At 44.5% G+C, this 57,671-nt stretch carries 54 protein-coding genes (1 of these 54 running past the window's edge); 22 read left to right on the plus strand and 32 right to left on the minus strand.

The genetic code is table 11. The features are described 5' to 3' along the window. The 4 genes from E2K52_RS01975 to E2K52_RS01990 form a co-directional block, all read left to right on the plus strand. On the plus strand, positions 1-1,785 hold a 1,785-nt coding region (locus E2K52_RS01975), incomplete at its 5' end, for an ATP-dependent helicase (RefSeq protein WP_151203328.1). A gap of 83 nt (positions 1,786-1,868) precedes the next feature. Then, a complete protein-coding gene (locus tag E2K52_RS01980; RefSeq protein WP_151203329.1) occupies positions 1,869-2,120 on the plus strand; it encodes an RNA recognition motif domain-containing protein in 252 nt (83 codons plus the stop codon). A 206-nt stretch (positions 2,121-2,326) separates the two neighbouring features. Further along, entirely contained in the window at positions 2,327-2,830 is a 504-nt protein-coding gene (locus E2K52_RS01985) for a DUF6586 family protein (protein WP_151203330.1), read from the plus strand. Positions 2,831-2,941: 111 nt separating this feature from the next. Continuing rightward, entirely contained in the window at positions 2,942-3,220 is a 279-nt protein-coding gene (locus E2K52_RS01990) for a hypothetical protein (protein WP_151203331.1), read from the plus strand. A gap of 170 nt (positions 3,221-3,390) precedes the next feature. Here the strand turns inward: E2K52_RS01990 and E2K52_RS01995 are convergent, their stop codons facing one another. The 4 genes from E2K52_RS01995 to E2K52_RS02010 form a co-directional block, all read right to left on the minus strand. Beyond that, positions 3,391-5,103: a cation:proton antiporter gene (locus E2K52_RS01995; protein ID WP_151203332.1), complete on the minus strand. Its 1,713-nt coding sequence runs from the start codon at positions 5,101-5,103 to the stop codon at positions 3,391-3,393. Between the two features lie 135 nt (positions 5,104-5,238). Further along, positions 5,239-5,394, minus strand: coding sequence for a 50S ribosomal protein L33 (gene rpmG / locus E2K52_RS02000; protein WP_001205031.1), 156 nt, complete (start codon positions 5,392-5,394; stop codon positions 5,239-5,241). Between the two features lie 16 nt (positions 5,395-5,410). Continuing rightward, entirely contained in the window at positions 5,411-5,647 is a 237-nt protein-coding gene (gene rpmB, locus E2K52_RS02005) for a 50S ribosomal protein L28 (RefSeq protein ID WP_004976147.1), read from the minus strand. 165 nt (positions 5,648-5,812) lie between these two features. Next, a complete protein-coding gene (locus tag E2K52_RS02010) occupies positions 5,813-7,261 on the minus strand; it encodes a coniferyl aldehyde dehydrogenase (RefSeq protein ID WP_151203333.1) in 1,449 nt (482 codons plus the stop codon). 116 nt (positions 7,262-7,377) lie between these two features. Here E2K52_RS02010 and E2K52_RS02015 point away from each other — a divergent pair, with 116 nt between their 5' ends. The 5 genes from E2K52_RS02015 to E2K52_RS02035 all read left to right on the plus strand — a co-directional run bounded on the left by E2K52_RS02015 (position 7,378) and on the right by E2K52_RS02035 (position 11,045). Further along, the gene (locus tag E2K52_RS02015; RefSeq protein ID WP_151203334.1) at positions 7,378-8,109 is read left to right on the plus strand and encodes a TetR/AcrR family transcriptional regulator; all 732 of its coding nucleotides are present in this window, start codon (positions 7,378-7,380) and stop codon (positions 8,107-8,109) included. A 47-nt stretch (positions 8,110-8,156) separates the two neighbouring features. Next, complete coding sequence (gene purU / locus E2K52_RS02020; protein ID WP_151203335.1) at positions 8,157-9,023, plus strand: formyltetrahydrofolate deformylase; 867 nt, start codon at positions 8,157-8,159, stop codon at positions 9,021-9,023. Positions 9,024-9,215: 192 nt separating this feature from the next. Continuing rightward, positions 9,216-9,992 (plus strand): TonB-dependent receptor, encoded by a 777-nt coding sequence (locus tag E2K52_RS15560; RefSeq protein WP_201798508.1) that lies wholly within the window; start codon positions 9,216-9,218, stop codon positions 9,990-9,992. 25 nt (positions 9,993-10,017) lie between these two features. Continuing rightward, positions 10,018-10,641 (plus strand): MotA/TolQ/ExbB proton channel family protein, encoded by a 624-nt coding sequence (locus tag E2K52_RS02030; protein ID WP_151203337.1) that lies wholly within the window; start codon positions 10,018-10,020, stop codon positions 10,639-10,641. Further along, a complete protein-coding gene (locus E2K52_RS02035; RefSeq protein ID WP_151203338.1) occupies positions 10,641-11,045 on the plus strand; it encodes an ExbD/TolR family protein in 405 nt (134 codons plus the stop codon). The genes E2K52_RS02030 and E2K52_RS02035 overlap by 1 nt, the downstream gene beginning before the upstream one ends. Positions 11,046-11,106: 61 nt before the next feature. On the opposite strand, the gene msrA is transcribed toward E2K52_RS02035, so the two are convergent. From msrA to thyA, 5 genes are all read right to left on the minus strand, one after another. Then, positions 11,107-11,631, minus strand: coding sequence for a peptide-methionine (S)-S-oxide reductase MsrA (gene msrA, locus E2K52_RS02040; RefSeq protein WP_151203339.1), 525 nt, complete (start codon positions 11,629-11,631; stop codon positions 11,107-11,109). A 102-nt stretch (positions 11,632-11,733) separates the two neighbouring features. Continuing rightward, a complete protein-coding gene (locus E2K52_RS02045) occupies positions 11,734-12,195 on the minus strand; it encodes an META domain-containing protein (protein ID WP_151203340.1) in 462 nt (153 codons plus the stop codon). Between the two features lie 99 nt (positions 12,196-12,294). After that, on the minus strand, positions 12,295-13,341 hold the full coding sequence (locus tag E2K52_RS02050; protein WP_151203341.1) for a DUF4105 domain-containing protein: 1,047 nt from the start codon (positions 13,339-13,341) through the stop codon (positions 12,295-12,297). A gap of 26 nt (positions 13,342-13,367) precedes the next feature. Then, a complete protein-coding gene (locus E2K52_RS02055; RefSeq protein WP_151203342.1) occupies positions 13,368-13,880 on the minus strand; it encodes a dihydrofolate reductase in 513 nt (170 codons plus the stop codon). A 110-nt stretch (positions 13,881-13,990) separates the two neighbouring features. Beyond that, positions 13,991-14,833 (minus strand): thymidylate synthase, encoded by an 843-nt coding sequence (gene thyA / locus E2K52_RS02060; RefSeq protein ID WP_151203343.1) that lies wholly within the window; start codon positions 14,831-14,833, stop codon positions 13,991-13,993. A gap of 819 nt (positions 14,834-15,652) precedes the next feature. On the opposite strand from thyA, the gene E2K52_RS02065 reads away from it, so the two are divergent. Then, complete coding sequence (locus E2K52_RS02065; protein ID WP_151203344.1) at positions 15,653-16,165, plus strand: CHAP domain-containing protein; 513 nt, start codon at positions 15,653-15,655, stop codon at positions 16,163-16,165. 18 nt (positions 16,166-16,183) lie between these two features. Here E2K52_RS02065 and E2K52_RS02070 read toward each other — a convergent pair whose 3' ends face one another. The 3 genes from E2K52_RS02070 to lgt form a co-directional block, all read right to left on the minus strand. Then, on the minus strand, positions 16,184-16,570 hold the full coding sequence (locus E2K52_RS02070; RefSeq protein WP_151203345.1) for a hypothetical protein: 387 nt from the start codon (positions 16,568-16,570) through the stop codon (positions 16,184-16,186). Further along, positions 16,563-16,955: a hypothetical protein gene (locus E2K52_RS02075; protein ID WP_151203377.1), complete on the minus strand. Its 393-nt coding sequence runs from the start codon at positions 16,953-16,955 to the stop codon at positions 16,563-16,565. Before E2K52_RS02075 ends, E2K52_RS02070 begins: the two co-directional genes overlap by 8 nt. A gap of 91 nt (positions 16,956-17,046) precedes the next feature. Beyond that, positions 17,047-17,856 carry a prolipoprotein diacylglyceryl transferase gene (gene lgt, locus E2K52_RS02080; protein ID WP_151203346.1) on the minus strand — a complete coding sequence of 270 codons (810 nt, stop codon included), beginning with the start codon at positions 17,854-17,856 and terminating at the stop codon, positions 17,047-17,049. A 93-nt stretch (positions 17,857-17,949) separates the two neighbouring features. On the opposite strand from lgt, the gene E2K52_RS02085 reads away from it, so the two are divergent. Beyond that, positions 17,950-18,729: an NRDE family protein gene (locus tag E2K52_RS02085; RefSeq protein WP_151203347.1), complete on the plus strand. Its 780-nt coding sequence runs from the start codon at positions 17,950-17,952 to the stop codon at positions 18,727-18,729. 39 nt (positions 18,730-18,768) lie between these two features. On the opposite strand, the gene E2K52_RS02090 is transcribed toward E2K52_RS02085, so the two are convergent. The 4 genes from E2K52_RS02090 to tatA form a co-directional block, all read right to left on the minus strand. Beyond that, positions 18,769-21,009, minus strand: a complete 2,241-nt coding sequence (locus E2K52_RS02090) for a PhoX family protein (protein WP_151203348.1) — start codon at positions 21,007-21,009, stop codon at positions 18,769-18,771. A 172-nt stretch (positions 21,010-21,181) separates the two neighbouring features. Next, positions 21,182-21,964: a twin-arginine translocase subunit TatC gene (gene tatC, locus E2K52_RS02095; RefSeq protein ID WP_151203349.1), complete on the minus strand. Its 783-nt coding sequence runs from the start codon at positions 21,962-21,964 to the stop codon at positions 21,182-21,184. Then, positions 21,961-22,401, minus strand: a complete 441-nt coding sequence (gene tatB, locus E2K52_RS02100; RefSeq protein ID WP_151203350.1) for a Sec-independent protein translocase protein TatB — start codon at positions 22,399-22,401, stop codon at positions 21,961-21,963. Before tatB ends, tatC begins: the two co-directional genes overlap by 4 nt. Before the next feature lie 9 nt (positions 22,402-22,410). Then, entirely contained in the window at positions 22,411-22,629 is a 219-nt protein-coding gene (gene tatA, locus E2K52_RS02105) for a Sec-independent protein translocase subunit TatA (RefSeq protein ID WP_151203351.1), read from the minus strand. Positions 22,630-22,776: 147 nt separating this feature from the next. Between tatA and E2K52_RS02110 the strand changes: the two genes are divergently transcribed. Next, positions 22,777-23,658, plus strand: a complete 882-nt coding sequence (locus tag E2K52_RS02110; RefSeq protein WP_151203352.1) for a permease — start codon at positions 22,777-22,779, stop codon at positions 23,656-23,658. A gap of 99 nt (positions 23,659-23,757) precedes the next feature. Here the strand turns inward: E2K52_RS02110 and rdgB are convergent, their stop codons facing one another. Both rdgB and E2K52_RS02120 read right to left on the minus strand, forming a co-directional pair. Next, positions 23,758-24,384, minus strand: coding sequence for an RdgB/HAM1 family non-canonical purine NTP pyrophosphatase (gene rdgB / locus E2K52_RS02115; protein ID WP_151203353.1), 627 nt, complete (start codon positions 24,382-24,384; stop codon positions 23,758-23,760). 75 nt (positions 24,385-24,459) lie between these two features. Continuing rightward, positions 24,460-25,344 carry a LysR family transcriptional regulator gene (locus E2K52_RS02120; protein WP_151203354.1) on the minus strand — a complete coding sequence of 295 codons (885 nt, stop codon included), beginning with the start codon at positions 25,342-25,344 and terminating at the stop codon, positions 24,460-24,462. A gap of 84 nt (positions 25,345-25,428) precedes the next feature. Between E2K52_RS02120 and E2K52_RS15035 the strand changes: the two genes are divergently transcribed. After that, a complete protein-coding gene (locus E2K52_RS15035) occupies positions 25,429-25,605 on the plus strand; it encodes a hypothetical protein (RefSeq protein ID WP_153228187.1) in 177 nt (58 codons plus the stop codon). 47 nt (positions 25,606-25,652) lie between these two features. On the opposite strand, the gene E2K52_RS02125 is transcribed toward E2K52_RS15035, so the two are convergent. The 7 genes from E2K52_RS02125 to E2K52_RS02155 form a co-directional block, all read right to left on the minus strand. Then, positions 25,653-26,243 carry a tetratricopeptide repeat protein gene (locus E2K52_RS02125; RefSeq protein WP_151203355.1) on the minus strand — a complete coding sequence of 197 codons (591 nt, stop codon included), beginning with the start codon at positions 26,241-26,243 and terminating at the stop codon, positions 25,653-25,655. After that, on the minus strand, positions 26,240-26,833 hold the full coding sequence (gene metW / locus E2K52_RS02130) for a methionine biosynthesis protein MetW (RefSeq protein WP_151203356.1): 594 nt from the start codon (positions 26,831-26,833) through the stop codon (positions 26,240-26,242). Before metW ends, E2K52_RS02125 begins: the two co-directional genes overlap by 4 nt. After that, a complete protein-coding gene (gene metX / locus E2K52_RS02135) occupies positions 26,833-27,993 on the minus strand; it encodes a homoserine O-succinyltransferase MetX (RefSeq protein ID WP_151203357.1) in 1,161 nt (386 codons plus the stop codon). Before metX ends, metW begins: the two co-directional genes overlap by 1 nt. A 112-nt stretch (positions 27,994-28,105) precedes the next feature. Further along, positions 28,106-29,803 carry a 2-isopropylmalate synthase gene (gene leuA / locus E2K52_RS02140; RefSeq protein ID WP_151203358.1) on the minus strand — a complete coding sequence of 566 codons (1,698 nt, stop codon included), beginning with the start codon at positions 29,801-29,803 and terminating at the stop codon, positions 28,106-28,108. Between the two features lie 414 nt (positions 29,804-30,217). Next, positions 30,218-30,901, minus strand: coding sequence for a Fe2+-dependent dioxygenase (locus E2K52_RS02145; RefSeq protein ID WP_151203359.1), 684 nt, complete (start codon positions 30,899-30,901; stop codon positions 30,218-30,220). Between the two features lie 70 nt (positions 30,902-30,971). Next, a complete protein-coding gene (locus E2K52_RS02150) occupies positions 30,972-33,236 on the minus strand; it encodes a TonB-dependent receptor (RefSeq protein WP_151203360.1) in 2,265 nt (754 codons plus the stop codon). 301 nt (positions 33,237-33,537) lie between these two features. Further along, on the minus strand, positions 33,538-35,721 hold the full coding sequence (locus tag E2K52_RS02155) for a TonB-dependent receptor domain-containing protein (RefSeq protein ID WP_151203361.1): 2,184 nt from the start codon (positions 35,719-35,721) through the stop codon (positions 33,538-33,540). Positions 35,722-35,990: 269 nt separating this feature from the next. Here E2K52_RS02155 and tig point away from each other — a divergent pair, with 269 nt between their 5' ends. The 4 genes from tig (at position 35,991) to E2K52_RS02175 (ending at position 40,340) form a co-directional block, all read left to right on the plus strand. Further along, entirely contained in the window at positions 35,991-37,322 is a 1,332-nt protein-coding gene (gene tig, locus E2K52_RS02160; protein WP_151203362.1) for a trigger factor, read from the plus strand. Between the two features lie 191 nt (positions 37,323-37,513). Beyond that, the gene (gene clpP / locus E2K52_RS02165; protein ID WP_151203363.1) at positions 37,514-38,119 is read left to right on the plus strand and encodes an ATP-dependent Clp endopeptidase proteolytic subunit ClpP; all 606 of its coding nucleotides are present in this window, start codon (positions 37,514-37,516) and stop codon (positions 38,117-38,119) included. Between the two features lie 29 nt (positions 38,120-38,148). Continuing rightward, entirely contained in the window at positions 38,149-39,459 is a 1,311-nt protein-coding gene (clpX, locus tag E2K52_RS02170) for an ATP-dependent protease ATP-binding subunit ClpX (RefSeq protein ID WP_151203364.1), read from the plus strand. Between the two features lie 164 nt (positions 39,460-39,623). Then, the gene (locus E2K52_RS02175) at positions 39,624-40,340 is read left to right on the plus strand and encodes a DUF2846 domain-containing protein (protein ID WP_151203365.1); all 717 of its coding nucleotides are present in this window, start codon (positions 39,624-39,626) and stop codon (positions 40,338-40,340) included. 54 nt (positions 40,341-40,394) lie between these two features. Here the strand turns inward: E2K52_RS02175 and E2K52_RS02180 are convergent, their stop codons facing one another. Beyond that, positions 40,395-41,921 carry a fumarate hydratase gene (locus E2K52_RS02180; protein WP_151203366.1) on the minus strand — a complete coding sequence of 509 codons (1,527 nt, stop codon included), beginning with the start codon at positions 41,919-41,921 and terminating at the stop codon, positions 40,395-40,397. Positions 41,922-42,560: 639 nt separating this feature from the next. Between E2K52_RS02180 and E2K52_RS02185 the strand changes: the two genes are divergently transcribed. After that, entirely contained in the window at positions 42,561-42,800 is a 240-nt protein-coding gene (locus tag E2K52_RS02185; RefSeq protein WP_151203367.1) for a DUF2171 domain-containing protein, read from the plus strand. A gap of 206 nt (positions 42,801-43,006) precedes the next feature. Here the strand turns inward: E2K52_RS02185 and pta are convergent, their stop codons facing one another. The 3 genes from pta to E2K52_RS02200 form a co-directional block, all read right to left on the minus strand. Next, entirely contained in the window at positions 43,007-45,154 is a 2,148-nt protein-coding gene (gene pta, locus E2K52_RS02190; protein WP_151203368.1) for a phosphate acetyltransferase, read from the minus strand. Positions 45,155-45,202: 48 nt separating this feature from the next. Then, positions 45,203-46,426: an acetate/propionate family kinase gene (locus E2K52_RS02195; protein ID WP_151203369.1), complete on the minus strand. Its 1,224-nt coding sequence runs from the start codon at positions 46,424-46,426 to the stop codon at positions 45,203-45,205. A gap of 430 nt (positions 46,427-46,856) precedes the next feature. Beyond that, on the minus strand, positions 46,857-48,122 hold the full coding sequence (locus E2K52_RS02200; protein WP_151203370.1) for a glutamate-5-semialdehyde dehydrogenase: 1,266 nt from the start codon (positions 48,120-48,122) through the stop codon (positions 46,857-46,859). 313 nt (positions 48,123-48,435) lie between these two features. Between E2K52_RS02200 and E2K52_RS02205 the strand changes: the two genes are divergently transcribed. Further along, positions 48,436-49,773: an alpha/beta fold hydrolase gene (locus tag E2K52_RS02205; RefSeq protein WP_151203371.1), complete on the plus strand. Its 1,338-nt coding sequence runs from the start codon at positions 48,436-48,438 to the stop codon at positions 49,771-49,773. Between the two features lie 32 nt (positions 49,774-49,805). Here the strand turns inward: E2K52_RS02205 and E2K52_RS02210 are convergent, their stop codons facing one another. Together E2K52_RS02210 and nagZ are read right to left on the minus strand one after the other, a co-directional pair. Beyond that, positions 49,806-50,669: a class I SAM-dependent methyltransferase gene (locus tag E2K52_RS02210; protein WP_151203372.1), complete on the minus strand. Its 864-nt coding sequence runs from the start codon at positions 50,667-50,669 to the stop codon at positions 49,806-49,808. A gap of 128 nt (positions 50,670-50,797) precedes the next feature. After that, positions 50,798-51,820, minus strand: a complete 1,023-nt coding sequence (nagZ, locus tag E2K52_RS02215; protein WP_151203373.1) for a beta-N-acetylhexosaminidase — start codon at positions 51,818-51,820, stop codon at positions 50,798-50,800. A 199-nt stretch (positions 51,821-52,019) separates the two neighbouring features. On the opposite strand from nagZ, the gene E2K52_RS02220 reads away from it, so the two are divergent. From E2K52_RS02220 to E2K52_RS02230, 3 genes are all read left to right on the plus strand, one after another. Further along, complete coding sequence (locus E2K52_RS02220; RefSeq protein WP_151203374.1) at positions 52,020-54,206, plus strand: carboxy terminal-processing peptidase; 2,187 nt, start codon at positions 52,020-52,022, stop codon at positions 54,204-54,206. A 390-nt stretch (positions 54,207-54,596) separates the two neighbouring features. Continuing rightward, the gene (locus E2K52_RS02225; protein ID WP_151203375.1) at positions 54,597-56,651 is read left to right on the plus strand and encodes a putative bifunctional diguanylate cyclase/phosphodiesterase; all 2,055 of its coding nucleotides are present in this window, start codon (positions 54,597-54,599) and stop codon (positions 56,649-56,651) included. A gap of 346 nt (positions 56,652-56,997) precedes the next feature. Next, positions 56,998-57,642 (plus strand): hypothetical protein, encoded by a 645-nt coding sequence (locus tag E2K52_RS02230; RefSeq protein ID WP_151203378.1) that lies wholly within the window; start codon positions 56,998-57,000, stop codon positions 57,640-57,642. Here the strand turns inward: E2K52_RS02230 and E2K52_RS02235 are convergent. Further along, on the minus strand, positions 57,639-57,671 hold the final stretch of the coding sequence (locus E2K52_RS02235) for an MFS transporter (RefSeq protein WP_151203376.1). It continues 1,161 nt past the right edge of the window; only the last 33 of its 1,194 coding nucleotides appear in the window; its start codon lies beyond the right edge, outside the window; it ends in the stop codon at positions 57,639-57,641. The genes E2K52_RS02230 and E2K52_RS02235 overlap by 4 nt on opposite strands.

Genomic DNA, 57,671 nt, shown 5'->3' on the forward strand with positions numbered 1-57,671 from the left:
ATCGTGGCACGGGTCGAGTTGGCACTGGGTGAACAGGCCAAAGGGCTGCGCGCTTCGACCTTTCATACCTTCTGTATGTATCTGCTGCGCCGTATTCCAAAAGCTTTCGGTCTGGAGCAGTTTTCCATTATTGACCGTGATGATCAGCTGATGCTGTTTCGCCTGATCCGTGGCCGTGATGACAAGAAAAATCCAAATTACTTGCCTAAGCCGCAGGAACTCTGTGACCTGTATTCTTTTGCACGAAATACCCGGCAAAAGCTTAGCCTGGCGCTGGAAAAACAGATGCCGGAATATCTGGCGCTCAAAGACCAGATTGCTGACATCATGAAAGAATATGAGGCACGTAAAAAAGCACGCAGTTTTCTGGATTATGACGATATTCTGGCGGTGGTGGCCACTGCTTTGGCGCAGTCTGACGGTCTGGTCGACTATGTCGCCTCAATTTGCCGGCATATGCTGGTCGACGAAATGCAGGATACCAATCCATTGCAATGGGCCTTGCTAGAGCCGTTAAAAGATCGGATCAGCCTGTTTTGTGTCGGGGATGATGCCCAGTCGATTTATGGCTTCCGCGGGGCGGATTTTGAGAATATCCATCATTTTAAAGAGCGCGTGCCAGATGCCCAAATCCTCAGGCTAGAGCAAAACTATCGTTCTACCCAGGAAATTCTTGATCTGTCGAACTGGCTGCTGGACCAGTCCGAAATCAACTATGACAAGCGTCTGGATGCGTATCGCGGTGAAGGGGTCAAACCGAAAATGCACATCTTCCCGAATGAGTTTGATGAAGCCAAATGGATTGCGATTGATATTAAAGAGCGCCATTATATCCATGGGGACAAGTGGTCAGATCATATGGTTCTGGTGCGCTCCAGCTTTTCAGCCCGTCATATTGAAGCGGCCTGTATTGCTGCAAATATTCCTTACCGTTTTATTGGCGGCATGAAACTGCTGGAAACCGCCCATGTTAAAGACCTGTTAAGCCTATTGCGTGTGGTCGCGAATCCGCTAGATGACATTGCCTGGATGCGCTTTCTGACCTTATGGAATGGGGTCGGCGATGTCGGCGCAAGCAAGTTGTCTCAGCAATTGCTGATAGAGCCAGAGATGGAAATGATTGCCGGAAAATTAGAAAAATTTGGCAAGATTCCGCTGGAAACCATTTTGATCATGAAACAGATGGCAGTACTCAAAACTGAAGTACAGGCCTGTGTAAGTCTGGCTGTACAGGCAATTGAATCTCAACTGGCTGACAACTATAAAAAGGACTGGAATCGCCGTGCAGGGGATTTTGAACTGGTGAAACAGCTGGCCTCCAAGCATACCCAGCTCAGTGAATTTCTAGAAGAATATGTTTTAGACCCGGTATCTATTTCTGAAATCGAACGCCAGTCCGATAGTGATGTGGTCACGCTGATCACCATTCATTCAGCCAAAGGAACAGAACAGAAAGTCTGTTATGTGGCTAATGTTACGCCGGGGCAGTATCCACATGCACGTGCCCAAGGTGATTTCGATGATGTCGAAGAGGAGCGCAGGGTGTTATATGTGGCACTGACCCGGGCGCAGAATGAGCTGATTCTGACCAAGCAGAACCTGAATCACTGGGCGCGTGAAACCGTGGATGAGCAGGGTCGCAAAGTCGAAAGCTATTTTATGAATGATCTCACCCGTAATTTGTGTACTATGGAAACGCATTACAAAACCAGGCAGCAGACCGTTAAAAGTGCCCTGATCGAACGCCAAGCGATTAATTTAGATTTTGGCATTGATCTCGATTAAACTGTCATACTTGGGTGTTACGCAAAAAGTAGAGTAGGCAGGTGCTTTTTGATTATTTTTGCCTATCTTCTTAAGGTGATCCGATGAAAATTTTAGTCCGTAACTTGGAACGCACGGTAACAGAAGCTGAATTGCTGACTTTGTTCCAGCAATATGGCACTGTGGAGACTTGTACGCTGGTACTGGATGCCGACACGGGTAAATCCAAGGGCTTTGCCTTTGTAGAAATGCCACAGGGCCGTGAAGCAGTTAAGGCAATTAAAGGCCTGAATACCCTGCGTTTGCATGGCCGTGGTATTCGCGTCAAACAGGCTGAAGACAAGCCGCAGGCTTAAACCGGGCGGTATAAAAAAGAGCATTATTGGATGCTCTTTTTTTGTGGAGATAAAAAGCTTTAAATGTGAATAAAGCTGTAATCTCAGATGTCTTAAACAAAAAGCCAGTCTAATAGAAGAGCGCTTGCAAATCTTGGATTGCGTAATGAAAGCGGACGTTTTACTTTAAAGAGGCCAAAATATGTTTTAAATCTCAGGAAACCTCGATGACACGAGTTGCTCGCTACCATGCAGACCGCACCAACCAGAAACTTTATTTCGCTCGTTTAGCCTGCCAGCAGGCCGAACAGAGTGATCATGTGCAACAGGCACAGGCGCATCGTGAAGCCACTGTATTTCATCTGCATGGAGCCTTGCTGGCCTTTCTGCAGGAGCTGGTTCGCTACTACCGTTTAAATGATTTAACTCCGACCTTAAAGTCGATTGAGGAACAGCTGGCTGCCAAAGGTCAGATCTCGCCTGAAGTGTCGGTCTTGCAGCGCCTGGCCAAAGACGGTTTTATTGCTGAATTAAAACGTGCCCACCGCCTGTGCGAGTACGCACCCGAACCGAGTGTACCGCAAGGGGAAGACGAAACCTCTTCAAATCTCATCATTAAAGTCACACAGTCTCCACAGGCCTGGCTGCCTGATATTGCTATACTTAGAGAGTGGCACCGTGACCTGACCTATCTGATTGATGGCTTTCGTAATGAGATGGTAGAGTTCTAATCCAATGGATTAATGGCACTTGAAATTATTATTTCTAACCTTATATCAATTATTACTCTGATGATGCAAAGTGCAATCGTGCTTTGCCACCATGTTGAACATGGAGGATATATGTCTATAGAACAGTTGAAAGACTTATTTGGTAATCAAGAGGCGATTTTAGAACTCGTTCAACTTGAAGGTGGCGTGTTAGCATTAAGAAATGCAGGCTCGGAACAGCAGCCTCTGGTCATGATTCAGTTTAATGATGAAGTAAAAGCGCTTTTGGGTGACCAAACACCTGTGATCGCACAGCAGATGATTCAGGCTGCCTTATACGGCTTGCTGGAACAGCAAGTCAATGAGTGGCAGGCAGAAGTAGTGGATGAAAAACCGAAATATCTGAGTTGATTCATCCCGGCCCAGCAGCACATCTTCGGATGTGCTTTTTTGTAGTTCTCAAATTAAAAAGTGCCTTGTATCACTGCGGTCCAGGTTTTTAGTTTTCAGGGAAGAGACTTAAATTCTCCTCTAATAAAAAAGTTGCCCGGATGGACAACTTTTCACTGAGCAAGCCCGGCTTAATGTGAGCTGTGCTGATGGGCCACTTCAATCTGGTGCAAAATATAATGGCTCATGTTCTTCGCCATTTCTTCCTTGGCATAATACACTTCACCGACCTGATCACGGCGAATGATTTCGGCTTCTTCCTTGTTTTCTGCACAGACCAGAACCTGAATTTGCGGATTCAGGGTTTTGGCAATGTCGATAATTTTATGAATATCGACAATATCCATGGGAGAAAGTACCAGTAAGCGTGCGTGCTGGATATGTGCCTGAATCAGTACGCCGGCTTCAGTGGCAATCCCGGAAACCGCAGCAATCCCTTTTTTACGTAGATCTTCGACAATTTCACGGTTTTCTTCAGCAATGACGACCTTGATGTTGTGCTGCATCAAGGACAGGGTGATACGGCGACCGACTTCACCATGACCGACAATCACCACCTGATCACGCAGATAATCCTGTGATACTTCATCTGGCAGCATGGCCAGCGGGTCCCCGCTGCGTTCCAGTAAGCGTGCCAGGGTTGAGCGTTCACGAATCCATTTTTGTACCGGCTCAATTGCAGAAAACACAAAAGAATTCAGGCTAATGGAAAATAAGGCCCCTGCCAGAATCAGGTTCTGTGCCTCCAGGCTTAACAGTTGCAAGGACAGGCCAAGGGTTGCCAGAATAAATGAAAACTCACCAATCTGGGCCAGTGAAGCGCCAACGGTTAAGGCCGTATTCAGTGGATAGCGGAAAAACAGTACCAGTGCCATGGCCGCAATGGTTTTACCAATCATAATAATACCGATGACTGCTAATACATGCAGCGGCTGTTCAACCAGAATACGCGGATCAAACAGCATCCCGACCGAAACAAAGAACAGGATCGAGAAAATTTCGCGTAGCGGTAAGGTTTCCTGTTCAGCACGGTTACTGAAGTCAGACTCTTTAACCACCATACCGGCAAAGAAGGCACCCAGTGCCATCGAGACACCAAAGATCTTGTAGGCGCCAAAGGCAATTGATACGGCCGCTGCCACCACGGTTAAGGTGAACAGTTCACGTGAACCCAGACGTGCAACCACCTGCATAATCATCGGAACCAAACGTTTACCGATAATCAGCATAAAGGCAATAAAGCCGATCACTTTAAGCAGGGTCAGCCCTAAGGTCATCCAGATACTTTCATCTACTGAACCTTCTGGGGCCTGACCGCCCAGAAGAACTGCAGTCGCTGGTAATAAGACCAGAGCAAGCACCATTACCAGATCTTCGACCAGTAACCAGCCTACCGCAATACGGCCATTGATGGAGTCAAGCACTCCTCGATCACTCAGGGCTTTAAGAAGTACCACAGTACTGGCACAAGACAGACTCAGACCAAAAATCAGTGCGGAGCCAAAGCTCCAGCCCCACATCATGGAAATACCCATTCCCAGTAAGGTGGCAACAGCAATCTGTAAAATTGCACCGGGGAGGGCAATCCGGCGTACCTGCATCAGGTCGTTTAGGGAGAAATGCATACCGACGCCGAACATCAGGAACATGACGCCGAGTTCTGCAAGCTGGTTGGCCAGATGAATGTCACCGACCACGCCGGGAGTATTGGGACTGATCAGAATGCCGGCCACTAAATATCCGATCAGGGGAGGAAGGCGTAAACGTGCAGCAATATAGCCAAACAACAGCGCTAAGCTGAAACCAACAGCCAGTAAGATAATAAGTTCTACGTCATGGGGCACCAAACACTCCTTTATTTTGGGTTTAACGGGAAATAAGCTGAAAAAATGCCAAAGTAGGCGGAAATTTTATCAAGCTGCATAAAAATAGTGCAAAAAAAAACGACCTTTAAGGTCGCTTTTTTTAAAAAGCTAAAATTATTTGATTTTAGCTTCTTTGAAAATTACGTGTTGACGGATTTTTGGATCAAATTTTTTGATTTCCATTTTTTCCGGCATAGTACGTTTGTTCTTAGTAGTGGTATAGAAATAACCTGTACCAGCTGAAGAAACTAAGCGAATCTTATCACGCATTGTCTTGACTCCTTACTTAGATCTTTTGGCCTTGAGCACGCAGGTCAGCAACAACCTTTTCAATGCCCAATTTGTCGATGATACGCATACCTTTAGTGGTTAAACGAAGACGTACAAAACGTTTTTCGCTTTCTAACCAGAAACGGTGGTTGTGCAGGTTCGGCTCGAACCGGCGCTTAGTTTTGTTGTTGGCGTGTGAGACGTTGTTACCAACGACTGGACGCTTGCCGGTAACTTGGCAAACCTTAGACATGGTGTAACTCCATTGATTTAGCCAACAGCAAATCTGTATGGCCAGTCAAAAATAAACGGATTGAATTCATTCAAGGGGCGTTTTATATCAAAAATACGCTTAAAAGACAAGCGATTTTGTCTAAAAATAAACATGAGCTGGTGTGATAGCTTATACCTTGATCAGTTATCGAAGAAGCGCCTTTGAAATCAGCTTATGAATTGGCTTATTAAACGGCGGAAGAATATATTTCAAGCTATACAGCTTAGGATTCGACATTACCGAGCGTTCATGCGACAAACTGAAGAAGCCTTCTGGTCCATGATATTTCCCCATACCGGATGCACCCACTCCACCAAATGGAAGATCATCCTGCGCAACATGCGTGAGTACCGTATTTTGTCCAAAATGCCCTGAATGAGTACGCTGTGCAATATAATCGGCACGCGCTTGATCAAAGTCGAAATAGTATAATGCAAGAGGACGCGGACGGCTATTAATAAAGTCGATAACATCGTCGATTTGATCATATTCCATGATCGGCAACAGCGGACCAAAGATTTCGTGCTGCATGATCTGCATGTCGGGCATGACATTGGTCAGAATGGTCGGTGCGATCTTGCGAACCTCGGCAAGGTTTTCCTGATGCGGATTAAATTCGATAATCTGCGCACCCTGCTCACGGGCATCTTCCAGATAGCCCTGCAAGCGCTGATATTGCTTGTCATTAATAATCGAAGTGTAATCCTGATTATGCTGGATATCCGGATACATGTGCTCAACGCAGGCTTTAAAATGGTCGATGAACTCCGCAGTCTTGCCACGCGGCAGAAACATATAATCCGGGGCAACACAGGTTTGACCTGCATTCCAGAGTTTACCCACCGCAATCCGCTGCGCCACATCACGCAGATCAATGGAAGGGTGCACCAGCACCGGAGATTTTCCGCCCAGCTCTAAAATCACCGGTACCAGATTTTCTGCTGCGGCTGCCATTACCGTTTTACCTACCGAAGTAGACCCGGTAAAGATCATCTTATCGAAAGGCAGATGCGAGAATGCATCGGAAATCATGCCGCCCCCATTGATCACAGTCACCAGTTCTTTGGGAAAAGCCTCAGCCAGGGCTTTTTCCAGTACAGCACCAAATTCTGCCGAGGAACTGGACACTTTAATCATGGCATGATTCCCGGCAGCCAGGGCACAGATCAGGGGCCCAACAGACAACAATAAAGGATAGTTCCAGGGTGCAATGATTCCGACCACACCCAAAGGCTGATATTGCACCCAGGCTTTGGCCGGCTGGTGAATAAGGCCAACGTGACGTTTGGATGGCTTCATCCACGCCGTCAGATTTTTGCTGTAATATTTAATATGTTCCAGACAGGTCAGCAGCTCGCCGATTTTGGTTTCGCCAATCGAGCGGTTACCATAGTCCTGATTAATTGCATCGGCAAATTGATCTTGATACTTAACTAAGATACGCTTAAGTCGAGCTAAACGATCGATACGCTCCTTTGCAGTCGGCAGAGGATAGCGTAGATAAGCGTATTTTTGTTGAGCCAGCATTTCATTTAAGTACTGGCTGTCCAAAAAATGTGGTGTCATTGGTGTTGTTTTTGTATGACTGTTCATGCCGCACTACCATTATTCAAATCTCGGTTAATCAATTTTTAGAGCAAATACTCTAATTAGTCAAGTTACTTTGTGTGTTAGCCTGCTAATGCATGCACAGAATGGTTATTTTTAGGATGTCCCAAACCAAAACCTTAAAAACGAAAGAGCGTATCTTACAGCTTAGCTTAAAGTTGTTTAACGAGCGCGGTGAGCGGTCTGTAACCACCAATCATATTGCAGCTGAGCTCGGCATGAGTCCGGGCAACCTGTACTATCATTTCCGCAATAAAAACGAAATTATTAAGGAGTTGATGGAGCAGTACCAGAAGCAGACCCTGGAAATGCTGGCTTTGCCGGATGACCGTCAGCTGGATACCAATGACAAGATTCATTATTTTCAGGTATTGAGCAGTCAGCTCTGGGCTTATCGTTTCCTGCATCGAGATGTCTATCATTTGGTTGAAAATAATGAAGATTTTAGGAAAATGTATCCGCGTTTTGCCGGGCAGGTGATGCAGCAGGGACAGAAGATCTACAAAGGCTTTGTAGATGCCGGCCTTATGGAAATGACTGATTCTGAAATTGAAGCACTGATTATCAACTTATGGATTGTACTGACCAACTGGACTAACTTTTTATATATGTCGGGACATATTACCGATTCAAATAAACTGGAAGAAAAGTGGGTGTGGCAAGCCTTACGTCAGATGGTTTTTCTGGAGGGGGCGTATTTGCGCGGTGAAAGCCGTCAGACTTATGAAGGCCTGTTAAGCAGTTTGGGACCTTCCGATCTGTTTGCCAGTCTTTCTTCTGGAAAGAATATTGAAGCTGAATCAGCTATTCAGAATATTCAAGAAACGCGCTAGAATACTTGGCCTATTTTAAATTTAACTGATTAGTGACACAAACCAACATGAATATGACGACTGCTAATACCGCACGTTTATTGATTACTTGTGAAGACAAGCCGGGCATTGTGCAGGCTGTTTCAAGCTTCTTGTATCATCAGGGTGCTAACATTACTGCGCTAGACCAATATGCGACAGCAGCGCAGGGCGGACGTTACTTCATGCGCGTTGAATTTGAATTAGATAATCTTCAAAGTCGTAAAGAGAGTATTCTCCAGACCTTTGCAGCAAATGTCGCCGAGCGTTATGCCATGCAATGGCGTTTAGCACTGGTCAGTGACGTTAAAAAAGTCGGTATTTTAGTGTCCAAGGTGGACCATGCCTTGCTTGAGCTGTTATGGCGTCATGCACGCGGCGGCCTTCCATGTGAAATCACCAAAGTCGTGTCCAATCACGAAACCTTGCGTGAAGCGGTAGAAAACTTCGGTATTCCATTTGAAGTCGTGCCTGTGACCAAAGAGAACAAGCGCGAAGCCTATGCACGGATCGATGAGTTGATGCAGGGCAATGATCTTCTGGTACTGGCGCGTTATATGCAGATTCTGGACGAAGAGTTTGTTAACACCTGGGAAATGAAGGTGATCAATATCCATCACTCATTCCTGCCTGCGTTTGTGGGAGCCAATCCGTATAAACAGGCCTATGACAAAGGGGTGAAACTGATCGGTGCCACGGCTCACTATGTGACAGCTGATCTGGACCAAGGTCCGATCATCGAGCAGGATGTAGAGCGGGTAAACCATGACTTCACAGTCGAGCAGCTACGGGAACTGGGGCAGGATGTCGAGCGTAATGTGCTGGCACGTGCGGTCAGATGGCATCTGGAAGACCGAATTATTGTAGATGGCAATAAAACGGTCGTGTTTCAGTAAGCTCCTGAATCTTCATTTAAAAAAGGCATACTCAGAGTATGCCTTTTTTGTTTGCAACAAAAAAAATGCTGAAAGCATGGATTTTGAGTTGCAAATGAAAACACTTCTCATTTATTATTGGCGTACTTTCATTGTACTAACCGATGAGCTTGATAGGTTGTTTCGTATCATCTCCTCAAGGTAAAAGATTTAATGAGTCAATTTGCAGCTCCCATGACCCCTCCGCCGCCCAATCAGATGAAAAAGAAAGTCGTTTCTATTCTGGCGGCTGTACTGGTAGGGCATGCGGGTCTGCTGTGGGCAGTCAGCCAGATGAAAACGCCTGAGCTGAAGCCCGTGGACAAAGAGCCGATGAAAGTACGTTTCATCAAACTGCAGGAAGCACCAAAACCTTTACCACCGAAGCCGAAAGCAGAGCCGAAGCCAGAACCGCCAAAGCCGAAAGAAGTTAAAATTGTAGAAAAACCGCTACCGCCACCACCTAAAAAAGTCGAAAAAATTGAACAGGTGAAAAAGGCGGAAGCCCCTAAAGTCAAAGCAGCGCCTGTGGTCGAGGACAAACCGGATCCTAAACCGGCGGTTCAGACGGTGGTGACTGAAACCAAAGTGATCCCGACTCCGCCTCCAGCACCAGTTACACCGCCTGCTCCTGTCACACCACCAGCGCCGACTGCACCGCCATCACCAAAAAGTGTTTCCATTGGCGGAGGAGTATCCTGGTTACGTTCACCTAAAGTGTCATTATCACCAGGCGAATTAAAAGCATCCTGTTCTATGGTGATTGATATAGCGGCTAATGAGCAAGGAAAAGTAGTGTCTGCAAATGCACGAAATTCAGATTGTAGTCCAACGATAAAGCGTAAGGTCGAAGCGGCAGTACGTCGGGCACAATTGACCAAATATGTTGAAAATGGAGTGGCTTATCCAACACGTGTGGAACAGCCATTTGATTTTAAGATGACCAAATAACGGCTAACCCATTAGGAGTTCGGATATGAACTTTTCAGTTTATTGGCAACATGCTGATGCAGTCAGTAAAACACTGTATTTCGTGTTATTGGCAATGTCGATTGCGACATGGACCATCTTTGTACTGCGTCTGATGGGCACTCGCCAGCTGAAACAGATCGCTTATAACAGGCTGGCTCAGGCTGTGGATCAACTGAAAAGCAAATGCGTTCCTTTGACTTTCGAGCAGCGTAAAGCAGTGGCTGAGCAGGCTTTGCTGCGTCAGATCGCAGTAGAAAAGGCCAACGCTGAAAAAGGTGTATCCGTACTGGGAACGATTGCTTCCATTTCGCCATTTGTAGGTTTATTTGGTACGGTATGGGGGATTTTCCATGCACTGGTGGCAGTCGGTAAAAGCGGTCAGGCCGGTCTTGCTCAGGTGGCAACTCCAGTCGGTGAAGCATTAATTATGACCGGTCTGGGGCTGGCCGTCGCGATTCCTGCGGTACTGGCCTATAATATTGCAGTACGTTTTAATCGCGGCTTGGCACACGAGCTTCAGGATCATGCACATAGCCTGTTGATTGATACCATGTTGCAACAGGATTCTGCGGCAAAAAAAGTTGAGACAAAAATGAGCCAAGAAAGTCTGGTTGGAGGTCAAGTTTAATGGCTTTTCAATTGGGTGAGGATAACGATACAGGCATGAATGAGATGAATCTCATTCCCCTGATCGATATTATGCTGGTATTGATGATCATTTTCTTGGTGACAGCGACCGTGGCGAACCCATCAATTCCATTAACTTTACCGCAGACCACGGCTGAAATTGTCGATCTTCCGCCTGAAAATATTACGATCAGTATTAATGCAGAGGGTGAAGTGGCCTGGAATGGAAATATTCTGACCTTGGCGCAGCTTGAAACCCGCTTTAATGAAGCTAGCCAGACTGAACGTCAGCCGACCATCGTGCTAAAAGCAGATAAAGAATCACGTTATGATACGGTGGCTCAGGTGATGTCGCGTGCGAGTGGAGCCGGACTCAGCGATATTGCTTTTGCAACCGAAAATTAATGATGAGAGATAAAAAAAGCGGCTGATTTCAGTCGCTTTTTTTTAGGGATATTTTCAGAGATTAAGGATTTTTTAGTAACGCTATAAAGTGACTACGCAATTTATTCAGTTTCGGCGGAATAGAAAAATTGCAGTAACCCTGATTCGGATTACGGGCAAAGAAATTCTGGTGATAGTCCTCTGCCGGGTAGAAGGCTGGAGCTGGGCTTAACTCAGTGACGATATTAATCCCTTCATCTTTCAAGGCCTGAATTGTAGTATCTGCTGCGGCTTTCTGTTCATCATTAAAATAATAAATCACGGAGCGATACTGGGTGCCGACATCATTTCCCTGACGGTTTAGGGTGGTCGGGTCATGGGTGGCAAAGAATACGTCCAGCAACTGGCGATAACTTACTTGCTGTTCATCAAAGTCGATCAGAATCACTTCTGCATGCTGCGTATCGCCGCGGCAGATCTGCTCATAGGTTGGATCAGGCTGATGACCACCTGCATAGCCGCTCACCACCTGCTGAACACCCTGAATCTGTAAAAATACCGCTTCAGTACACCAAAAACATCCACCGCCAAAAAGTGCTTGTTGCATGATGAAATCCTCATGGAATGGGGTCGGGTGATTATTGAATCTTGTGCCAACAGTATGAAAGATCAAAAAGCCTGTAGACACAGGCTTTTTGTAGTCGGTTGTTTAACGAGGCTGTGCGGCAGTTTCCAGCTGAATCAGTAAATTGCCATGACGGTCTAATAATTTCAGGGTTTTGCCAAACACCTGATAATGGGTCACTTTGCTAAGAGCTTCATTAAATTTCTGGTCCAGATTATCATTATTTGTGCAGGCCATGCGCGTTCCTGCCATCTGGCCCAGACTCAGCGCGTCTTTGCTGGCAGTATAGCTGCCCATAATACGGTTACAGCCGTCTGCACCTGAAACACGTTGCGTCGCAGCATCGAATTGCAGGCTTGGGATATTATGTGCAGTTGGTGTAGTCTTGATTTCGGTATTACCAATCTGGGTCACAATCCAGGTCCGGTTTTGTAAAAGCTGTAAATTCTGGGTGGTTTGTGCTGCTGAATTGCCTGGAAGAGTTTCACATCCCATGATGCTTAAGGTCGATGCCATAATTATTGCTGCGGTTAGTTGTTTTAACATGAAAATTACCTCACTTTTTGAATAGCTAACTGTATATAAACAAAAAAAGAATTTATCTGCCAGTCAATTTTGTATCCTGAAGATTGACTGAATCGGGTGTTAATAAAGTTTTGAAGCCGGCAAGCCGAGGCGAATCTGATCTGAATATTCTTTGCTCGATATCTGTTTTGGCTGTTGAATACGCGGATTAATATGGGCCTGTTGATACCAGGTCTGCATATTCCAAGCTTGATCTAGTGCTTTTAGATCATAAAGATAATTGGGCAAGTAGCCTGAAACCAGAAGGCGATAATCTGAAGGCAGGGCCTCCTGGGAAACAGCCTGCACCATGTCAAAAACCAGCGTCGTGCAGTTACTGGTCAGGGTATTATACCATTTAGGTTCTTCAGCTAGCGCATCGGCCTGACGCAGATATTCTTTGAACAGGGCCTTGGCCTGTGCTTTGGGCATATTGACCGGAAAGAAATAGACCTGTTCGTTCCGGATATGGCTGCGTGTATAGACAATATCTTTTTCATCCGAAGCCACCAGACTCAGCTCGTATTTTCGGAAAAAGCCGCCAATCGCAGAAAACTCTTCATGTTTTTCTTTACGGATTTCAATTGAAAAAGTCAGCGGTTTTTGGTTGGCAAAATCAAAGCTGACCAGCGTGTGAGCGATTTCAGGACCCATCCAGTAGGAGGTGATGATATTCACTCCAGTAATCTGGTTCAGGTCGAAGCTGCGGCTTTCCCAGCGTTCGACATATTTTCCGTTCGGCTGCCAGTCGAAATTTCGGATATTGTGTAAAGTGACTTGATCACCTTGCTGTTCAGAGGATAACAGCCGTGAAACTTCTGGGTTCCAGTCACGATCCTGACGCGCTTCAATACTGAAATATGCAAACAGGCTGATCAGGAACACCAGCAGGTACAAGATTGTATCGACCTGGCGTGAAATCAGATGCCGGGTGAAATAAATGCCGAGTACGACGAGGGAAAATACCACCCAGCAGCCGATCAGGAGCATAGTGCCTATTTTGCCCAAAGGCTGCTGTATCCAGAGCATCAGGCTTAACCAGAGGCTGGAAAGCATCACGAATAGAGTAAACAGGCCACCCAGTAGCCACAGACTCCAGTGCTTTGCCGAGGGCGTGCGTCCTTGCATTATCTGACCTTTTACTTGAATAGGCTTTATTTTTGATAGGTGGCAAATTCAAAAGCAATCCCGCTTTTGTCATCTATGTGTTGTGCAGATGCTACTTTTTTGAAGTCTGCTGGAATTTCCGGATAGTAGGCATCACCTTGTACATCCAGTTCAATATGGGTCAGTTCCAGGCGGTCGGTTATCTGCATGGTCTGTTTGAAAATTTCACCGCCCCCAATAATGAAAACCGTATCCGGCTTTGCTGAGGCTTTGACATCAGCAACCGCCTGACGCAGTGCCTCTTCAATACTATGCGCGACTTTGGTGCCCGCAAAAGACCATTCGGGATCACGGGTAATCACCCAGTTCACCCGTTTAGGCAAGGCACGCCCCATAGATTCAAGGGTTTTACGGCCCATGACAACTACGCCGCCTTGAGTAATTTCTTTAAAATGCTTGAGATCAGCTGAAATATGCCATGGCAGATCATTGCCCTTGCCAATACAGCGCTGCTGATCCATAGCTACCACGTGTACCACTTCTAAATCTTGAAATGCCATAACAGCCCCTAAAGGTTGAATCCCGATGTCTCCCTCTGCCCAAAACAGCTGCAAATGACACGTGCTGTTTGGTCAGAAGAAATAATCAAGAGGGATGATTCAATAATAAATTAAACGGCAACCGGCGCTTTAATCGCTGGATGAGATTCATAACCAACAATTTCAATATCTTCAAATTTAAACTGGAAAATATCTTTAACTTCAGGATTCAGCTTTAACTGACATAAGCCTAAAGGCTCGCGGCTTAATTGCAGTTGAGCCTGTTCAAAATGGTTGGTATAGAGATGGGTATCACCGCCAGTCCAGACAAAATCGCCAACGCCCAGATCACAGACCTGCGCAATCATATGGGTCAGCAGGGCATAGCTGGCAATATTAAATGGCACACCTAAAAACACATCGGCACTGCGCTGGTAGAGCTGACAAGAGAGCTTGCCATTGTGGACAAAAAACTGGAACAGGGTATGACATGGCGGTAAAGCCACCTGATTGGCTTCCTTCGGATTCCAGCCCGAAACGATCAGACGGCGTGAATTCGGGTTGGTTTTGATTTCATTAATCAGCCATTTGATCTGGTCAAAACCGTCCTGGTGATAGCTGCCATCCTGGTTTTGGCTGGCACCGAAATTACGCCATTGATGCCCATAGACCGGACCCAATTCGCCTGCAGGGCGGCCAAAACGCGCAGTCTGTTCTGCGGTTGCCCATTCATCCCAAATCGAGACTTTATTGTCTTTTAAATATTGAACATTGGTATCGCCTTTCAGGAACCAGAGCAGTTCAATGACGATGGAACGGAAATGAACTTTTTTGGTGGTCAGCAGAGGGAAACCTTGGGAAAGATCAAAACGCATCTGATGACCAAATACCGAGCGTGTGCCTGTACCGGTACGGTCGCCTTTATCGCCACCCTGGTCGAGAATGTGTTGTAAAAGGTCAAGATATGGGCGCATAGTTCTCTCTGTTTAAAGCTATTGAAAATTGCCATGTTAAAAATAAAAAAAAAGATCAGCTCGAGATTAATTTACTGTCAGAATGGCAATTTAAATTGCACTCATCATAGCATTTTTTAACGGGCTTTCATCGTTCCGCCCACAATAAAAAAACGCCTCTTGAGTGTCAGCTTAAAGCAAAATAATGGCCGCAGATGAATGGTTCAAAGGTGTGTTATAGATCAGGCTTAGCCACCGATCAGGCCAGGAGTGTGCCGAGTTTAAGTTTTAGTTTCAACCACTTTTATTTAGCGTGCTCATGATGTACCAGTGATTCAGGTTTTTTATGGGGGCTTTATTGCCTGAGTTGTAAACATGCAGTTCCAGTGCTGAACCAGTAAACTTTTGTGCTTATTGAATTGTATATTTCATGCAATTTTTTAAAGGTGAGCCGATTTTCATCAGTATGTTGTACTTTCAGTTTAATTGCCCTAAAGGCAATATAGATAGAGCGAATCTGGGAGCAATATACTCTGGTTTTTCAATGCTAAAAGTAGAAAATGCGAGATGTATAGATCAGTGCATGATTAAAAAGTTGAGTAAAAATGAAAATTTAAAAGTAGGGGCTAATGTTTAAAAGAGCTAAATAAAATTTCACTATTTTCATGAAAAGTGCAGAAAAAAGAATCTCAAAAGAAAGAATGCTTTAGTTATACTTTAACAACAATAGAAAAATTTAATTACATTTTATTTGTGAAGAATAACATTTAACCGTCTAGTATTCTCCGTTTGTTAAGAAATGAAAGCCAACATCTACGGCGAGGAGGAGTAGGTAAAAACATGGTTTATGATCAGCCCGTGAATGTGAGTGCAGTACATGCTCCTGTTCAAGCGAATATCATGTTGCGTTCTCAAGCAAGACAAAATCCGAAAAAAACCTCATCCACTTCTGCAACTAAGGCAGTCGGTTCGAGTAATGGTCACCGTATTAATATTGAAAAATTCACCAGTTATTTACAGGGGATTACACGCCGGACCAGTACCCAAAAGTGTGCACGTAGTATCCGTGTGGGATTGCAATCTTCCGGGGCAAAAATTGTCAATCATCCGGTGGCTGCAGCGGACTGGGGAAGTACCTTGAAACAACTGGGGTATAAGAAAATCAATCAGTCTTTTGACCGTCCTAAAAAAGGCGATATTTATATTATTGACCGTACCGCCAAGCATCGTTATGGGCATATTGCTGCTTATTCAGGAAGTGCCTGGGTATCGGATTTTAAGCAAAACAGTCATGCAATCTATCGCACCAAGAACCTGACTTATAGTTATTATCGTCTGGCTTCAGACCTTTAACTTAATACTATCAGCGTTTTAATCGTTACAGCGTCTGGCCCGCTTGACATAGATGAATGCCAGAAAAAGTCCAATTGCTGCAAAGCCCAGACATTGTAAAGCCAGCGCAAATTTTCCCCAGCCCTGTGCATGTTGCGGCAGATAACCCCATAGGGTGACCATCGCGACAATTGGGATGACCCGGCTGAGCGCAGCAAAGCCATTGGCATAAGGATGGCCGGCAGGAATCTTGAAACGCAGCTGGCGCAGTCCATAGCTTAGTAGGCCAATTCCTACACTGAAGCTGATCCATATCGGGCCGAGCTGAGCCACGGTGGAAGCGCTATATATCAGAAGACAAACAATGATGACCACCACCAGTTTCATCTGACGGGTACAGCGTTTGGAATACCAGTGCTCAAGCATGAGGTGGCTCTGGGTCTTGCCGGTTCTGATTCAAGAGTGACAGGGGCGAAAACAGACAGATGCTCAAAGTCATAAAGCCAATCCCCTGAGCACCCGGAAGTAAAATTTCACCCTGCTGCATGTGCATAAAAACCAGACTGATCACTAAAGCCAAAGGAATCCAGGTCAAGACGCGATAGAGCAGGCCAGTCGGCTTTTTAGAGGCAAAGTGAATTTTGCAGTAACGGCAAATCAAAAAAATAATACCTGTGCCGACAAACATTAAAATGGCATCCAGTGGCAGCGGTTGCATCCAGTACAGTAGCGCCGTCATAGCTGCAATGACTATAAAAAACAGCAGTTTTTGCAGAAAAGATAGCTGCGGATTAAACCAGAACTCAAGCATAAGAATGGAGGAATGGAAGGACAAAAACTACTTTAGCATATTTTTTTCAATAAAAAAGCGAGGCCGCTGCCTCGCAATGTTGTGGGTCTAATTAACAGTTTTTCTGAGGACCCCAGTCATAAATTTTCTTCTGGTAGGCATACCACATCATCCAGAGGCCAATCAGAATCATTGGCAGGCTCAGGAATTGTCCCTTGCTCATCCAGCCAATAAACAGCTGGCCATTGTCCGGTTCACGGAAGAACTCGACGATGAAGCGCGCCAGGCCATAACCGATCAGGAACAGTGCTGATACTGCCATGCGTGGGCGTGGCTTCGCGCTGAACCACCACAACACAACAAAGAGAATCAGGCCTTCACACAGCGCTTGGTAGAGCTGTGAAGGATGACGTACCAGCTGCAAGGGGTCTGTCGGGAAAATCATGCCCCAGGCAAAGTTTGGATCTGTAACTTGGCGGCCATACAGTTCACTGCCTATAAAGTTACCAATCCGGCCGAACATCAGACCTGTCGGTACGCAAGGTGCGATAAAATCCAGGGTCTGGAACCAGGTCATGTTATATTTCTTGCACCACCAGAGCATGGCTAAAATCACACCGAGGAAGCCGCCATGGAAACTCATGCCACCGGTCCAGATCTGGAACAGCCAGAGAGGGTTTTCCAGAAACTGGGAAAAGCCATAGAAAAATACATAACCGACCCGGCCCCCAATAATGACCCCCAGCGCCCCAAAGAAAATCAGGTCAGACACCATATCCGAGGTCCAGCCACGCTGTTTGGCACGGTAGGTTGCCAGTCCCCAGGCAAATAAAAAGGCCAGTAGATACATCAGTCCATACCAGTGGACTTGCAAGGGCCCGAGCGAAATTGCCACGGGATCAATATTTGGATAGGTCAGCATTCCTGTTCCTTGTGATTCTGTTTTGAACAGATTTTAGCTGAAAGATAAGAAAAATGTTGTACATTCAATGTGTAAAGATCGAGAGCAGCAATTATGTGTATAGTGGCCTTAGCCTGGCAGGTACTGGAAGATACCCCGGTCTGCCTGATTTCAAATCGTGATGAATTCTATCAGCGTCCAACGCATGCTTTATATGAGTGGGAACATAGTCCGATTATTGCCGGGCAGGACTTACAGTCTGGCGGGACCTGGATGGGCATTACCGCTTCAGGAAGATGGGCGGTGATTACCAATTTTCGTGATGGACGGGACCAGAATCATTATCCCACCTCACGCGGGCATATTATTCAGAAATTTCTGGAATCAGAGCTGCCGCCAATCCGCTTTGCCCGGGAACTGGAAAAGCATCAATGTGATTATGCCGGTTTTAACCTGTTTATGGGCGATCAGCATCAAGCGGTATATATGAGCAATCGGGGGGAAGCACCACAAGTGCTAGCGCATGGGGTGTATGTCGTCTCAAATGGACTGATAACAGAAGACTGGCAAAAAAACCGGCATTTGCGTAAGCGCTTTACCCAGGAATTTCTGCCGATGTTGCAACAGGACCGTATTCCGGAAGCAGAGCTGTATCATGCAGCTTGGGATATTTTGGAAGATGAACGCCAGGTGATTCCAGATCTGTTACCTCAAACCGGGATCTCGGTTGAAATGGAACAGCTGCTGTCTTCGACTTTTATTCAAAGCCCGACTTACGGCACCCGTTGTTCGAACTTCCTCAGAGTGAAAAGGGGGCAGTGGCAATGGCTGGAAAAATCCCAGCAGGGTGACATGGCAGGACAAGTGGTAGAGAAAATCATCACACTGCAATAAAAAATGCCGACATTTGTCGGCATTTTTGAGAGCTCTGGATTAAGCCTGAGCTGTTTCCAGTGCTTCCCCTGCGATTGCACCACCATCTTTACGGGTAATCACCACAGTGGCAGAGCGGGGTACTTTACCTAAGCGGCTATAACGCTCACTTTGGTTAGCAGGCCATGCGCCGCCCGGGTGCTGCACGTTAACAAAGATTGCTTTGTAGTCCGGGGTAATGGTAACACCGGTAATTTCACAACCTGATGGGCCAACAAGGAAACGACGTACGCGATCATTGCTTAACTGCGCACCGACAAAAGTTTCTTGTCCTTCCTCTTTGGTGGTTGCAGCAAAGGCTTTATGGCCATCACCCACGGAACCAGGAAGTGCAGCAAGCATCATACAGTTGGTTTCGTCGGTATATTGGCCATCATCAGTTTGAATCCATAAGATACCGCGTGGATCGAACCACATGCCATCCGGGCTAGAAAAGTCATTGAGATTATCCAGACCAGACAGGTTGATGTTTGAAGCGGCACGTGCTTCAGCGCCAAACAGGAAGATGTCCCAAGTAAATGTAGTGGCAGTAACAGTGTCATCAGTTTCACGGAAACGGATGATATGACCATTCATATTGCCTGAATTACTGGCACTTGAACCTTTGAAATCGACATAGCTACGCGGGTTTGCAGCATCCGTTGGGTAGGCACGACCACGGTTACTGTTGTTGGTCAGGGTAACATAGACTTCGCCATTTTCAGGGTTTACCGCCACCCATTCCGGACGGTCCATTTTGGTTGCACCCACATGGTCGGCGGCCAGACGAGCATGGACCACAATATCTGCTGCATCTTTGAAAGAATAAGTAGTATTGGCCTGATCTAAACCATTTTTACCATAACTTAGCTCAACCCACTGGCCTGTACCATCTTCTTTAAATTGTGCAACGTACAGGGTTCCTTTATCCATATACTTGTCACCTGCGGCATAGCCACCATTGACATCTTTAGGATCCCAAACGGCTTCAGAGACAAACTTATAGATATATTCGCCCGTAGCATCATCACCCATATAGAATGCAAGTGGCTGGCCCACAATCGGATTACTAGAGCGGCAATCTTCATGAGCAAAACGGCCGAGTGCAGTACGCTTAACCGGGCGAGTGTTTGCACTGAAAGGGTCAATTTCAACAATAAAGCCACAGGTATTTATAGCATTACGGTAGTCACTTAAAGCATTGCCATTCGGATCAGCCGTAATGTTCCAGCGGTCATACAGATCACGATCGCCCGTGAGTTCCGCATCTGTCTTATCCCAAAGGTATTGACTTTCTGCAGACTTGCCACGGCCATAACGTGCTAAAGCAACTTGTTCATTATCTGGGCGTACATCACCCTCATCACGAGAGAAGTAACCACTCCAGTTTTCTTCGGCAGTCAAATAAGTGCCCCAAGGTGTATATCCATTACCACAGTTGGCAAAAGTACCACGGGTTAATGTCCCCGTTGGTGAAAAGCGGGTTTTGACCAGGTCTGAGCCACGTGCCGGTCCACGCAGCTCCATTTCTGTTGCAGCGGTAATACGGCGGTTAAATGGGGAGTTCAAATTAATTTTTACGTTTTGAGTGTTTGGATCTTTCTGAATTTCAATGACTGAAACACCGTGAGCATTTACTTCACGAATAATCTGGTCTTCAGGACGTTTACCATCTTCTGTCGTAATCACACCTACTGGTGTATGTAACTGAGATTGTTGTAGATACTCATGATTTAAAACCAGTAAACCTTGCTTTGATTCTTTTAATGAGTAATTTTTCTTGGTTGGGTCCATGCCAAAGAATGACATCCCGTCGTGGTTATCACCTGCGCGGAATTGGTAAGATGGACCTGAAGGTAATTCAGAATCTGTTTTTTCAGGATAGCTGCTATTGATCGGATCGCCAACAGCATACAGAACATTAAGCTCGTAGCCTTCAGGCACACTAAAAAAGTTCTGGGTATTTTTTTTAACCGCTTCAAAAGACAGCTTGTTTGGACGTTGCGCCAGGTCGCTCCATACATGCTTATCATTTTCTTTATCTGGGTTAGGCGGAGTCGGTCCAGAAGAGGTATCATCGTTGTCATCCGAGCAACCGCTTACAGACGCTGCAAATGCCAAAGCCATGGCGCCGCTGCCTGTTTTAGCAATAAAGCTGCGACGGTTGATATATTGATTCAGAATCGTTTGGAAATGGGTATTATTTGAGGTATTGCTATCTTCGGTAAGGTCCTGACAAGGTATCATTTCTTTATTTTGCATTTGAAAGTCCTGTTAAAATCAAGTGTTCAGTTGTGTTGAAGTTGTTCCATACCATAAGCCTGCTATATGACAGTACGCTTAAGGAAATATTGCAATAAAGTGAAATAAGTTATTGGAATTAAAAATAAAAAGAGACGGTTGTAGCCGCCTCTTTTTATTCTCGATTGATTCTTTAGGTCTCGATATCTTTTAAACGTCTTTTCTCAATCAGCTTCCCGGTCAACAGCCCAGTCTCAAATAACAGCCACATAGGAATGGCCAGCATAATCATCGACAAGGCATCGGGTGGCGTCACGAACATGGCCACAAAAAAGCATCCGACAATAATGAATTTGCGTTTTTCAACTAACTGTTCGGTACTCACCACTCCAATTAAAATTAACACCAGGGTAATAATCGGGATTTCAAAAGTCAGGCCAAAAACCAAAAACAGTTTTAAACAGAAATTGAGGTAACTGTTAATATCCGTCATGGGAGCGACAGTTTCAGGAGCTACACTGATAAAAAAGTGCAGAATTGAAGGTAAGGCCACAAAATAAGCAAAACTGATTCCGAGATAAAACAGGATAATACTGCCCAAAAGTAGCGGCAGTGCCAGACTTTTTTCTTTTGCATACAGAGCTGGCTTAATAAAGGACCACAGCTGATACAGAATAAAAGGCATGGTGATCATCAATGCCAGAAAAAAGTTAAGCTTAAAGGGCGCCATAAATGTCGCTGTCACATCTGTTGCAATCATGGTCGATGTGGCAGGAAGCTGTGCACGTAGAGGCTCAGACAAAAGCTGATAGGTAGAATTGGCAAATGGCAATAAACAGAAAAACAGGCCGATCAGCACCGCCACAATTTTAAACAGGTATTTGCGCAGAATGACCAGATGCTGGGTAATGGGCATCTCTTCAAGCAGCGGCTGTTCAGGAATGGCTTCGGAATGGGCAGTAGGCAAGGAACTCATACGGCTACCTTCATATCCAGATATTGTTGGGGGTGGTCTACAGTGGTTTTAGGTTGACTGCGAGAGGGCAAGTACACCGCAGGAAGGGTGGTTTTTAAAGGTTCATAACTTAAAGATTTATAGCTGAGAGTTGATTGATCTCGCGTCATGCTGTGCTGCACCTGATCGGTTTCAAGCGGTTTTTGCAAATTCTGCATTTGTGCCTGCATTTTTGCTTCAAGCTCCTGAATACGTTTCATCTCTGCCTGCATTTGTTCACGCAGTTCCGATAAACGTAATTCGCGATCCAGGTCATTTTGAATATTGCTGACGGTACGTTTAACTTTGCCATACCATTTGCCGACAAAACGTACAGCTTCAGGTAGCTTGTCCGGCCCCAGCACCAAAAGTGCAATGATCCCGAAGATAAACAGCTCGGTCATTCCAATATTGAGCATGGCAGTCTCTTAGCTTTTGACTGAACTTTCAGGTGTTTTTACTTGTGCATCAATCGTGCGTGGCTGTTGCAGCTGCGCTTGTTCAGCTTCTTCATCTTTCACTGACTTTTTAAAATCCTTGATTGCACCACCTACATCTTTGCCCAGGTTTTTTAACTTTGATGTACCGAACAATAAAATCACCACAATTGCAAAAATCAGTACATGCCAAATTGATAATCCAGCCATCATTTTATCCTCTTTATATTATGGCTCTATCTCAACAGGCTTTTATGACACAGAGGTGACGGTTATATTTCTTTTTGAAGACAAGAGAAGAAGCAAGACTGAATATGATAGGATTTTTTACATTGATACAAATGAGTCCTGTCGGGTATGGCGCTGCTTCTGCCTCTGATCTCTTTTTTAACCGGATATTGGGGCGTTCAATATTTAAAATCTCTTCGCCCCTTCATGGCAGCAATGCTGGCCCGGGTGCTGATTCCACTCGTCATCATTTATAACATGTTGTTTTATCAGCAAGGCAGCCTGTGGCTGCTTGGCTTTAGCGTATTCAGTTCTATTCTGCTGTTCAGCCTGTTTTATGCTTTAAGTAAAGATAAACTCCGTGCCCTGTGTTTTAGCTATTTAAATGGGGTATGGCTGGGTTTTCCTTTTGCTCTGGCCGTTTTTGGACCTGAGGCCAGTAGTACGATTGTGGCGCTGTATATTGGTGGCTCACTGTTTGGCAATGTTGCGGCTATTCTGGCCGTCAGCTCCACACGGCAGACTCCCCAATTTATTCTTAAAAATGTCCTGATCTCTCCACCTGTTATTGCTTTGAGTATTGCCGCAGTCCTGTCGTGTTGGGACTTGAGGGCTTATGAAATGCATCCGGTCGTGCAATGGGGGTATCAGGCCAATAAAGTACTGGTGACTTTTAGCGGAATGTGCATTTTAGGCATGTGGCTGAGTAAAGTGCGGATTCATTTACGAGATCTGCAACGTAGCCTGCTGCTTATCAGTGGCCGCTTTATACTTGCGCTGGGACTGACAGCAGCCGCTTATTTCACTTTGCCGATTCCACCTCAACTCCTTATTTATGCCGTCATGCTGATGTATTTTTTATTACCGCCTGCGGCCAATATTGTGGCGCTAGAAACGCATTATCAGGGTACAGGCCATTCAGCCAAATATATTGCGTCAGGAACAATTGCCAGTGCCATACTCATCGCGCTTTATGGCATGATCTTGCATATCTGGGTGCCGGGTTTATAAATATCTAGTCAATACCAGGACATGGTTTGAATAAGAAAGGGCTTGTTTATCGCTTTCTAACGCCCTCCTCAAAGGGAAGAAGGGCTTTGTTGTGCTCGCTTATTTCTCTAGACTGGCTTTAAACAGCTGCATCGCCTGACCACGATGACTGATTTTATTTTTCTCCTCTTTACTCATTTCTGCGCTGGACAACTGCAATTCAGGTAGCCAGAACAGGGGATCATAACCAAAACCATTTTCGCCACGAGGAGCTTCCAGAATTTCACCTTTCCAGATGCCTTGAAAAATTTGTGGGAGTGGATCTTCGGCATGCTGGACCAGCGCCAATACACAAACAAACATACCGTCAATGACTTCATTTTCTTTACGCAGCGGCTTGAGTTTGCTTAACAGCTTTTCATTATTAGCTGCATCATTGCCATGTTCGCCTGCATAACGTGCCGAGTAAATTCCCGGTGCACCGCCTAATACAGGCACACAAATACCGGAATCATCAGCAATCGCAGGTTTGCCTGAAATCTTTGCTGCATGACGGGCTTTAATAATGGCATTTTCTACAAAGCTTAACCCATCTTCGACCGCATCTTCGATATTCAGCTGACCTTGCGGAACGACGTCGACAGGCAGTTGTAACTCTGCAAACAGTTTTTCAAATTCAGCAATTTTACCTTTGTTATTACTTGCAAGTACCAAGGTTCCCTGAGATAACCAAGCCTGAGCTGACATATATTCGCCACTTATGAGTTGAAAATACGGAACAGGTGATTTTAACCGAATTCAATCTAAAGTCGGTAATTTTACCTAAATTTGTACCACCTCATCTTTTGAGGCGGTGAGCTGCTTCACCAGATGCTTTAAATTGCTGCTCCAGCAAGCCGGTTGATCTGCAATCAGGTAGGTGTTCATGGTGGCAAAAGGCTCATGAATTTCCAAAACGTCTACTGCATTTCTAAAATGTGACTGCTCAACATAGGAGCGCGGTAAAATTGCCATTCCCATATTCATGCTGACACAGCTCATAATACCGTCCAGGCTACCCATTTCGATAATATGACAAACGGCGAGCTGTCGACTCTGTAAAAATAAATCGATGACACGACGGTAACTGCATCCTTGGCGGAATGCGAGAAATTTCTGTTGTTGGAGCGTTGCGGCAGTCAAGGGCTGTATGGTGTTTTTTGAAGTTACCACCACCAGCTGTTCTGTAAACAGATGCAGATTATACAAACCATGCACTGGCTCAGGACTGGCAATAAAGGCACAGTCCAGCTGAGCATCCTGTACGGCTTCAATCAGTGTGCGGCTGGGGGCGGTCTGCAAGCTGAAGGATAGGGCAGGGAAGCTTGCAGAAAATCTGTTTAAGATCTGCGGCAGATGGACAGCAGCAGTAGTTTCCATACTGCCAATCTGGATCGGATGCGAAGGATAGGGCTTTTCCTCAATAAAAATACTTTTCACTTCATCATGCAGAGACAGGATTTTTCTGGCATAAGTGACCAGCTGTTCGCCAGCTCGGGTCGTTCTGACTGGTGTTTTACGGGTCAGTAGTTCAGTGTTTAGCTCGGACTCAAGCTTTTTAATGTGGCTGGTGATATTGGATTGAACCGTAAACAGTTTGTTGGCAGCCAGAGAAAAGCTTCCCAGCTCAACAACCGTCAGAAAAATTTCCAGGGATTTTAACTGCATACTTTTATCTCAAAATATCTCAAAAACAGATAATAGTTATCTCTAAGAATCATTTTACATGATGATGGTTTTTCATTCTAATGCATGAATGATTTAAATTTATGCAGTGTTAAAATTATGGCAGCTTTTTTTAAACAAGGTTTGCTTTATCTGACGATAGGGCTGACAGTGCTGTTTTTTCAACAGCTGGATGCTCAGTTTCAGCAAAAAACTGGCTACAAAAATCTCTTTGAGGACGTGCCTGAGCATTTTGGGCAATAGTTCAGGCTATAAAAAAGCACCCGAAGGTGCTCTTTTGCAAATCCAGCTTATTGTGCCTGAATCCATTTGTCTGCACGGTCACGTGCCTGACGGATTTGATCTTGAGTCAGGTTGGCTGCCAGAGCCGTTTTCTTGCCTTCAGAAAGACTGATAACCTTATTGTCGAGCATGCCGTCACGGGTAGAAAGCTCATACCACTGATAGGCGCCCATATAATTTTTCTTTTTCTCTTCCATCATGGCAAGGTTAAAGCTGGCACGGTTATCGCCACGGCTAGCTGCCTTTTCAAAATACTGGCGGGCAAGCGTTTCATCTTTTTTAGTACCGATGCCATCTGCTAGCATACGGCCTACATTTAGCTGGGCTACGGCTAAGCCTTGATCCGCAGCAGCTTTATACCAGCTAAAAGCCTGACGCTCATCTTTTTGAATGTCTTTGCCATACTGATATTTAGTCGCCAGATAGAACTGTGCTCCTGGTTGACCGGCTTTGGCAGCTTTAATCAGGCTATTAATGTCCATAACTGAATATTGGGCGGCTTGGCTTGCCACCGATGGGCTTGGCGCAACATAATCTGCATGGGCATTTAAGCTAAAAAGTCCCGCCAGTAGCGTCGTAGTGATTAATAATTTTTTCATAGAGCGCTCACTCGATAAATTGCGACTTCACCAAACAGATTAGGAAGGTGCTTGCTGAGCAAGCTGTCCTGTTGATTCCCATTTACAGCGAGTCGATTAATAATATTAATATTATTTTCCGCACAAAGAGCTTCAAAGTCACGGAAGGTGCATAGGTGAATGTTCGGTGTGTCATACCACATATAGGGTAAAGCCTCCGAAACCGGCATTTTCCCTTTTAAAGCCAGAAAAGAACGGGTTCTCCAGTGGGCAAAGTTCGGGAAAGTAATAATCGCCTGTTTACCTACGCGCACCATGTCACGCAGTAATACGTCTGGTGCATCTACGGCCTGTAAGGCCTGTGCCATTACAACATAGTCAAAAGACTGATCGGCAAAACGGCTTAAACCGAGATTTAAGTCCTGCTGGATGATATTTAACCCGCGACTGATTGCAATTGCAATCTTTTCCTGATCAATTTCCAATCCATACGCACGAATATTGTGTTTTTTGCTCATGTGCGCGAGCAATTCACCATCGCCACAGCCGAGATCCAGAACACGTGAGCCTGGCTTGATCCAGCGTTCAGCAAGTTGTTGGTCAATACGCATTACACAGCCTCCTGCGGGGTTGTTTTCAGGTGTTCTTCACCACCCAGGAATGCACGCAGGGATTTAACGTACAGCGGAATTGGAAATAAGAAGGAGTCATGACCCTGTTCAGCATTAATATCTAAATAGCTGACCGGTTTATGATTGGTAATTAAAGCATCCACGATTTCTTGTGAACGCTCAGGCGCAAAACGCCAGTCCGTAGAGAAAGACACCACCAGAAATTGACACTGGGTATGTGCCATCGCCTTGACCAGAGACTGTTCATATTCACGTGAAGGATCAAAGTAATCCAGCGCTTTGGTCATAATCAGATAAGTATTGGCATCAAAGTTGCGGCTGAACTGTTCACCTTGATAACGCAAATAACTTTCTACCTGGAACTCGACATCAAAACCATACATAAATTTGCCTGATTTTAAATCACGGCCAAACTTCTGTTTCATGGCTTCTTCAGACAGATAGGTGATATGGCCCACCATCCGTGCCAGAATCAACCCGCGTTTTGGATAGCTGTCATGTTCCAGATAACGGCCATTGTGAAAATCCGGATCAGATAGAATCGACTGGCGCGCTACTTCATTAAATGCAATATTTTGTGCCGAAAGCTTTGGAGCACTGGCAATAATGACACATTTCTTTAAACGGTCTGGATAATCCACCGACCATTGCAGGGCTTGCATGCCACCGAGCGATCCTCCAATGATCGCATACCAGACCTGAATACCAAGACGGTCAGACAGTATGGCTTGAGTTTTGACCCAGTCCCGTACCGTTACCAGTGGAAAGTCTGGACCGTACGGGCGATTGTCATTTTCTGGATTGGGAGAGATAGGACCGGTCGAACCACTACAGCCGCCAATATTGTTGAGCGCCACCACAAAAAACTTGTTGGTATCGATGGCTTTGCCTGGACCAATACAGGCATCCCACCATCCGGGTTTCCTGTCATCTTCATGATGATAGCCCGCTGCATGATGATGGCCTGACAAGGCATGACAAATCAGAATGGCATTGGACTTATCGGCGTTTAGTTCGCCGTAAGTTTCAACCATCAGTTCAAAACGTGGGAGGATGCGACCGCATTCAAGCTCTAACGGCTCTTCAAATTGGAACTTTTGTGGGACTACAATGCCCACTGAGTCTGCTGGAAAAGACACGGGAATGATTCGCCTTAAAACTTTAATATGAATAATAAAAGGATACCATTTGCAGGTATCCTTCAAAAGTCATTTTAATGCTATGAATGATAGTTAATTCTTATACTGTAGCTTAGACCGCTGCAGCAATCACCTGATCAGTGCTTAATACTCCCTGTTCAATCAGGCGGTTGGTACAGGCAATAATGGCTTCAATTGAAGAGGTCACAATATTGTCGTGAACTCCCGCACCGAATGCAGACTTGCCTGTACCTTTGACTTGAAGCTCAATCAAGGCCAAAGCTTTGGCATGCGCACCTGAACTGATGCTGCGCTCTTCATAGCTTACAACATCAATTGGCAGTTGCAGCGCATCCAAGATCGCAGAAATCGGACCATTGCCTTGGCCACGTACATGACGAGACTGACCTTCAATCTCTAGATCAAGTTCAATCACCTGACTGCCATTTTCATCAGACAAACGATAGTTCTTGGCTGAATAATGGGCATCTTTAGCAGCCACATAGGTTTCTTTAAACAATTTCCAGATTTCAGTAGCAGAAATTTCTGTACCGTCTTCATCGGTTTTTTGCTGGACGATTTGCGAGAATTCAATTTGTAAACGACGTGGCAAGGTCACGTTGTAGTTAGATTCTAACAAATAGGCAATCCCGCCTTTACCTGATTGTGAGTTAACCCGGATCACTGCATCATAGTCACGGCCCAAGTCTTTCGGGTCGATTGGCAAATATGGCATATCCCAGATTTCTTCGTTTTTCTGGAACTCAAAACCTTTTTTGATCGCATCCTGATGCGAACCGGAAAAGGCAGTAAACACCAAATCACCAGCATAAGGATGGCGTGGGTGTACAGGCAAACCGGTACATTCTTCAACGGTGGCAATAATTTCGTTAATGTTGGAGAAATCCAAGTTCGGTGCAACACCTTGGGTATACATGTTCAAAGCAATCGCAGCCACATCGACGTTACCGGTACGTTCGCCATTTCCAAAGACACAGCCTTCCACACGATCAGCCCCGGCCATAATGGCCAATTCAGAAGCTGCAATACCGCAACCACGGTCATTGTGGCAGTGCACAGAAATGATCACGCCGTCACGACGCTGGATATTGCGATGCATCCATTCCACCTGGTCGGCATAGACGTTAGGACCTGAAACTTCAACTGTTGCCGGCAAGTTCAAGATCACTTTATTGGTCGGAGACGCTTCCCAGATTTCAGTTACTGCATCACAAACATCTTTAGCCACTTCCAATTCAGTTGCCGTAAAACATTCAGGGCTGTACTGGAAAACAAACTCGGTTTCAGGCTGTTTGGCGGCGTATTCTTTAACTTTGCTTGCAGCATTAATAGCAAGCTGCTTGGCCCCAGCAACATCAACATTTAAGACTTTTTGACGGAAGGTCGGCGAGTTCGAGTTATAGATATGCACAATCGCACGTTTTGCACCTTGCAAAGATTCAAAAGTACGCTGAATCAAATGATCACGTGCTTGTACCAACACCTCAATATAGACATCGTCCGGAATATGATTTTCTTCAATTAATTTGCGGGTAAAATCGAAATCAATTTGCGATGCAGATGGGAAGCCGATTTCAATATGTTTGAAACCGATTTTTACCAGCATCTGGAACATTTTGAACTTCTGCTCGATGTTCATTGGCTCAAAGATCGCCTGGTTACCATCACGCAGGTCGGTACTCATCCAGATTGGGGCCTTGGTGATTTCATTATTCGGCCATTGACGGTCTGGAAGATCGACACGTTGATACATGCGACGATATTTTTTACTTGGATCTGCCAACATCATGAAAGAGCTCCTTTGTAGTCTGGCGTACCGTGCTCTTGGATGAAGCGGTCGCGGGAACTACGGCATAGATTTTGTCTATAATCGTGCTCATGCAGAAGGTCAACGTCAGGAAAAAAGCCCAGAATATTTTTGGAATATCGTCATCTGGATTTGCGGGACTGCTGCATGATTACCCTATACTCCAGAGTTTAATCCAGTTAGGGCGAAAATTTTTTGCTTTTTTTATAGATTTTAGTTGTATCTTAATAAAAATTTTCTTGTAAACCATTCAAGGTGAAAAAATATTTTATTATTGGCTTTTATTGTTATGGGTTTTTCTTTGATTCTATCAGTCTGGCTAATATTTTACTGAATCAGTTTGAAAAATAAAAGACTAGGGTGCTTTATAACTCGCTGGACTCGCCTTAGGTGGGCCTAAAGCTCAGCCCATTTGCGTATCAGGTTATGATACAGATTGGTCAGTTTCATGACCTCGGCGTGCTGATCACCTAGTTCTATTCTCAGATTTTGAATACTCTGATCCAGATTAAACAGCATATGGCGCTCTGCATCATCCCGAATCATGCTTTGTACCCAAAAGAATGAAGCAACCCGGCAGCCAGAAGTGACCGGCGTCACTTCATGCAAGCTGGTCGATGGATACAAAATCATATCGCCAGCGGGAAGTTTGACTTCATGATAGCCATAGGTGTCTTCGACCACCAGTTCACCACCTTGATATTCTTCCGGCTCACTTAAAAAAACCGTACAGGATAAATCGGTTCTAAGCCGCTCGTTGCTGCCACGAATACGGCGGATCGAATTATCCACATGGAAACCGAAAGCTTCATTATTTTCATAGCGGTTAAACAGAGGAGGAATAATATCCAGCGGGATCGCAGCGGATAGAAATAAAAGATGCTGGCCCAAGGCTTCCAGAATAATCGTACTTAAGTGCTGAGTCAGGGGATGATCTTCAGGCAATTGCTGATTCTGTTTGACGCTAGCAGACAGTGTGCCAGCAGTCACTTTGCCATTGACCCATTCAACTTGAGCCATTTCTTTGCGGAAATACTGTACCTGCTCTTTGCTCAATACATTTGGAATATGATGCAGCACGAAAAACACCTGAATAATTTTGTTTGAGTGAGCATAGCTCCAATGCTAGAGCTATGCGAGTCCGATTTAATTAGTATTTGAAGTTCAGAGAAAGCACGGCACTACGGCCTTCTGCTTCGGTTGCATAATGAGAGGCATAAGCTTTAGTGAAATAACGCTCGTCGGTCAGGTTGTTGACATTCAATTGTAAGTCAACATTCTGGTTCACATGATAACGTGCCATGGCATCGTAACGCACATAGCCTGGAACCCACTTGGTATTGGCGGCATTTCCATAGACTTTATCCATCGCAACTGCGCCAGCACCCAAGCTTAGCTGGGGTAATATTTGGTAGGTAGTCCACAAGGTGGCTGAATTTTTTGCCACGTTTTGAACTTGATTTCCCTCATTGGTTGCGGTGCCATCATCGACAATTTCACTGTCTAAATAGGTGTAGCCTGCCGAAACAGCCCATTTGTCAGTGATGTTGCCATTTAAGCCAAGCTCAATACCATCTACCCGGGTTTCACCAATGTTGCGTGTGGTGCCATCTTCTACTGGGGCGCGAGTATTGGTTTTTTCGGTACGGAAAATGGCTGCAGTCAAATTAAGCTTGTCATTCAAGACATCCCATTTACTCCCTAACTCCATGGTGCGGACTTCTTCTGGGTTTAAGTTTTGAATTGCTGATGTAATGCCTTCAGAACCATCACCACCATCGACACCCACCGGGTTGGTAGAAGTTGCATAACTGGCATAAATTGAACCATTTTCTACAGGCTTAAACGTTAAACCAGCCTGATAGTTGATAAAGTCTTTATCATTTTTCAGTTTAACTATGGTTCCTTCCGGATTATTGGCATTAAAACGACCCGCAAGCATGGTTTGCTTAGTCGCGTAGTCATCCCAGCGTAAACCCAAATCTAGCAGCCATTGTGGATTCAATTCAATACTGTCCAGGAAGTACACAGAAGTCGACTTGGTTTGCGTATTGTATCGGTCTGCACCATCTGTACTTATTGAGCCGGTCCAAGGACCGCGATCAGGATTTTGAACTGAAGTACACCAGCCTGAACTAAGATCGTCAGGCGTACACGCATTATGTACGCTACCTGTCGTATTTAGACCGTCAATAATATATTGCGTACGCTCGGTTTCCTGATCTGAATATTCGGCACCCAAGTTAAAACTATGTTTAAACATGCCAGTATTAAATTTACCGATTAAAGCCAATTGATCGGTAAAAGTCTCAGTATTGGCGACACGTGAGTTTACACGTGCCCAAACGTCGCCAGTTAATGCGCCTGTTGTTGTGTCATAAATATTACCTTTAGAATCATCTGGATTTGTCCATAGATAATCATTTTTTGACTTATTAAAAACAGTCGTATTGGAAATGGTCAGATTATCCGTTAGATCGTGTTCTAATTTAAGCGTGCCAATCTGATTTTCCTGTTTCTGGAAGTCACGATCTTTCCAACCGTAGTATTGACCTTGTTGAACATCAATAGGCTTACCATTGCCATTTAATCCTGCATTTGCACTCGTTGCAGCAAATGGATTGTTATAAGGAACCCCTGAATCAGGTGTATCATCAGACTTTAAGTAGTAATAACTTAAAGTAGCACGGGTAGGGGTGTCCAGACCAAAGCTAATACTTGGCGCAATACCTGCACGTTTATATTCAGCACCGTCTTTTTGACCTGCTTTTTCATTCTGATGACCCATCACGGCAACACGTGCCGCAATACCATTACCAAAGTCTTTGTTACCGTCTAAAGTAATACGTTGATAATTATCTGTACCACCAGCAACTGAGCCTTCCAGGAAATCACCTGGTTTAGCCGTTTTAGAAATCATGTTAATGCTACCGCCAGTGGTGCCTGCACCGCCCATGGCAGAAGCAGAACCTTTGGTCACTTCAACTTGTTCTACCGCAAACATTTCACGGTTTTGAGAAGTCGCATTACGCACGCCGTCTACATACATCGAACTTTCAGAGTTATAACCCCGGATAAACGGACGGTCACCATTCGGATTGCCCCCTTCACCTGCACCCAAGGTAATCCCCGGAACTGTACGAAGTGCATCAGCTAAAGTAGTTACCTGCGTATCGGCAATCAGTTGTTTAGAAATGACTGATACGGATTTGGGAGTGTCGAGTAAAGGCGCAACAAATTTGCTATTGGCAGATTGATCTACTTTAAGGCTGGGCGCTTGTTCAGCTTTCACTTCTTGGTGAATTGTCTCAAGCTTGATGATATTTTCATCCGCCATTGCCTGCGCGGCTACAATTGACAAAGAAGAGGCAATCGCGGAGGAAACGATCTTTTTGCGTGTTTTTATGTATGTCATGGTAAAAAAATTATCTTGATTTGGGTCTGAAGATGATAGTAATTATTATTATCACTTCTATGTTTGTAAGATTGGTATTAACGATAATAAAAAACAGACCAATAGAAAAGTAAATTAAATAAATAAATGACTTGTTGTTAAGTATATGTATTTTATAAAAATTGAAAAATCTGATAGTTTCTTTTAATTTAATTGATAATAATACTTATTTAGATTTGCGTTGGTTTTAAGAAAAATTTTGAAAATTATAAAAAAAACCCTACATTAAGCAGGGTTTTTTATAAGAAATATCAATTAAATATCAGAAATCGTATGAAACAGATAACCAGTAGTTACGACCGGCTAAATATGTGCCATCTAATCCTGATAGATATTTATAACTTTGAGTGGTTCGGGTAGCAGTTCCATCAAAATATTCTACATTCTTGTGTTCAGTAAAGTCTTTATCTAACAAGTTATTTACTGACATATTCAAGCGTAACTGATCATTTACTGTATAACTGGTACCTAAATTAAATAAATTGTAGCCAGCAAGTTTATTTCCAGACGCCTTATAAATTGCTAAATCTTCAGCATCTGTAGGTACAGAAGTTGAGCGAATACGACTTGATTTATATTCATGTTGTAACCAAAGATCAAAATCAGGATTAATATGCCAGGTTGAAGTTAAGTTAAATGCATTACGTGGATTGTTGTTGTAATAATTACCTTCAGTTTCAGGTTTATTACTATCAGTAATCTTGCTCTTTGTATAAGTATAAGCCGCTTTAAGATCCCATTCAGGAATGATGCTGTATTGTAGTGTGCTTTCTACACCATAGACTTCAGCTTCATTAGCATTAATATTCGTTGAACACGTTTTGCCTGTTGTACAAAGAGGATGGTCCTGAGCGCCTACACTGACAATTGCATTTTCAACTTCATTATAGAAACCAGTCGCTGTAAATGTAATTTGATCATTTGGCTGGAAGTTAAAACCTAGCTCATAGTTGGTCGATTCTTCTGGTTTTAAATCAGGATTACCAAAAACAAAACTTTGTCCTTGTTTGCTCAGGTTAATCAAATTGTCCTCTAAAGCTTTGGCTGACGGAACTTTGTAACCTGTACTCACACCACCTTTAATGCTAAGAATGTCATTCGCATTCCAAACTAAATAAGCACGTGGACTGAAGTGCCCGCCAAAACCTGAGTGATCTTCATAGCGGCCACCTAAAGTAAAACCGAGGTTGTCAAGAATACGCCATTCATCCTCAGCATAAAAAGCCCACGATTTACTGTCAAATTCATTTTTACCCGTAATATGTTGGGCAATATTATCTTCGATGGTTTGTTCTTTGTATTGTGTACCTAAGGTTAACTTGTGATTGCCTAAATTTGAAATAATATGGCTGTCAGCAATAAGATCTGTGTTGTTTAAATCTCGAGGACTGCCGATTAGTGGAGATTGATCGAGAATTTCTTGTTTTGAAAAAGCACCAGTAGGTAAGGATCGTCCTTTTGTTTCGGTTTCAGAATGACTGATATAAGTTTTCCATTGGCCAAAGTCGTAATCGCCATCATGACCCACTGCAAACTGAGTACGATTGAACTCTAATTCATCTTTGTATCCTGGCGCTTCATTTGGTTTTTTTACCCAATCCAGGTCACCTAAACGGCTATCCTCATTATTATAGGTTTGGCTAGAGTGGAAGGCGTCAAACCAAAGCGAATTTCGGTCATTCATGACAAATGATAATTTAGCACCTACATCATAATTGTCGGCTTCATTTGGACGAGGATCACGGCCTGTTGCACCAGCTACAATTCGTTCAGATTTTTGACGATCTAAATATGAACCACGAAGTTGCAATCCCAGTTTTTCATTAATTATAGGGCCATTGAGTAAAAAACTGGTTTTCCAAGAATCCGCTTCGGCTTTGCTTTCCATCACATTGCCACTGACAGTGACATTACCATTCCATTCATCACTAACTTTTTTAGTGATAATGTTAATGACACCGCCCATGGCATCTGAACCATATAGGGTAGACATTGGACCACGAATGACTTCAATACGTTCAATGGCTGAAAGTGGTGGCATAAATCCTGTTGATGTTTCGCCAAAACCATTTGGAGTGACATCAGTCGATGTAGTTTGACGACGGCCATCAATTAAGATAAGTGTGTCATCAGCTCCCATTCCACGCATGCTGACATTTAGGCCGCCGGTTTTACCCACACCATTACGAACATCGATACCAGGAACATCTGCTAATAAATCAGCAATACTGGTCGCATTTTTCTTTTCAATATCTTCTTTTGTCACTACACTAATGGATGCTGGTGCATTCTTAAGCTCTTGTTCAAAACCCGATGCTGAAACCACAATTGTTGACAGCTGATGTGTAGTTGTTGGAGCAGCTTCCTGAGTAGTCTGTGCAACAATCGAAGTTGCGGTGACTCCCAGAATGGCTCCAACAAGAGGACGAAGAGTAAAAGTATGCATAACCAAAATTCCAGTTTGAGAGAGTGTAGAGTTTTGTATCAAATTCGATAGAGAATATTAATAAGAATGTTTATCATTTGCAATAAAAATAAATAATTAACTTTAGGCAGGTTACAAAAGAAGAAAGCGCTTTGAAGAAAAGAGAGGCAAGGAAAGATAAATTAAAAAAATTAGAAAAAGAGCGTATTTTTTGTATATCCTTTAAGGTTGTCATATAATGTGGCACATTTTTTTATAAACCTGTTATTACCAAATATATAGAGGAAGCCATGCAAGTAACTTCTGAAGCGGTTTCGGGCGTTGCCCGTCGTTTAAATGTTTCTGTACCGACGAGCCGTATTAATGAGCAATTTGAAGCTCGTTTAAAACGTACTGCTAAAACTGCGAAGATCAACGGCTTCCGTCCAGGTAAAGTGCCTGTGAACGTGGTTCGTCGTGAATACGGTGCAGGTATCTATCAGGAAGTTGTAAACGACATTATTCGTGATACAGTATTTGAAGCGATCCAGCAAGAAAAAATCAATGCTGTTGGTATGCCAAATATCGAAAAAACTGAGATGAAAGATGATGCTTTAGTATATGAAGCAACTGTTGAAGTTTATCCAGAAGTTGAAGTGAAATTCGAAGGCCTGGAAGTTGAACGTAAAGCGTCTGAAGTCAATGACAAAGACGTTGACACTATGCTGGAAAACCTGCAAAAACAACGTGCTTCTTGGGCTGAAACAAAAGGCATGGCGAAAAAAGACATGCAGGTGACTTTTGATTTCGAAGGTTCAATCGACGGCGAGAAGTTTGAAGGCGGTTCTGCAGAAGACTTTAAACTGGTATTGGGTTCTGGCCGTATGATCCCTGGCTTCGAAGATGGCATCATCGGTATGAAGAAAGGCGAAGAGAAAGTTATTGATGTAACTTTCCCTGAAGACTACCAGGCTGAAAACCTTGCGGGTAAACAGGCTCAGTTTAAAATCACTGTAAAACTTGTTGAAAAGCAAAAACTTCCAGAAGTTGATGCTGAATTCCTGGAAATCTTTGGTGTTTCTGCAGAAGAAGGCGTAGAGAAATTAAAAGCTGACGTTCGTAAAAACATGGAACGTGAAGTGAAAAATGGACTACGCAATCAAGTGAAAGGTGCGACTTTTGATGCGCTGGTAGCTGCAAACGAAGTTGAACTTCCAGCTGCAATGGTTGCTCAGGAAATTGATCGTCAGCGTCAACAGATGATCCAGCAGTTCACGCAGCAGTTTGGTGCACAAGGTGCAAAAGCATTTGATTCAAGCATGCTTCCAGATGACCTGTTCAAAGAACAAGCTGAAAAATCAGTTAAACTTGGCATACTGGTGAGCAAGGTTCTGGCTGATGCGAAAATTGAAGTAGATCAAGCGCGTGTAGATGCGTATATCGAAGATATGGCTTCTTCTTATGAAGATCCAAACGAAGTCATCGAATACTTCAAAAATGACCAGCAGCAACGTGCTCAAATCGAAGCAGTTGTACTTGAGGACCAAGTAGTGGATCACATTCTGGCATCTGCTAAAGTGACTGATACGACTGTAAGCTATGAAGACTTATTGAAAGAGCAGCAAGCTCGTCAACAAGGCTAATCCTAGCTGGTCATAAAAAGGCGCTTTATGCGCCTTTTTTTGATAGCGTAATTTCACCTGATATTCAGTTTTTCACAAAACTAATGCAAAAAATATCTTGGAATTGCAAGCGAATATTTTGCAATTTCAGTCATTATCCCTCATATTGTGAGTATGGATTAAGTCACAAAAATTTAGGAATAAATAAACGTATGTATGTTCCAATGATCGAAAACGCTTTAGTTCCAATGGTGGTAGAACAATCCTCTCGTGGCGAGCGTTCTTTTGATATTTATTCACGTCTTTTACGTGAGCGGGTTATTTTTCTCTCAGGTGAAGTTGAAGACCACATGGCCAATCTTATTGTGGCACAAATGTTGTTTTTAGAAGCTGAGAACCCAGATAAGGATATTCACCTGTATATTAACTCACCAGGTGGTTCAGTCACTGCGGGTATGGCCATTTATGACACCATGCAGTTTATCAAGCCTGATGTGGTGACTTACTGTATGGGACAGGCGGCTTCAATGGGTGCGTTCCTGTTGAATGCCGGAACCAAAGGCAAGCGTTATTGCCTTGAAAATGCGCGTGTCATGATTCACCAGCCTTTGGGTGGTTTCCGTGGACAAGCTTCGGATATTGAAATTCATGCACGTGAAATTCTGTTCATTAAAGAACGTTTAAACCGTTTAATGGCTGAGCATAGTGGTCAGGACTATGAAAAAGTGGCACGTGATACTGACCGTGACAACTTTATGACTGCTCAGCAAGCGAAAGAATACGGTCTTGTGGATGAAGTACTTACTAAACGTCCATAAGTTTTACAGATTGAGATATTGGAGTAAATATGTCCGAACATCCTCAAGGACAAAAGCATTGTTCATTTTGCGGTAAAACGCAGTCTGAAGTCGGAAAGCTGATTGCAGGCGAGGACGCATACATTTGTAATGAATGTGTGGACGTATGCTTAGATTTGGTTCAAACCAGTCAGCAGGTCGAAACCAATGACTGGGCGAACCGTCCTTTACCGAAACCGCATGAAATCCGTGCAGCGCTCGATCAATATGTCATTGGTCAGGATCTGGCGAAAAAGACCTTATCTGTTGCAGTGTATAACCATTACAAACGTCTGAAAGTACAGACCAATGGTAAGAAAGCAGATGACTCTATTGAAATTGCCAAGAGTAATATCCTGTTGGTCGGTCCAACCGGTTCAGGTAAAACCTTATTGGCACAAACCCTTGCCCGTCTTCTAGATGTGCCTTTTGCCATGGCAGATGCAACGACCCTCACAGAAGCAGGTTATGTGGGCGAAGATGTTGAAAACATTGTACAAAAGCTTTTGCAAAAAGCCGATTATGATGTGGAAAAGGCACAAAAGGGGATTATCTATATCGATGAAATCGACAAGATTACCCGTAAATCTGAAAACCCATCCATTACCCGTGATGTATCGGGTGAAGGTGTGCAGCAGGCTTTACTGAAAATGATCGAGGGTACGGTTGCTTCTATTCCACCGCAAGGAGGACGCAAGCATCCACAGCAGGAATTCATTCAGATTGATACTGCAAATATCCTGTTTATTTGTGGTGGTGCATTTTCGGGTCTGGAGAAAATTGTACAGCAGCGTCAGGAAAAAGGTGGTATCGGCTTTACTGCAGAAGTGCGTAATAAAGATGAAACCAAAAAACTGTCGGAGCTGTTCCGTCAGGTCGAAGCCAATGATCTGGTGAAGTTTGGTCTGATCCCAGAATTTATTGGCCGTCTGCCAGTCATTGCAACACTGGATGAGCTGGATGAAGATGCCTTAATGCAGATTCTGACAGAGCCAAAAAATGCCTTAACCCGTCAATATCAACATCTGTTTGAGATGGAAGATGTGGATCTGGTCTTTGAAGAGTCAGCCCTACAGGGGATAGCGAAAAAAGCACTTGAGCGAAATACAGGTGCGCGCGGTTTGCGTTCGATTCTGGAAAACGCACTCCTTGAAACCATGTATGATCTGCCAAGCCGCACTGATGTAGGCACTGTAGTAGTGAATGAGGCGGTAATTAATGGTGAGGCTGCACCGGAATTCAGGGCGGAACGCCAGCCCCAATCTCAGGAAGAGCCGGTCAGCAAGATTGATTTAAAGGTGGTAAATAGTCGGTCTGCCTGATTGCTATTCGTCAGAAACGTGCGAAAACTTCGTGTTTTCGCACGTTTTTTATTTCCAAATTCTAAACCCGAGTGTTAATCTCAACATCTGGGCGTGGACGCCTAAAATAAAAAAGCAGGGCACCTGCATAAGCAAGAAGAAGAAAAACGCAGTGAGGGATAAACATGCGTGGAGTCGCAATAGTACTCATCAGCAGTTTGGTATTGATGGGGTGTCATGGTAAAAAAGCCCTAGTTGAGCCTAGTCAGCCACTCAGCACTTTAAAAAATATTGATCTTGAAAAAAAGCCGGGTTTTATCGAACAGCATCGTATGGGTATGATGAGCATTGGCGGCTGGGTTAACCAGAAACAGGGACAAGCTTTCCAGACCGTTCAACCACAGCATGCTGATGCAGCGATCGTATATTTATATCGTCCAGATTCCAACTGGAACCGCCAGGAAATTGTGGCAGCCAGTCTGTTTATTAACCAGCAGCATATTCCAAGTTTATTGCACAACCATTATTACTGGGTAGAGCTTCCGGCGGGTAGTTATCGTCTGAGTAGCAGCCGACCTTTAGGCGCTTTACATTTTCAGAAACCCAAGTATCTGGATTTCAGTGTTGAAGCGGGACAGTCCTATTTTATTAAATATGATGAAGAAAATTTTAATACGCGCCGCAGTATGTCTGGGCCTTTGATGCTCATGCCGCACAATGTAGGGCTCAATGAAATTGCATTTACCCAGCTCAAATCACATAGCTTTAATTTTGTTGCCCAAGACCAGAAAACTGGCAAGGTGCGTAAAAAGGCCCAAAAAATTCAGATGCCTAAATATGATCCTGCAACTGATGTACAGCTGATTGCACCTTTTAAACTTTGGGATCCACGTAGCTGGTAATACCATCAGTTCATAAAAAAAGCACCCAGATGGGTGCTTTTTTTATAGCTTAAATTAGCCCTCAGCAGCATCAACTACTGGAATCTTACCAATTTTCGCCTGCCAGATTTTTGGAGCAGTGGCGTGTACAGAGGTACCGTTTACGTCCACAGCCACAGAAACCGGCATATCTTTCACTACAAATTTGTAGATCGCTTCCATACCCAGGTCTGCAAAAGCAACAACTTCCGCTTCACGGATCGCTTTAGACACCAGGTACGCAGCACCACCAACAGCCATTAAGTAAGTCGCTTTGTTGTCTTTGATGGCTTCAACAGCAGCAGGACCACGGTCCGCTTTACCGATCATGCCAAACATGCCAGTCGCTTCAAGAACTTGACGCGTAAATTTGTCCATACGTGTTGCAGTAGTAGGACCAGCAGGGCCAACGACTTCATCACCGACTGGATCGACTGGGCCTACGTAATAGATGAACTTGCCTTTCAGATCTACAGGAAGCTCTTCACCATTGTTCAGCATGTCTACCATACGTTTATGGGCTGCATCACGGCCGGTATAGATGGTACCGTTAAGAAGCAGGGTATCACCTGGTTTCCAAGAATTCATTTCTTCCTGAGTGATGTTGTCAAGGTCAACGCGCTTAGAAGAAGACGAATCCCAAGTCACTGATGGATAATCTTCAAGGCTAGGCGCCTGAATATGTGCTACACCTGAACCATCCAGGGTGAAATGTGCGTGACGGGTTGCTGCACAGTTCGGAATCATACCAACCGGTTTACCCGCAGCATGGCATGGGTAATCTTTGATTTTAATATCCAGCACCGTGGTTAAACCGCCCAGACCTTGAGCGCCAATACCAAGTGCATTGACTTTCTCGAAGATTTCGATCCGAAGCTCTTCCAGTTTGTTTTGTGGACCACGACGAAGCAATTCGTCCATGTTGATCTCTTCCATCAATGCTTCTTTGGCCAGCATCATGGCTTTTTCCGCAGTACCCCCAATACCGATACCGAGCATACCAGGAGGACACCAGCCGGCACCCATAGTTGGGACAGTTTTCAGTACCCAGTCCACGATTGAATCCGACGGGTTGAGCATTGCTAGTTTAGATTTGTTTTCTGAACCGCCACCTTTTGCAGCAACCGTAATATCCACTTTGTTGCCTGGAACAAGTTTGTGATAGATCACAGCAGGTGTATTGTCTTTGGTGTTCTTTCGACCAAATGCAGGGTCTGCTAATACAGAAGCACGCAGTACGTTTGAGTTTTCTAGATAACCTTGGCGTACACCTTCATTAATTGCATCATCCAGGCTCATGGTTAAATCAAATTTAACATCCATGCCCACTTCAACAAATACGTTGACGATACCAGTATCCTGGCAGATCGGGCGATGGCCTTCTGCACACATGCGTGAGTTGATTAGAATTTGCGCGATTGCATCTTTCGCAGCCTTGTTCTCTTCACGGTCGTACGCACGGCTCATCGCTTGGATGAAGTCTTGTGGATGATAGTAAGAAATGAACTGAAGCGCATCTTTTACGGATGTGATCAGGTCATCTTGCTTGATAATAGTTGTCATACAAATATCTCTTGAGCGGGCTGATAGCTAGCGGGCTAAATTATAAGACAAAAGGATCAGGTTGTGGGCATTTTGCGGGGACATTGGCTGAAAGTTTATAGTTTGAGCAACTGCTCGCCGAGAAAGTCTCTCTGAACTGTCATAAATGATGAAAAGAATTGCCTATATTTAAACTTATATTACAGCTTTATTTTTATATAAATAAATTATTTTGTCATAAGTTTTTGATTTTTGTAAATTAATATAATTTTTTGAATATTTCATTTTTGTCATATAACTGTCATATATCTGACTCATAATGAGCGCATTAAAAGGAGACCTTGAACATGACTACAAGTATCTTAATGGTTGCAGGCTTTTGTATTTATATCGCAGCAACGTGGATGTACGGCCAAAAAGAAGATCAAGCTTAAGCTTTATCTTCTTTTTGTATTTTATACTCTCAGTATTCTTCTTCAAATCTTCAAATCTTCAAATCTTCAAATCCTATTACCCTATTATTTTACGTGATGAAACACAGCTATTTTGTCCTATTACATTCTTAACTGATCAATACTGAAAGCCTGAATACCCTTACACATAGTCGGATTCTCAGCGCTTAGACTAAAGATTCTTTAATTTTACTAATGGGCAACTGGAATGAATAATATGAATGTAAATGACATCAAAGAACATGCCTCGGTAATTGCATCATGCGGCACGCAAGTCGGAAAAGTAGATCATTTAGAAGGGCAGGACTCAATTAAACTCACCAGAAGTGATGATGAAAATAACGAGCATCATCTGATTCCTTTGAGCTGGGTAAGCGAAATTAAAGGGGACAGTATCATGCTAAACAAAACAGCAGAAGATGTGCGTAAGGAATGGCAAACGCTATAAGTTGAATTTATCCACTTGTTAAGTGAATAATTTTCAATGCATGAGAATTAAAAGTAGGAATGCGATTTAATTTTTTAAGTCCAAGTCTGCCAGTCCAGTGACTGGCAGACTTTTTTATGCAATTTAAAAGGAAAAATAAAAACCACCCAATTTTTCAATCGGGTGGTTTTATAAAACTTGAAAGTGTGTGAAAAGCTGAGTAGAACTTAATCTGCAGGACTGGTTTGCTGATCCGCTTGAATGGCTGTCAAGGCAATAGTGAAGACAATATCGTCCACTAGAGCACCACGTGACAGGTCATTGACCGGCTTGTTCAAGCCTTGCAGCATTGGACCTACACTGACTACATTGGCAGCACGCTGTACGGCTTTATAAGTGGTATTGCCGGTATTCAGATCCGGGAAAATGAATACATTGGCGCGGCCAGCCACTTGCGAGTCTGGGGCCTTTTGACGGCCTACACTTTCTACAGAAGCAGCATCGTACTGCAATGGACCATCAATCAGCAGATCTGGACGGCGTTCCTGAGCGATACGGGTCGCCTCAGCAACTTTTTCAACTTCTGCACCTGCACCTGACGTACCTGTAGAATAAGAAATCATCGCAATACGCGGATCAATTCCAAATGCTTTGGCAGAGTCGGCAGACTGAATGGCAATTTCAGCCAGTTGTGCCGCATCTGGATCCGGGTTAATTGCGCAGTCACCATAGACATACACTTCATCCGGTAACAGCATAAAGAAAACTGAAGATACCAAGGAGTAATCTGGAGCAGTCTTGATGAGCTGGAAAGCAGGACGAACAGTATTGGCAGTCGTATGCACGGCACCAGATACCAGACCATCGACCTGATCCAGTGCCAGCATCATGGTACCTAGCACCACGCTATCTTGTAACTGCTCACGGGCCTGCAACTCATTGATTTTGCCTTTACGCAGCTCGACCATCTGGGCAACATAATTTTCACGGATCAGGTCAGGGTCAATAATTTCCAGATCATCTGGTAATTCAATACCGCGAGCTTTAGCCACTTCAAGCACAGACTCTGGCTTGGCCAGAAGAATACACTGAGCGATATGGCGTGACTGGCAAATGGCTGCTGCCTGTATCGTGCGTGGTTCATCACCTTCTGGTAATACAATGCGTTTTTTCGCTGCAATAGATTTTTGTACCAGTTCGTGACGGAAGGCAGACGGAGAAAGACGCGGCTTGTAAGAACCATTAAGGGTGGCGTTCAACCAATCCGGATTAATATGACTGGAAACGAAACGCGTCACCTGTTCAGCACGCTCAATATCATCTACTGGAATTTCATTGCTGAGATTGGTCAGCTTTTGTGCGGTTTCAAAGGCACTTAATTCTGTATGCAGGATCGGCAGCCCTTGTTTGATCGCAGTCTGGCAGAACTCCAGTACCAGATCATTCGGCTGGTAGTGTTCGGTCAGGACCAGTCCAGCCAAAGGAATACCATTGCTGCTGGCCAAACTACTTGCCAGCAGAACATCAACACGGTCTGAGGCACTGATGATGAGCTCACCTGCAACAAATTTATGCAGTTCATGTTCGATATTGGCAGAAATCAGGTTGCTATGCTGAACGCGGCGCTGTTTAGCTTCACCTTCATTGATCCAGTAAGCAGAAATGTGGGCAGCCAGATCTGAGATACGTGGCACACTCAAGGTTTTGCTAAAAGGTACCAAGCCGATGACTGGCAGCTTTTCACACCCAATATGCGGATGAGTCTGCTGAATCGCAGCAACAAATTTTTCTGTATCTTCAGTCAGGCGCAGAGCAGGGTTGAGAGTAACCGGAATCTGGGCAGATTCTTCTGACAGGCCTTTGGTGCGCATCAGCAGAATTCCGGACAGGCGTGTTGAACTTAAGCCACCGAAATTGCGGATCTGCTGTTCTAACTTGTCGGCGGTTTGTAAAGGCCGCTGAATATCCGCATTGCTTACGATCACGACTTTGGCATCCAAAGCCTGAGCAAGTGCGGTATTCAGGTCATCGGCAAAACCGTCAGTGGTATTTGGCAATAAACCTTGCACGATGATCAGGTCATGCTGCTTGGCAATCTGGCGGTGCAGCCGGACTGCATCTTCAAGCAGTTCATCCTGTTCACCCTGACTCAAGCGTTGCAGAACCGTGTTATAGCTAATCGGTTCAACCGTCTCACTCTGAGAAATATGATGATAGAGCGCCGTGGTACGGTCTACGGTATCTGCTCCTTCCTGAGTGAAAGGTCTGAGAAATCCAGCCTTAACACCCTGACATTCCAGTGCATATACCAAACCCAGACATGCAGATGTTAGGCCTACACCTTCCCCAGTCGGAACCAGTAAAATCGTTTTCATACGTATATCAACAATTGTAAATATCAGATAAAAGGGGGTTGCGCCTGCTTAAGCAAGCGCTGGTTCAGCTTCATACTTTTTTATAGAAGCACTTTCTACTTCAAGCTCAACCACATTTTCGGTTTCTTTTGCGATGCGAGCTTCTTCATCCGTTGGCACTACCCAGATTTGTGGACCTGTTCCGTTGTCGATGCGACCTTCAGTGCCACGCTTTAAGTTATTGTTGCTGTCTTTATCTAAGTTAAAGCCAAAGTGTGGTAGGTAAGCCATAGTTTTTTCACGGATATAGGCAGAGTTTTCGCCAATGCCACCGGTAAAGAACAAGCCATCCAGACGAGGTAGGCCACAGCTTAGGGCGGCCAGAGATTTTGCTAAACGGTAGCAGAATACTTCAATCGCCAAAGTTGCATCTTCATTACCATTTTCAGATGCTTCGATCAGGGTGCGCATATCATTGGACAGATTGTCAGATAGGCCGAGCAAGCCGCTTTCTTTATTGAGCATTTTGTCAATTTTATAGATATCCCAGCCCAGGTTGGCAGCCAAGTAGCTATGCAGACTTGGATCGACATCACCACTACGCGTGCCCATCACCAGACCTTCAAGCGGAGTTAAGCCCATTGACGTATCAATACTTTGACCATTCCATACTGCACAGGTCGAGCTACCATTGCCCAGATGTGCAGTCAGCCAGCCACCTTGTTTAAAACTGCCTGCCAGTTCAGAACCGCGATCTGAAACATAGGCATGGCTCGTGCCATGGAAACCATAGCGGCGTACACCGTGCTCAGTATAAAGGAATTTTGGGACCGCATAACGGTAAGCATGGGCTGGCATGGTTTGATGAAAAGCCGTATCAAAAACTGCAACTTGCGGCAAATCCGGGAACAGGCGTTGAGTCGCTTCAATTCCGATTAAGTGTGCCGGGTTGTGGAGCGGGGCGAGAGGGGTCGCTTCACGAATTTTTTCAATAATCTCATCGGTAAGCAGCTCGGCTTTAGTCAGGCTGCCCCCATGAACAACACGGTGTCCAATCGCATCCGGCTTGTAGTTGGCCAAACGCTCGAGACCGACTTCCAGTGCTTTTTTATGATCTGCAAATGGAATATGAATATCGACTGGCTCATTACCAACAGTCACGCCTTTAATGCGGGCATTTTCTGTGCCTAAATTCTCAGCTAAACCATGAATACGGAAATCTTGCTCCTCAAGCAATAAGGCAAACTTGATTGAAGAAGAACCACAATTAATAACTAATACTGATTTAGACACGACTGATTACCCGATTTCTAATTAAAATTCTCATCCATTTGGTTGATCTGTTTGCTGACAAATGCGAGGCAATATAGATCTGTGAACATGTTTTAACATTAGTTTTTTTACTGTCCTAGATAGACTTTAGCAGATTAGACTTAAGCATTATCGACCCAAGGAACAATAATAATTAAAATTTATCGGCTCATAGTTTTCATTTATAAATAAAATGATGTTGAAAATATGAACGATTTAAACACTTTAACCTGTTTATTACCGTATTTTGGCTGAATGGTTTTCCAGTGTAACGCTTAAAATGCGCTCTAAGATGACAAAATACAATTTTATAAAAAATTCCTGTCTATTGTGACCTGCGGGTTTTCTTTTAATATTTGAGTTGCAGGTCATATAGATTCAGCCTTAGGAACAAGACTGAATCCATCCTTCCTTATTGGCGAATCTGACCATCACCAAAGACAATCCATTTTTGTGAGGTTAGGCCTTCCAGACCGACCGGGCCACGGGCATGGATTTTATCGGTTGAGATTCCGATTTCTGCACCCAAACCATATTCAAACCCATCGGCAAAGCGGGTAGAGGCATTCACCATGACAGAACTTGAATCTACACCTGCCAGGAATTCACGTGCCAGACTATAGTTTTCAGTAATAATTGAATCGGTATGATGCGAACCATACTGGTTGATGTGCGCGATTGCTTCTTCAATGCCAGACACGACTTTAATTGCTAGAATCGGTCCCAGATATTCGGCATACCAGTCTTCTTCAGTGGCGGTATGCACCTGTTGTCCCAGAATGCGCTGGGTTTCACGGCAGCCCCGCAGTTCAACCTGTTTCTCCTGATAAAGCTCAGCAATTCTTGGCAGGAATTCTTCTGCGACTTTCTCATCGACTAGTAAAGTTTCCATAGCATTGCAGACGCCATAGCGATGAGTTTTGGCATTCAGCGCAATAGGGAGGGCTTTCTGCAGGTCGGCTTGTGCTTCAACATACACATGGCAGTTGCCATCTAGATGTTTAATGACCGGAACACGCGCTTCATCAGTAATGCGTTCAATCAGGCCTTTGCCTCCACGTGGCACAATCACATCCACATATTCAGTCATGGTAATCAGATGGCCCACGGCAGCACGGTCGGTGGTATTGATCACTTGTACCGCAGTTTCAGGCAGACCGGCGACATTCAAGCCATGTTGAATTGCAGCTGCAATTGCTTGGTTGGATTCCAGTGCTTCCGAACCGCCGCGTAAAATAATGGCATTTCCTGATTTTAGCGCCAAGGATGCTGCTTCCAGAGTGACATTCGGGCGAGATTCATAAATCATGCCGACTACGCCCAGAGGAACACGCATCTTGCCCAGCTGGATACCGGATGGGCGATAAGCCATATCGGTAATTTCACCGATCGGGTCGACCAGGCTGATCACATCTTTAAGGCCTTGTAACATATCTTTAAAGCGTGCGGGGTTGAGTTCCAAGCGATCCAGCAGGGCACTATCCAGATTGTTCTTATGTGCTTTGGCCATATCCAGCTGATTGGCTGTCAAAATAGCTGGCTGGTTATTTTCTAAAGCAGTATAGATTGCTGATAATGCGTTGTTTTTCGTTTGGGTAGACGCGCGAGCCAAAATGCGAGAAGCCTGGCGTGCCTGCTGTCCTACCGTTTGCATATATTGTTCAATAGACTCTTGCATAGCGGTTGATCACTCAGAAATTTCACTTCGATATTAACAGCCTGTTGCAGCACAATGAAGCCCGGCACTTAAAATTCATAAGCTTTTCACTGTTTCTAAACATTTTGAAATTGTTTTGGCTTTAAAAGCAGATAAGTGGTGATTGAATCAGTTGCTTGTGAAAAGCACCTCTGTATAGAATGCTGAAGAACGACATTGAAGTCCTAAACTAAAGAGCAGGATGCGTGTTCAGGCTCAGCGGAATGAACCTGACATAAGAACTGTAAATAATGACTTGCACAATAAAAATAAGGCAAGGATGAAGGAGAGGAATATGAATTCCATTATCCAGATGGATGCCCAAGCATTAGACCAGCATAACCATTACGGTTTTTTTGATCTTTATGATAAGCACTGTTTTAAACAGCCCGCCCGTACTACATGGATTGAGGGCTGGAAAATCGAATATATGGCCATTGCCCGGCCTGACACCCTACATATGCGGCCCATGGTGATTATTGGCGGCGCTTTTCAGAACTTTAATTCCTATAAATATTGTGTGGAACAACTATTTGATGCAGGTCCAATTATTCTGATCGACCTGCCTTCTATGGGGGCTAACCAGCAGATTAATAATGTCGATACCGGTGTATCGGCTGGAACGCTGGAGCTGGAAACTCTGGCAGGAATGCTGGGGCAATGGCTGGAACAGATGCAGTTACCGAAAGTTGCAGTTCTCGGCATGTCATTGGGGTCGGTGGTTGCTTCATGTCTGGCAGATCAGCGTCCTGAACTGGTAGACCGCATGATCTTGATGGGCGTTATGCAAAAGACCCGAAAAAGTTGGCGTATGCTACTGGAAGAGTCTTTGCAACTGATGAAAGAGCAGCGCATGGAAGAGTTTGGTCAAGCCGTCATTTTATATCTGGTCAATCATGCCCGTTTAAATGAAACCCGAATGTCGCCTACAGCGAAGCGCCTGTTCTTTAAGCAAATGTCTGAATTCACGGCCACCGAGCAGGAACGCTATGATATTAACTGCAACCGCTTGTTAAGACTGACCAATGTACCTATTCCACAGTGCAAGGTATTGGTGGCTTGCGGACAGTATGACAGTTTTACCTTGCCGTATGAGAATGCCAATTTTGCCTTGCAATGTCCAAATATGCAGTATGTACAGATTAGGGGTGCAGATCATGTGCCTCAGTTACAGCGCCGTAAGGAAACCATGAATCTATTTGCAACCTTCTTACGCGATGAACCTGTGGATCAGCTGGAAGGAATTATTCCGTTCAGCCGTGAACAGATGCAACAACTGGAACGCCGTGGGGAAGAGCGGATTTGTGTGCAAGCATCTCAGCGCTATCTTAGCCATCGTCATTCTGAGCTGACCTTCAAGGCAGAGATTGTGGATATGAGTTTCTTTGGGATATTGTTACAGCTCGAATCAGGGCAGAGCGCACAGGCAGCAGCTTATCCACGAGATTTGGCTTTGCATTTAGAAGACGAAGAGGGTGAATTCAAGATTGAATGTCTGGTCTTTGAACATGATGACACCCGGTTGCGTGCCTTATTTAAGCATGGCAGTTTTGAAATCGCAGAACGTTTATTACATTTTGTCCAGACGCAAAAAATACTGTCACAAGCTGAAGTATTTGAAACTGCCATTTAAAAGCTAAAATGAAAATATAAAAAACAGCGTGATCAAACGCTGTTTTTTTTCACCGCATGCACCATCCAGACCAGATCGCCTAGATGTTCATCCTGCTGAATGTCCTGATTTTCAGGACGAGGCTCGACAAAATAACGTTGTGGTTGTTGTACTGTAACCCGAGTAAATCCGGCCTGCTGGAAAAACTGTTGTAACTCCTGTGGAGATTTAAAGTGAAAGCTAAATGCACTGCGTGACATGAATTTCAGTAGACGACTCGAAGCCCAGATAAAGTTGGCCAGTCGGTTTTTGATGGGTTCCGGGTAAATATCACTCAAGTAATGCACTTCACTAAAGTTTTGGCCATAGTCGGTTATGCCTTTAAGCAGAGTAAATAACATGTTCTGGTCAAAATAATTGATCAGGCCTTCGCTAATGACTACCAAGGGCTGTGCAGGGTTAAACACCTGAAAAACCTCAGCCAGTTCTTCTGAAAAAATATCGGCGCTGAGTACTTCTGGAGCAGTTTGATCAATCTGGCGCAAGGCAGCAGTTTTGGTTTTGGCCATCTCTGGTAAATCCAGCTCGCGATAATTGAGCTGGGGGAATTTCTGTCTAAAGTTCCAGCTGCGTGGCGACAGGCCTGAGGCAATTTCCAGAACCTGTATAGCAGGATGTTGCTGAATTAATTGACACAGATGTTCATCAATCATCTGGTGGCGTTGCTTGAGCGTAGTACGCATACTGCCCCCCACATAATGTTCCGCCCAGGACTCCAGCGGATGCACCATTTTTGCCAGAAATTTGCCTTTAGAAGTGGCAAAGACCGGATGGGAGATGCCCATTTTGTACCAGATATAGCCAGTATAATGTGCGGTAAAAGAAATATGGCGATGTTGTGAAAGTGCATCTGTCATGGGGTTCTGACCTTATTGTTTTTTTAATTGAGGCTCAATTGAGCTAGTTTTCTTGCATCATAATCAAAAAGGAACACTTTGTCGTGTTCCTTTATCGTATTGGAGAGTTTAAAGCAGCAGCAAAAATCTTAGAGCATCTGTTGCTTAAACACTAAAATTTCATCCCGGATCATGCGCCAGTCATCGCCTAAGTCCAGTTCTGCTCCAATCTGAACGGCCGGAATTTTGCCGCGCATACGTTCTAAACGCTGCTGATCTGGCAGAGGTAAATCCTGAATAGCTTCAAGAGCAATACACTGTGCAGCACGGTCATTACAGACCAGACCCATATCACAGCCAGCTTTTAATGCAGCCTGAATACGTGCATCGGCACCTCCGGCGACACAGGCAGCCTGCATGCTTAAATCATCGGAGAACAAGACCCCGTCAAAGCCAAGTTCCTGACGTAAGACCTGTTGAATCCAGAACTCCGAGAAGCCTGCCGGATTTGGGTCAACTTGACTGTAGATGACATGAGCCGGCATGAGGGCATCCAGTTGCGACTGCAACTGGATAAAAGTCTGCATATCTTTTTGGCGAATATCTTCATAGCTACGCATATCGATGGCAGCAGCAATATGTGAATCTGCCTTGACTGAACCATGTCCCGGAAAATGCTTGCCAGTTGAGGCCATGCCGGCACGTTTTATGCCTTTGAGAAAAGCGCTGGCAAGCGGAACAATATCCTCAATCTTTTTGGCAAAACTGCGATCACCAATTACATCGCTGATGTCATTTAAATCCAGGACCGGGGCGAAGCTGAAATCAATCCCGACTGCTAACACTTCGGTTGCCATCAGCCAGCCACATTTTTCTGCCAGTTCCAAGGCCCGGGCGCTGTCTGACTGATAAAGCTCACCAAATTTTCCCATAGCGGGTAGCAGGGTAAAGCCCTGCTTCAAGCGTTGGACCCGCCCGCCTTCCTGATCCACGGCAATCAAAATATCCGGGCGAACTTGGCGCATATGATCAGTCAGGGCACGGACTTGAGCGGGTGACTCGATATTTCGACCAAACAAAATGACGCCGCCGACTTGCGGTGCAGTCAATAGTTGAATATCTTCTGAAGTGAGGGTAGTCCCTGCGATGTCGAGCATCAACGCGCCAATCATATAAGAATCCGTTTGATAATTTTTAGAGAAAAACAATACCTGAATTTTGCAATGATTTGCTACACTTTGTCAGCACAGAATATGATAAAACTACACGACATAAACATATTAAGTTGTTTAAGATGCTGAATACTTTAGATTCTGCTCAAAAAGCAACACGGTCAAATTGGTCCTTAGGCCAAGGAAGTACGAATTATTTATGAAATTTCAAACATTAGCTTGTGCAGTTGCGATTGCAACAGGCGGATTATTTTTCACCCATGTCGTAAATGATGCGATTGCTGCCAATAATACCGAAGTGGTCAGCAAGGTACTCCAGCCGACTCAAGAGCAGGCTTTGGTATCTCGTCAGCTGGCAAGTCTGGTAGACCGTCAACACTATTTGAATATGCGGCTGGATACACAAACCTCTCAACGTATCTTGGACTTTTATATTGATAGTCTTGATGCAGATCACAGCCTGTTTTTGGCCTCTGAAGTTGAAGACTATAAAAAACGCTTCGGAGCGAATTTTGGAGCTAGTCTGAAAGCGGGTAATCTGGCTGGTCCTTATGAAATTCATGAGAAATACCGTGAGCGTTTGGGGCAGTTCTACACGTTCATGCTGGAAGAGCTGAAAAAACCGCAAAACCTGCATCAATCCAATGTTTATATTGAAACTGACCGCGAGAAGTCACCGTTCTTTAAAACAGAGGCTGAACAGCGCGCACACTGGTCGAATATGCTGGTTTCTCAGCTGATCAATCTGACGATTAGTAAAGAAGAAGAACAGGCGAAGCAAAAGGCATTAAAGGAAAATCCTGAACTGGCCAATGGTCAGGATCTGACTGGACCGGAAGATTTGACCCCAGCACAGACGCTGACCAAACGTTATACCCGTCAGTTAGAGCGTTTGAGCCGGATCAAGAGTGATGATGTACTCGACAAAACGCTTAATGCCATGATGTTGACGTATGATCCGCACAGTAACTATTTCCCGCCAGTCGATGCGATGGAGCTGAACCGTCAGACCACCCTGCAACTGGAAGGAATTGGGGTGTCGATTCGCCCTGAACGTGGCAATGAAGATTACACTAAGATTGAAACCATTGTCGAAGGTGGTCCTGCTAGCAAGTCAGGTCAGGTTAAATCAGGTGACCGTATTATTGGTGTGGCGCAAAATGGCGAACAGATGGTGGATGTCATTGGCTGGCCAAGCAATGAGATCGTGGGTCTGATTCGTGGTAAGCGCGGCACCAAAGTCAGCTTGCGTCTTTTGGGGGCTGGTGCAACCATGGGACAGGCGCGTAATGTGACGCTGGTACGTGATGTCATTCAGGAAGAAGATGCCGGTGTGCGAACCCGTACGGTAGACATTCAACGGGATGGTAAACGCTATCAATATGGCGTGATTGAAATTCCGTCTTTCTATCTGAATTATCGTGCCCGTCGGGCAGGAACGGACTATCGTTCCGTTTCGGAAGACACCAATAAAGCCTTAAAAGAGCTGGCTGCAAAAAATGTAGCCGGGATCATTGTTGACCTGCGTAACAACCCGGGCGGTTCGCTGGAAGAAGTGGCACGTATGTTAGGTCAGGTGATCAAGTCTGGTCCGGTCGTCCAGATTCGTGATGGCAACGGCAATGTTAGCATCTTTGAAGATGATGACGGCGGCGCACAGACCTATGCTGGTCCGTTGGCGGTCATGGTAAATCTGGCCTCTGCATCTGCCAGCGAAATCTACTCGGCGGCGATTCAGGATTATGAGCGTGGGATTGTGATTGGCAGTACCACTACAGGTAAGGGAACTGCACAGGTGCAACTGGATTCGCTGGCTCATGGTCAGGCGACCTTGACCCAGCGTAAATTCTACCGGGTGACCGGGGGAAGTACCCAGAACAAGGGGGTGATTCCGGATATTAAACTGGTGGATATTTATAATGAAGAGTTTGGTGAGCGTAAAGCGAAGAATGCCCTGAAATGGGATACCATTCCGACAGCTCCGTTCAAACGTGAAGGTGTGGTGCAAAAATATGTACCGGAACTGGCTAAGCTTTCACAGCAACGTGTATACCAGAATCCGCAGTTTAAATATCTGGAACAACGTAAACAGGTTATGAAAAAAGCGGATGAGCAAAAGCGTGTAGTGCTGGACCTGAAACAGCGTAAGGCAGAGCTTCTGGCCATAGAGCAGCAAACCTTGGATGCTGAAAATGTACGCCGTAGCGCCACTGGTCTGAAGCCTTATCCAAACTGGGAAAGTTATCAGGCTTCTATGGATGCCTTAATTGAGACACGTGCCAAAATGAAGGCCAAAGACCGTCCGGCCTTGCCTGAGGAGGAAGCGTTTGTGATCGAAGCTGCCAATGTCTTGCATGATCATGCAAAATTGCAGGGTAAATCCTAAGTTAAAATTTCTAAAAGCAGCCTGTGGATACAGGCTGCTTTTTTATAGTAGAAACTATATAAAAATCTATATAAAAATTAGAAGGATAAATTCTATTTATATAGGGAAAAAGAAAAAAACTGTGACTCTAGTCGAATAATTCAAGTGAACTTTTTAGTTTTAAGCATTTGCTAAAGTCCAAAAGCCTCCTAATATATTCAGGATATTTTTTTCCTTGCAAAAGTATAGATATTTAGAATGGCAAGGCTTATTTAAAATGAAAAAAATAGGGTAGTGATTGCCTTCTAATAGGAGGAAAATTCTATTTAAATAGAGCAGATTGAGCTGGATGGATGTGGCAAGACAGGTGGAGAGCAAAATAAAAATGACAGGTCAAATGGAACACTGTAAATGATGGATATGCATTATGATGTGAACTTGGCCTTGGGATCAGCATTGATGGCTCTGGTGATGTGCTATTTTGCTGTTTCATTTGAGCAGAAATTGTTGAGCAGCCAACCGCTTGAATCTAAAAAAATGCTCATACTCGGGGCAGGTGCCTTGTTTACTCTGGCGATCTGGTCAGTTCACTTTATTGGTCTTGTTGCAGGCCAGTGGCCAGTTCAGCTGAATATGAATTTTGAACTGAATACTATTTCGTGTCTGATCGCCTTTACCAGCTCAAGCCTTGCTGTCTGGTTGATCACCTGCCCGATTTTACCTTTGGCCCGTCTACTCCTCAGTGCCATCGTGATGGGACTCGGTATTGCCGGTTTGCATTATATTAGCATGAGGGGTTCAAGCATCGACCATTACAATAGTGCTTATGATCCGCTCGTCATACTTTGTTCGGTGCTGGTGGCTATCGCGGGATCGGGGCTGAGCTTCTGGATCGTCTATAAATACAGATATTCCAACTCTCCCATTCTGATCCGGTCTATGGCTGCCAGTTTTTTTACCCTTAGCCTGATTGGTCTGCATTATGGGGGCATGGCCGGTGTCAGTCTTTCTAGCGGGGCTGAGCAGCTTAAGCCGATTAATTCTTTCAGCGTCGAGGTTTTGCTGGCCCTCGCTTTGATCAGCAGTCTGATACTGTTAGGCGCCCTAAGCGTGGCAATATGGGAATCTCGCCTTAACTATCGCAACCTGCAACTGGCCTGGGCCAATAAAGAAATTGAGAATCGGGGTATTCAGGATACTTTGACCCAATTACCCAACCGTTTATATCTGACTGAATATGTGCAGCAACTATTTTCTGCGCAGCAGCCTCAGCAGAAGTTTGCCTTTTTATATATTGATCTGGACCGCTTTAAAGCGGTGAATGATGTCTTTGGCCACCTGTCTGGAGATCAGTTATTGATCCAGTTCAGTCACCGTATTGATTCTTTGCTCGATGAACATACGCAGTTACTGCGCATAGGCGGTGATGAGTTCCTGCTGGTCATGGAAAATACCGCTGTTGAGCAGGCTTCAAACATGGCGGAACAAATACTAGAGCAGATTCAGGATGGTTTTCTGATCAATGGCAAAACGATTAATATTTCAGCCAGTATCGGTATAGCCTTATATCCACAACATGGCACCAATCTACAAGATCTTCTGGTCAATGCAGATACCGCTATGCTGAATTCCAAATATCAGGGCCGTAACACCTATTCGCTATTCAATTGTTCTTCTGAACAGCATGAAAATAAAAGCCAGTCCAAACTGATTAATGATTTATATAAAGCGGTAGAAGAGCAGCAATTTATTCTATTTTATCAGCCAAAATTTAATTGCGATGATCAGATTTGTGGGGTAGAGGCCCTGATTCGTTGGCAGCATCCCTTACATGGTCTGCTGGAGCCGAGTATGTTTATTGGCGGTGCTGAAAAAACCGGCCTGGTGCTTCAGATAGGATATTGGGTCTTGGAACAGGCCTGCAAGCAGATTCAGCTCTGGGAGAAAAGTAAAACTGATTTTTTCCCGCTGGCGGTGAATTTATCTGCAGTCCAGTTTGAGCATAAGCACCTGTGCAGTACACTGGAGAAGCTCTTAAAAAAATACGCTATTCAGCCTGGCCATCTGATGATCGAGATTACTGAAACCACTGCGATGCATTATATTGATGCCAGTATCCGGACCCTGGAGCAATTGCGTAATATGGGGATTCAGTTGGCGATTGATGATTTTGGTACCGGACATTCCAGTTTTTTATATCTGAAAAATTTGTCCGTTGATGAGCTGAAAATTGATAAGGAATTTATTCAGGGGCTGACTGAAGGTTCAAAAGAAGAAATGATTCTGGAAAGTATTATCCAGTTGGCCAACAAGTTAGGTTTAAAGGTGACAGCAGAAGGGGTAGAAACGAAACAGCAGGCTAATATCCTGATCCGTCTTGGTTGTCAGCAGATGCAGGGCTATCTGCTGGGTAAGCCGATGACTGTTGAGCAGCTTGAAGCATGTAATTTTCTCGGCTTGGATTAGAGTTTACAAGGCCGTCCTGATGCTTGGGCTTTTCTGTCTTCAACTGTTCAGCCCTCCCTCCAATTATCATTAAATACGGTATAGAGCATTGGGTAGACAGAATCAGTTCAATCTATAACTGAAAATTTAGCCCAAAATTGGATTGAATAACGACCGGATAGCGCCGTAAATCAGCCTGATTCCAGACTAAACGGTGTAACTTCAGATTAACCTTCATCTTTTGATACAACTTGAAGGGGGCAACAACCAGGAGGAGTAAAAATAAACTAGCAGTCACGTATTAACAGTATATTTTTATATTTTTAAGGCTAAGATAAAGAAAACGAGACAAATAAGGAGAATAATGGTGTTATTACTGGAGGAAATTTATAAAATCAAAAAACCTCAGTATTCCCAACATTTTAATTTGCGAGTTCAGCGAGGATTAAGCTGGTTAAAGAAGTCGATCGAGCTGGATCAGGAGCTGGAATTTAAGTTTATCAGCCTATGGATCAGCTTTAATTCTATTCATGCCCATGAAGGTGCGGTCAATCCGGAGCAGCATTGCCTGCATCAATTTCTGGAACAGCTTTGCCAAAAAGATGTGGACCAGAAGCTGAGCCATATTGTCTGGGAGAAATACAGTCAGCCAATTTTATCCCTTTTAGACAGCCCCTATACTGATCAGGGTTTCTGGGATTATCGCCATCATAAAATCAGCCTGCAAAGTTGTCAGGAAGCATTAGCCCAGCAAAAACACCAGCTGCAACAAACGCTGCAAGAGCGTAATTTAAGCAAAATTTTATTTGCAATTTTTAATCGTCTGTCCACCTTACATCAACAAATGTTGCAGGGAGGCACCACCTGTCACAGTGCGCTGAATCGAAAACAGTTACAGGATGGCTGCCGGGTTCTAGCCGCCTTAATGCCGGTCTTTATCCATATCCTGCTAGAAAATTCGGCTGCGCTGGATTCGGGCAAGCCATTTTATCCGGCTGTACAAATGAGTTAATGTTGAGTCCGTATGCGAGATTGTTGCCA

The organism is Acinetobacter sp. RF14B (genome assembly GCF_006864105.1).
In the GTDB taxonomy this organism is placed as follows: Bacteria; Pseudomonadota; Gammaproteobacteria; order Pseudomonadales; family Moraxellaceae; genus Acinetobacter; species Acinetobacter lwoffii_C.

Bases quoted from the DNA above. Each gene is read 5' to 3' on its own strand.
- E2K52_RS02045 (WP_151203340.1), bottom strand. From the start codon at position 12,195: ATGTTAAAACAACTAACCGCAGCAATAATTATGGCATCGACCTTAAGC.
- E2K52_RS02150 (WP_151203360.1), bottom strand. From the start codon at position 33,236: ATGACATACATAAAAACACGCAAAAAGATCGTTTCCTCCGCGATTGCC.
- E2K52_RS01980 (WP_151203329.1), top strand. From the start codon at position 1,869: ATGAAAATTTTAGTCCGTAACTTGGAACGCACGGTAACAGAAGCTGAA.
- pta (WP_151203368.1), bottom strand. From the start codon at position 45,154: ATGAAAACGATTTTACTGGTTCCGACTGGGGAAGGTGTAGGCCTAACA.
- tatA (WP_151203351.1), bottom strand. From the start codon at position 22,629: ATGGCTGGATTATCAATTTGGCATGTACTGATTTTTGCAATTGTGGTG.
- E2K52_RS01985 (WP_151203330.1), top strand. From the start codon at position 2,327: ATGACACGAGTTGCTCGCTACCATGCAGACCGCACCAACCAGAAACTT.
- E2K52_RS02185 (WP_151203367.1), top strand. From the start codon at position 42,561: ATGAATAATATGAATGTAAATGACATCAAAGAACATGCCTCGGTAATT.
- E2K52_RS02090 (WP_151203348.1), bottom strand. From the start codon at position 21,009: ATGCAAAATAAAGAAATGATACCTTGTCAGGACCTTACCGAAGATAGC.
- E2K52_RS02075 (WP_151203377.1), bottom strand. From the start codon at position 16,955: ATGCTTGAGTTCTGGTTTAATCCGCAGCTATCTTTTCTGCAAAAACTG.
- E2K52_RS02180 (WP_151203366.1), bottom strand. From the start codon at position 41,921: ATGACAACTATTATCAAGCAAGATGACCTGATCACATCCGTAAAAGAT.
- E2K52_RS01990 (WP_151203331.1), top strand. From the start codon at position 2,942: ATGTCTATAGAACAGTTGAAAGACTTATTTGGTAATCAAGAGGCGATT.
- E2K52_RS02010 (WP_151203333.1), bottom strand. From the start codon at position 7,261: ATGAACAGTCATACAAAAACAACACCAATGACACCACATTTTTTGGAC.
- thyA (WP_151203343.1), bottom strand. From the start codon at position 14,833: ATGCGCCCATATCTTGACCTTTTACAACACATTCTCGACCAGGGTGGC.
- E2K52_RS02030 (WP_151203337.1), top strand. From the start codon at position 10,018: ATGAACTTTTCAGTTTATTGGCAACATGCTGATGCAGTCAGTAAAACA.
- rpmB (WP_004976147.1), bottom strand. From the start codon at position 5,647: ATGTCTAAGGTTTGCCAAGTTACCGGCAAGCGTCCAGTCGTTGGTAAC.
- E2K52_RS02120 (WP_151203354.1), bottom strand. From the start codon at position 25,344: ATGCAGTTAAAATCCCTGGAAATTTTTCTGACGGTTGTTGAGCTGGGA.
- clpX (WP_151203364.1), top strand. From the start codon at position 38,149: ATGTCCGAACATCCTCAAGGACAAAAGCATTGTTCATTTTGCGGTAAA.
- E2K52_RS02015 (WP_151203334.1), top strand. From the start codon at position 7,378: ATGTCCCAAACCAAAACCTTAAAAACGAAAGAGCGTATCTTACAGCTT.
- leuA (WP_151203358.1), bottom strand. From the start codon at position 29,803: ATGATGTTGGCAGATCCAAGTAAAAAATATCGTCGCATGTATCAACGT.
- E2K52_RS15035 (WP_153228187.1), top strand. From the start codon at position 25,429: ATGAATGATTTAAATTTATGCAGTGTTAAAATTATGGCAGCTTTTTTT.
- E2K52_RS02050 (WP_151203341.1), bottom strand. From the start codon at position 13,341: ATGCAAGGACGCACGCCCTCGGCAAAGCACTGGAGTCTGTGGCTACTG.
- tatC (WP_151203349.1), bottom strand. From the start codon at position 21,964: ATGAGTTCCTTGCCTACTGCCCATTCCGAAGCCATTCCTGAACAGCCG.
- lgt (WP_151203346.1), bottom strand. From the start codon at position 17,856: ATGCTGACCTATCCAAATATTGATCCCGTGGCAATTTCGCTCGGGCCC.
- E2K52_RS02175 (WP_151203365.1), top strand. From the start codon at position 39,624: ATGCGTGGAGTCGCAATAGTACTCATCAGCAGTTTGGTATTGATGGGG.
- E2K52_RS02055 (WP_151203342.1), bottom strand. From the start codon at position 13,880: ATGGCATTTCAAGATTTAGAAGTGGTACACGTGGTAGCTATGGATCAG.
- nagZ (WP_151203373.1), bottom strand. From the start codon at position 51,820: ATGATTGGCGCGTTGATGCTCGACATCGCAGGGACTACCCTCACTTCA.
- E2K52_RS02065 (WP_151203344.1), top strand. From the start codon at position 15,653: ATGGTTTATGATCAGCCCGTGAATGTGAGTGCAGTACATGCTCCTGTT.
- E2K52_RS02110 (WP_151203352.1), top strand. From the start codon at position 22,777: ATGGCGCTGCTTCTGCCTCTGATCTCTTTTTTAACCGGATATTGGGGC.
- msrA (WP_151203339.1), bottom strand. From the start codon at position 11,631: ATGCAACAAGCACTTTTTGGCGGTGGATGTTTTTGGTGTACTGAAGCG.
- tig (WP_151203362.1), top strand. From the start codon at position 35,991: ATGCAAGTAACTTCTGAAGCGGTTTCGGGCGTTGCCCGTCGTTTAAAT.
- tatB (WP_151203350.1), bottom strand. From the start codon at position 22,401: ATGCTCAATATTGGAATGACCGAGCTGTTTATCTTCGGGATCATTGCA.
- E2K52_RS02035 (WP_151203338.1), top strand. From the start codon at position 10,641: ATGGCTTTTCAATTGGGTGAGGATAACGATACAGGCATGAATGAGATG.
- rpmG (WP_001205031.1), bottom strand. From the start codon at position 5,394: ATGCGTGATAAGATTCGCTTAGTTTCTTCAGCTGGTACAGGTTATTTC.
- E2K52_RS02205 (WP_151203371.1), top strand. From the start codon at position 48,436: ATGAATTCCATTATCCAGATGGATGCCCAAGCATTAGACCAGCATAAC.
- rdgB (WP_151203353.1), bottom strand. From the start codon at position 24,384: ATGTCAGCTCAGGCTTGGTTATCTCAGGGAACCTTGGTACTTGCAAGT.
- E2K52_RS02085 (WP_151203347.1), top strand. From the start codon at position 17,950: ATGTGTATAGTGGCCTTAGCCTGGCAGGTACTGGAAGATACCCCGGTC.
- E2K52_RS02125 (WP_151203355.1), bottom strand. From the start codon at position 26,243: ATGAAAAAATTATTAATCACTACGACGCTACTGGCGGGACTTTTTAGC.
- E2K52_RS02220 (WP_151203374.1), top strand. From the start codon at position 52,020: ATGAAATTTCAAACATTAGCTTGTGCAGTTGCGATTGCAACAGGCGGA.
- E2K52_RS02225 (WP_151203375.1), top strand. From the start codon at position 54,597: ATGATGGATATGCATTATGATGTGAACTTGGCCTTGGGATCAGCATTG.
- E2K52_RS02155 (WP_151203361.1), bottom strand. From the start codon at position 35,721: ATGCATACTTTTACTCTTCGTCCTCTTGTTGGAGCCATTCTGGGAGTC.
- E2K52_RS02070 (WP_151203345.1), bottom strand. From the start codon at position 16,570: ATGCTTGAGCACTGGTATTCCAAACGCTGTACCCGTCAGATGAAACTG.
- E2K52_RS02200 (WP_151203370.1), bottom strand. From the start codon at position 48,122: ATGCAAGAGTCTATTGAACAATATATGCAAACGGTAGGACAGCAGGCA.
- metW (WP_151203356.1), bottom strand. From the start codon at position 26,833: ATGCGTATTGACCAACAACTTGCTGAACGCTGGATCAAGCCAGGCTCA.
- E2K52_RS15560 (WP_201798508.1), top strand. From the start codon at position 9,216: ATGAGTCAATTTGCAGCTCCCATGACCCCTCCGCCGCCCAATCAGATG.
- purU (WP_151203335.1), top strand. From the start codon at position 8,157: ATGAATATGACGACTGCTAATACCGCACGTTTATTGATTACTTGTGAA.
- E2K52_RS02210 (WP_151203372.1), bottom strand. From the start codon at position 50,669: ATGACAGATGCACTTTCACAACATCGCCATATTTCTTTTACCGCACAT.
- clpP (WP_151203363.1), top strand. From the start codon at position 37,514: ATGTATGTTCCAATGATCGAAAACGCTTTAGTTCCAATGGTGGTAGAA.